The sequence below is a fragment of the Streptomyces sp. NPDC002853 genome (assembly GCF_053591915.1).
Genome location: NZ_JBSFUS010000009.1, coordinates 47,356 through 104,195 on the forward strand (window position 1 = coordinate 47,356; position 56,840 = coordinate 104,195).

The 56,840-nt window shown below is 70.5% G+C and carries 49 protein-coding genes, 1 tRNA gene and 1 pseudogene (1 of these 51 running past the window's edge); 23 read left to right on the plus strand and 28 right to left on the minus strand.

The window, feature by feature from the left end; translation table 11 throughout:
* Together ACWD02_RS24825 and ACWD02_RS24830 are read right to left on the minus strand one after the other, a co-directional pair.
* A pseudogene (locus ACWD02_RS24825) lies at positions 1–1,437 on the minus strand (SUKH-4 family immunity protein); the annotation flags it as partial.
* 7 nt (positions 1,438–1,444) lie between these two features.
* Positions 1,445–2,431 carry an SMI1/KNR4 family protein gene (locus tag ACWD02_RS24830; protein ID WP_451214626.1) on the minus strand — a complete coding sequence of 329 codons (987 nt, stop codon included), beginning with the start codon at positions 2,429–2,431 and terminating at the stop codon, positions 1,445–1,447.
* Positions 2,432–2,731: 300 nt separating this feature from the next.
* Between ACWD02_RS24830 and ACWD02_RS24835 the strand changes: the two genes are divergently transcribed.
* Positions 2,732–3,289 (plus strand): YwqJ-related putative deaminase, encoded by a 558-nt coding sequence (locus ACWD02_RS24835; protein ID WP_451214627.1) that lies wholly within the window; start codon positions 2,732–2,734, stop codon positions 3,287–3,289.
* Positions 3,290–3,341: 52 nt separating this feature from the next.
* A complete protein-coding gene (locus ACWD02_RS24840; RefSeq protein ID WP_451214628.1) occupies positions 3,342–3,869 on the plus strand; it encodes an SUKH-3 domain-containing protein in 528 nt (175 codons plus the stop codon).
* A 39-nt stretch (positions 3,870–3,908) separates the two neighbouring features.
* On the opposite strand, the gene ACWD02_RS24845 is transcribed toward ACWD02_RS24840, so the two are convergent.
* Positions 3,909–5,240, minus strand: coding sequence for a sensor histidine kinase (locus ACWD02_RS24845; protein WP_451214629.1), 1,332 nt, complete (start codon positions 5,238–5,240; stop codon positions 3,909–3,911).
* A gap of 168 nt (positions 5,241–5,408) precedes the next feature.
* On the opposite strand from ACWD02_RS24845, the gene ACWD02_RS24850 reads away from it, so the two are divergent.
* The 6 genes from ACWD02_RS24850 (at position 5,409) to ACWD02_RS24875 (ending at position 10,215) form a co-directional block, all read left to right on the plus strand.
* Positions 5,409–5,481: transfer RNA gene (locus ACWD02_RS24850), tRNA-Gln, on the plus strand.
* A 116-nt stretch (positions 5,482–5,597) separates the two neighbouring features.
* Entirely contained in the window at positions 5,598–7,055 is a 1,458-nt protein-coding gene (glmU, locus tag ACWD02_RS24855; RefSeq protein WP_451214630.1) for a bifunctional UDP-N-acetylglucosamine diphosphorylase/glucosamine-1-phosphate N-acetyltransferase GlmU, read from the plus strand.
* 136 nt (positions 7,056–7,191) lie between these two features.
* Complete coding sequence (locus ACWD02_RS24860) at positions 7,192–8,169, plus strand: ribose-phosphate diphosphokinase (RefSeq protein ID WP_451214631.1); 978 nt, start codon at positions 7,192–7,194, stop codon at positions 8,167–8,169.
* Between the two features lie 192 nt (positions 8,170–8,361).
* Complete coding sequence (locus ACWD02_RS24865; RefSeq protein ID WP_451214632.1) at positions 8,362–8,952, plus strand: 50S ribosomal protein L25/general stress protein Ctc; 591 nt, start codon at positions 8,362–8,364, stop codon at positions 8,950–8,952.
* Positions 8,953–9,048: 96 nt separating this feature from the next.
* Positions 9,049–9,651 carry an aminoacyl-tRNA hydrolase gene (gene pth / locus ACWD02_RS24870; RefSeq protein ID WP_451214633.1) on the plus strand — a complete coding sequence of 201 codons (603 nt, stop codon included), beginning with the start codon at positions 9,049–9,051 and terminating at the stop codon, positions 9,649–9,651.
* 102 nt (positions 9,652–9,753) lie between these two features.
* Positions 9,754–10,215 carry a hypothetical protein gene (locus ACWD02_RS24875; RefSeq protein ID WP_451214634.1) on the plus strand — a complete coding sequence of 154 codons (462 nt, stop codon included), beginning with the start codon at positions 9,754–9,756 and terminating at the stop codon, positions 10,213–10,215.
* Positions 10,216–10,260: 45 nt separating this feature from the next.
* Here ACWD02_RS24875 and ppc read toward each other — a convergent pair whose 3' ends face one another.
* Positions 10,261–12,993 carry a phosphoenolpyruvate carboxylase gene (gene ppc, locus ACWD02_RS24880; protein ID WP_451214635.1) on the minus strand — a complete coding sequence of 911 codons (2,733 nt, stop codon included), beginning with the start codon at positions 12,991–12,993 and terminating at the stop codon, positions 10,261–10,263.
* 288 nt (positions 12,994–13,281) lie between these two features.
* Here ppc and ACWD02_RS24885 point away from each other — a divergent pair, with 288 nt between their 5' ends.
* Positions 13,282–14,295, plus strand: a complete 1,014-nt coding sequence (locus ACWD02_RS24885; protein ID WP_451214636.1) for an acyl-CoA desaturase — start codon at positions 13,282–13,284, stop codon at positions 14,293–14,295.
* Positions 14,292–14,978, plus strand: coding sequence for a TetR family transcriptional regulator (locus ACWD02_RS24890; RefSeq protein WP_451214637.1), 687 nt, complete (start codon positions 14,292–14,294; stop codon positions 14,976–14,978). Before ACWD02_RS24885 ends, ACWD02_RS24890 begins: the two co-directional genes overlap by 4 nt.
* A 29-nt stretch (positions 14,979–15,007) precedes the next feature.
* Here the strand turns inward: ACWD02_RS24890 and ACWD02_RS24895 are convergent, their stop codons facing one another.
* Together ACWD02_RS24895 and ACWD02_RS24900 are read right to left on the minus strand one after the other, a co-directional pair.
* Positions 15,008–15,376, minus strand: coding sequence for a VOC family protein (locus ACWD02_RS24895; protein WP_451214638.1), 369 nt, complete (start codon positions 15,374–15,376; stop codon positions 15,008–15,010).
* A gap of 3 nt (positions 15,377–15,379) precedes the next feature.
* A complete protein-coding gene (locus ACWD02_RS24900; RefSeq protein WP_451214639.1) occupies positions 15,380–16,222 on the minus strand; it encodes a trans-aconitate 2-methyltransferase in 843 nt (280 codons plus the stop codon).
* Positions 16,223–16,367: 145 nt separating this feature from the next.
* On the opposite strand from ACWD02_RS24900, the gene ACWD02_RS24905 reads away from it, so the two are divergent.
* The gene (locus tag ACWD02_RS24905; protein ID WP_451214640.1) at positions 16,368–16,865 is read left to right on the plus strand and encodes a MarR family winged helix-turn-helix transcriptional regulator; all 498 of its coding nucleotides are present in this window, start codon (positions 16,368–16,370) and stop codon (positions 16,863–16,865) included.
* Here the strand turns inward: ACWD02_RS24905 and ACWD02_RS24910 are convergent.
* A complete protein-coding gene (locus tag ACWD02_RS24910; RefSeq protein WP_160505515.1) occupies positions 16,824–17,600 on the minus strand; it encodes a LuxR C-terminal-related transcriptional regulator in 777 nt (258 codons plus the stop codon). The genes ACWD02_RS24905 and ACWD02_RS24910 overlap by 42 nt on opposite strands.
* A gap of 284 nt (positions 17,601–17,884) precedes the next feature.
* On the opposite strand from ACWD02_RS24910, the gene ACWD02_RS24915 reads away from it, so the two are divergent.
* The gene (locus tag ACWD02_RS24915) at positions 17,885–18,328 is read left to right on the plus strand and encodes a GNAT family N-acetyltransferase (protein ID WP_451214641.1); all 444 of its coding nucleotides are present in this window, start codon (positions 17,885–17,887) and stop codon (positions 18,326–18,328) included.
* Between the two features lie 48 nt (positions 18,329–18,376).
* Positions 18,377–18,610, plus strand: a complete 234-nt coding sequence (locus ACWD02_RS24920; protein WP_451214642.1) for a hypothetical protein — start codon at positions 18,377–18,379, stop codon at positions 18,608–18,610.
* A 12-nt stretch (positions 18,611–18,622) separates the two neighbouring features.
* On the opposite strand, the gene galK is transcribed toward ACWD02_RS24920, so the two are convergent.
* From galK to galT, 3 genes are read right to left on the minus strand one after another with little or no spacing between them, the layout of a single operon-like run.
* Positions 18,623–19,777 carry a galactokinase gene (galK, locus tag ACWD02_RS24925; protein ID WP_451214643.1) on the minus strand — a complete coding sequence of 385 codons (1,155 nt, stop codon included), beginning with the start codon at positions 19,775–19,777 and terminating at the stop codon, positions 18,623–18,625.
* Positions 19,778–19,797: 20 nt separating this feature from the next.
* A complete protein-coding gene (gene galE, locus ACWD02_RS24930) occupies positions 19,798–20,751 on the minus strand; it encodes a UDP-glucose 4-epimerase GalE (RefSeq protein ID WP_451214644.1) in 954 nt (317 codons plus the stop codon).
* Positions 20,748–21,809, minus strand: a complete 1,062-nt coding sequence (gene galT / locus ACWD02_RS24935) for a galactose-1-phosphate uridylyltransferase (RefSeq protein WP_451214645.1) — start codon at positions 21,807–21,809, stop codon at positions 20,748–20,750. The genes galE and galT overlap by 4 nt, the downstream gene beginning before the upstream one ends.
* A gap of 203 nt (positions 21,810–22,012) precedes the next feature.
* Here galT and ACWD02_RS24940 point away from each other — a divergent pair, with 203 nt between their 5' ends.
* Together ACWD02_RS24940 and ACWD02_RS24945 are read left to right on the plus strand one after the other, a co-directional pair.
* Positions 22,013–23,695: a sodium:solute symporter family protein gene (locus ACWD02_RS24940; protein WP_451214646.1), complete on the plus strand. Its 1,683-nt coding sequence runs from the start codon at positions 22,013–22,015 to the stop codon at positions 23,693–23,695.
* A gap of 24 nt (positions 23,696–23,719) precedes the next feature.
* Positions 23,720–24,004 (plus strand): hypothetical protein, encoded by a 285-nt coding sequence (locus ACWD02_RS24945; protein WP_451214647.1) that lies wholly within the window; start codon positions 23,720–23,722, stop codon positions 24,002–24,004.
* Between the two features lie 22 nt (positions 24,005–24,026).
* Here ACWD02_RS24945 and ACWD02_RS24950 read toward each other — a convergent pair whose 3' ends face one another.
* From ACWD02_RS24950 to rsmI, 11 genes are all read right to left on the minus strand, one after another.
* Complete coding sequence (locus tag ACWD02_RS24950) at positions 24,027–24,752, minus strand: helix-turn-helix transcriptional regulator (protein WP_451214648.1); 726 nt, start codon at positions 24,750–24,752, stop codon at positions 24,027–24,029.
* A gap of 263 nt (positions 24,753–25,015) precedes the next feature.
* The gene (locus ACWD02_RS24955; protein ID WP_451214649.1) at positions 25,016–26,869 is read right to left on the minus strand and encodes an outer membrane protein assembly factor BamB family protein; all 1,854 of its coding nucleotides are present in this window, start codon (positions 26,867–26,869) and stop codon (positions 25,016–25,018) included.
* A 70-nt stretch (positions 26,870–26,939) separates the two neighbouring features.
* The gene (locus ACWD02_RS24960; protein WP_451214650.1) at positions 26,940–28,835 is read right to left on the minus strand and encodes an outer membrane protein assembly factor BamB family protein; all 1,896 of its coding nucleotides are present in this window, start codon (positions 28,833–28,835) and stop codon (positions 26,940–26,942) included.
* Positions 28,836–28,981: 146 nt separating this feature from the next.
* On the minus strand, positions 28,982–30,805 hold the full coding sequence (locus ACWD02_RS24965; protein ID WP_451214651.1) for an ABC-F family ATP-binding cassette domain-containing protein: 1,824 nt from the start codon (positions 30,803–30,805) through the stop codon (positions 28,982–28,984).
* Positions 30,806–30,890: 85 nt separating this feature from the next.
* Positions 30,891–32,252: an acyltransferase family protein gene (locus ACWD02_RS24970; RefSeq protein ID WP_451214652.1), complete on the minus strand. Its 1,362-nt coding sequence runs from the start codon at positions 32,250–32,252 to the stop codon at positions 30,891–30,893.
* 75 nt (positions 32,253–32,327) lie between these two features.
* Positions 32,328–33,215: a 4-(cytidine 5'-diphospho)-2-C-methyl-D-erythritol kinase gene (locus tag ACWD02_RS24975; protein WP_451214653.1), complete on the minus strand. Its 888-nt coding sequence runs from the start codon at positions 33,213–33,215 to the stop codon at positions 32,328–32,330.
* Entirely contained in the window at positions 33,212–34,081 is an 870-nt protein-coding gene (rsmA, locus tag ACWD02_RS24980; protein ID WP_451214654.1) for a 16S rRNA (adenine(1518)-N(6)/adenine(1519)-N(6))-dimethyltransferase RsmA, read from the minus strand. Before rsmA ends, ACWD02_RS24975 begins: the two co-directional genes overlap by 4 nt.
* A 62-nt stretch (positions 34,082–34,143) precedes the next feature.
* Positions 34,144–35,454, minus strand: coding sequence for a ubiquitin-like domain-containing protein (locus ACWD02_RS24985; protein ID WP_451214655.1), 1,311 nt, complete (start codon positions 35,452–35,454; stop codon positions 34,144–34,146).
* Positions 35,455–35,596: 142 nt separating this feature from the next.
* Complete coding sequence (locus tag ACWD02_RS24990; protein WP_451214656.1) at positions 35,597–36,496, minus strand: TatD family hydrolase; 900 nt, start codon at positions 36,494–36,496, stop codon at positions 35,597–35,599.
* A gap of 24 nt (positions 36,497–36,520) precedes the next feature.
* A complete protein-coding gene (locus tag ACWD02_RS24995; protein WP_451214657.1) occupies positions 36,521–36,973 on the minus strand; it encodes a hypothetical protein in 453 nt (150 codons plus the stop codon).
* 195 nt (positions 36,974–37,168) lie between these two features.
* The gene (rsmI, locus tag ACWD02_RS25000) at positions 37,169–38,095 is read right to left on the minus strand and encodes a 16S rRNA (cytidine(1402)-2'-O)-methyltransferase (protein ID WP_451214658.1); all 927 of its coding nucleotides are present in this window, start codon (positions 38,093–38,095) and stop codon (positions 37,169–37,171) included.
* Positions 38,096–38,168: 73 nt separating this feature from the next.
* On the opposite strand from rsmI, the gene ACWD02_RS25005 reads away from it, so the two are divergent.
* From ACWD02_RS25005 to ACWD02_RS25025, 5 genes are all read left to right on the plus strand, one after another.
* Positions 38,169–39,917: a dolichyl-phosphate-mannose--protein mannosyltransferase gene (locus ACWD02_RS25005; protein ID WP_451214659.1), complete on the plus strand. Its 1,749-nt coding sequence runs from the start codon at positions 38,169–38,171 to the stop codon at positions 39,915–39,917.
* Positions 39,918–40,052: 135 nt separating this feature from the next.
* Positions 40,053–41,684, plus strand: a complete 1,632-nt coding sequence (locus ACWD02_RS25010) for a penicillin-binding transpeptidase domain-containing protein (RefSeq protein WP_451214660.1) — start codon at positions 40,053–40,055, stop codon at positions 41,682–41,684.
* 94 nt (positions 41,685–41,778) lie between these two features.
* On the plus strand, positions 41,779–43,512 hold the full coding sequence (locus ACWD02_RS25015; protein WP_451214661.1) for a penicillin-binding transpeptidase domain-containing protein: 1,734 nt from the start codon (positions 41,779–41,781) through the stop codon (positions 43,510–43,512).
* Positions 43,513–43,595: 83 nt separating this feature from the next.
* Positions 43,596–44,093, plus strand: coding sequence for a YbaK/EbsC family protein (locus ACWD02_RS25020; RefSeq protein ID WP_451214662.1), 498 nt, complete (start codon positions 43,596–43,598; stop codon positions 44,091–44,093).
* On the plus strand, positions 44,090–44,941 hold the full coding sequence (locus ACWD02_RS25025; RefSeq protein WP_451214663.1) for an EamA family transporter: 852 nt from the start codon (positions 44,090–44,092) through the stop codon (positions 44,939–44,941). Before ACWD02_RS25020 ends, ACWD02_RS25025 begins: the two co-directional genes overlap by 4 nt.
* A gap of 34 nt (positions 44,942–44,975) precedes the next feature.
* Here ACWD02_RS25025 and ACWD02_RS25030 read toward each other — a convergent pair whose 3' ends face one another.
* Genes ACWD02_RS25030 through ACWD02_RS25045 form a run of 4 tightly spaced genes read right to left on the minus strand, consistent with a single transcriptional unit; the run spans position 44,976 to position 48,751 of the window.
* The gene (locus ACWD02_RS25030; protein WP_451214664.1) at positions 44,976–46,139 is read right to left on the minus strand and encodes a serine hydrolase domain-containing protein; all 1,164 of its coding nucleotides are present in this window, start codon (positions 46,137–46,139) and stop codon (positions 44,976–44,978) included.
* Between the two features lie 35 nt (positions 46,140–46,174).
* Positions 46,175–46,939: an energy-coupling factor ABC transporter ATP-binding protein gene (locus ACWD02_RS25035; RefSeq protein WP_451214665.1), complete on the minus strand. Its 765-nt coding sequence runs from the start codon at positions 46,937–46,939 to the stop codon at positions 46,175–46,177.
* A complete protein-coding gene (cbiQ, locus tag ACWD02_RS25040; RefSeq protein WP_451214666.1) occupies positions 46,927–47,688 on the minus strand; it encodes a cobalt ECF transporter T component CbiQ in 762 nt (253 codons plus the stop codon). The genes ACWD02_RS25035 and cbiQ overlap by 13 nt, the downstream gene beginning before the upstream one ends.
* Before the next feature lies 1 nt (position 47,689).
* Positions 47,690–48,751 (minus strand): energy-coupling factor ABC transporter permease, encoded by a 1,062-nt coding sequence (locus ACWD02_RS25045; RefSeq protein WP_451214667.1) that lies wholly within the window; start codon positions 48,749–48,751, stop codon positions 47,690–47,692.
* 204 nt (positions 48,752–48,955) lie between these two features.
* On the opposite strand from ACWD02_RS25045, the gene ACWD02_RS25050 reads away from it, so the two are divergent.
* Positions 48,956–49,309 carry an SsgA family sporulation/cell division regulator gene (locus tag ACWD02_RS25050; protein ID WP_451214668.1) on the plus strand — a complete coding sequence of 118 codons (354 nt, stop codon included), beginning with the start codon at positions 48,956–48,958 and terminating at the stop codon, positions 49,307–49,309.
* A gap of 4 nt (positions 49,310–49,313) precedes the next feature.
* Here ACWD02_RS25050 and ACWD02_RS25055 read toward each other — a convergent pair whose 3' ends face one another.
* Together ACWD02_RS25055 and ACWD02_RS25060 are read right to left on the minus strand one after the other, a co-directional pair.
* Entirely contained in the window at positions 49,314–51,551 is a 2,238-nt protein-coding gene (locus ACWD02_RS25055; RefSeq protein WP_451214669.1) for an MMPL family transporter, read from the minus strand.
* Between the two features lie 107 nt (positions 51,552–51,658).
* The gene (locus tag ACWD02_RS25060; protein ID WP_451214989.1) at positions 51,659–52,231 is read right to left on the minus strand and encodes a TetR/AcrR family transcriptional regulator; all 573 of its coding nucleotides are present in this window, start codon (positions 52,229–52,231) and stop codon (positions 51,659–51,661) included.
* Positions 52,232–52,413: 182 nt separating this feature from the next.
* On the opposite strand from ACWD02_RS25060, the gene ACWD02_RS25065 reads away from it, so the two are divergent.
* Together ACWD02_RS25065 and ACWD02_RS25070 are read left to right on the plus strand one after the other, a co-directional pair.
* Positions 52,414–55,692: a S41 family peptidase gene (locus ACWD02_RS25065; protein ID WP_451214670.1), complete on the plus strand. Its 3,279-nt coding sequence runs from the start codon at positions 52,414–52,416 to the stop codon at positions 55,690–55,692.
* A 116-nt stretch (positions 55,693–55,808) separates the two neighbouring features.
* Positions 55,809–56,015 (plus strand): hypothetical protein, encoded by a 207-nt coding sequence (locus ACWD02_RS25070; RefSeq protein ID WP_451214671.1) that lies wholly within the window; start codon positions 55,809–55,811, stop codon positions 56,013–56,015.
* 67 nt (positions 56,016–56,082) lie between these two features.
* Here the strand turns inward: ACWD02_RS25070 and ACWD02_RS25075 are convergent, their stop codons facing one another.
* A protein-coding gene (locus tag ACWD02_RS25075) for an SDR family oxidoreductase (protein WP_451214672.1) crosses the window boundary here: on the minus strand, positions 56,083–56,840 show its 3' portion. It continues 121 nt past the right edge of the window; 758 of the gene's 879 nt are visible here — the last part of the coding sequence; its start codon lies beyond the right edge, outside the window — the gene reads right to left on this strand; its stop codon occupies positions 56,083–56,085.

Here is a 56,840-nt window from a genome sequence, read left to right on the forward strand (position 1 = left end):
CGGCTTGATCCCGCCAGGCCCACCCAGACTCGGGTCCGCCAGCATCGTCGCCGCATGGTGCACCCCACCGGGAGGCGTACCCGGAGCGCCGGGCGGGCCGGGCGGCTGCGGGGCGCCGGGAGCACCCGGAGCACCCGGCGGCTTGATCCCGCCAGGCCCACCCAGACTCGGGTCCGCCAGCATCGTCGCCGCATGGTGCACCCCACCGGGAGGCGTACCCGGAGCGCCGGGCGGCTTCGGTGCGTCCGGAGCCGCGGGCGGCTGGGCTCCCTCGGGGCCGAGCGCCGACACGAACTGCGTCGGGACGTAACCGCCCGCAGGGGTGCCCGGAGCGCCGGGCCCGGACGGCGGCGGCGTACCGCCCGGCGGCATGCCGGGAGTCCCCGGGGCGCCGGGAGGCGGCGGCGTACTCGCGGCGCCGCTGCCCCGTGCGCCACGCGGCGGCGCCTGAGCCTTGCTGGTCGCCGCGTCGGCGATGTCCCCCGCACCGGGCGGCACGGCACCCTGCGGGTAGCCGTACGCGGACGGGTCCGGAGCGCTCACGCCCGGAGGCGGCGGCATGTTCACCGCGGCACCGGCGGGCGGCGGGGGCAGGTTCGGCCCCGGAGCGGCCGGAGGCTGCGTACCGGGAGCACCGGCGCCCGCGGGGGGCGGCAGGTTCGGGCCGTCAAGGGCGGGTGCCACCGTCGTCGACGGAAGGCCGCTGCCGCCGTGCATCAGCGCGGTCTTGGCCTCCGGCGCCACACCGGGCGGCGGAGTGTCGTCGTCGTCACCGCCGACCAGCGGCGGCGCGAACACCGTCGCGGGCGCGGGCACCGAACGGTCGTCGCCGGAGTCCGCGTTGGTGTCCGTACCGGCCCACGGGGTGGCCCCGGCGGGCGCACCGCTCGACCCACCGGCCGCGGGCCACGGCGTACCGCCACCGGGCGCTTCGGGAGAGGCGGACGCGGCGGGAGCCACGGGCGCCGCATCCGACGGACCCGCATCCGACGGACTCGCGTCCGAGGGACTCGCGTCCGAGAGACCCGCACCCGCGGACGACTCCCCCCTGCGATCCGGGATGCCCAGCTTGTCCGCCGCCTCCTGGAGCCACTCCGGGGGGCTCAACAGGAACGACGTCTGATTCAGGTCGACCCGCTCGGGCGGGGCCGGCGCCGCGTCCTGCGGCGCCGTCTCCGGAGCGCCGTACTCCTCCTCGTACCGGCGGATCACCTCACCGACCGGCAGACCCGGCCAGAGCGTGGCGTCGCCGCTGTCCCGCGCGATGACGAGCCGCTGACGGCCGCCGTCGGACACCGGACCGTTCTCACGGTCCTCCGCCCACACGACGAAACCCAGCTCGAACTCCCTTACCCGCACCTCACGGTGCTGGTAACCGGGCACATCGCCGTTGATCCATTCCTCGGCGCGCTCCTGCGCCTGCGCGAAGGTCACCATCGACAAGTCACTCCCCCACCGGGACGGCGCGCGCGAAGCCGCCGTCCACCATCAGGTTCGCCACGGTCTCCAACTCCGGCGGATTGCCCGCGAGCCGGGACAAGAACGCGTCGAAGTCGTCACCGCACGGCAGCAGCAGCCGCTGCACCCGCTCGGCCGGCTGCCAGCCCGCCGTCTCCGAGACGTCCCGTGCGTCGTCGTACGCGCAGAACCACACCGAGCCGATCCCGTCACCCTTGACCTTCACGGCCAGGATGCCGCCCTGCACGAAACCGACCCCCAAGTAGTCCTTGGTGAGATGGTCGCGCAGGCATTTGTTCACGTACACCAGGTCGTTGACCGCGGCCTCGTCCCGCACCGTGAAGAACGGCTGGTCGATCAGGAGGCCCAACTCGGCGTCGAGCGCCGTACCCACCGGCGCACAGCCGCCCGCCGCCTTCAGGAAGGAACGGTAGGCGCCGGGCAGCCGGTAACCCAGCTCCTCCTCCGCGCCGAGGACCTCCTGCTCGGTCACCGCGACCGCCGACTTCGGCAGCGCGAGATGCGCCGGGCGGGTCTCCTGGAGCGGGCGCGTGCCCCTCTTGTCCTGGTCCACCGGCGTCGTGGCGAGCCCTCCGTGGTGCCGCAGGAGTGCCTTCACCTCCACCGGGACCAGCTCGAGACGCCGACCGCCCGGCACGTGGTGCCAGGTCCAGCCGTGCGGGGTCGCCACCGGCGGAATCGTGTCCCACAGGTCGTGATCCGCCGCGGCCATCGCCGCGTTCGCGGAGACGTAGTCCGTCAGACGCAGCTCGTCGACGCCGAAGCCCTCCGGGGGCTCCGCGATCTCGGCGGCCGCACGCGCGTAGGCCGAGAAGTCCGGATGGCCGTGCTCGTCCACGCGCACACCTCTGGGATGGCGCGTGGCCCGGACCGGATCCGGGAAGTGCACGACCTGCCCGGCGTAGGCCGCGTTCGGCGGTGCGGCCTGCTGCCCCAGCCGACCTGTCGTCATGGCGGTTGCCCCCTGCGGCACTGTTAATGGTTTCGCGGATCGGTGTGCGTGGATTGTGCGACTTCGTCCTGCGTTCCGCGGTCTGCGGATGTCGACAGCCTATGCGCAAGGACGACACCGGTCACCGGGCCTCCGGTTCCATGACCAGCAGCCACCGGACCGTCACCGTGCGACGAAAGCCGGGCGTGTCGCGGTGCCCCAGCTTCCGCACCACCCGCCCCATTTGGCAGGCTGTCCCCGCAACGCGGGGGCGTGGCACACGCGGTCACAGCCGCGAGTTGCGGGGAGGGAAGCACCACCATGCACACGGCACAGACCGGTACGGCCCACAACACAGCGGCCACGGCGGCGCCCTCGGCGACCGCCGAGCACACCGCCGACGCGGGAGATCCACGCGTCGGCTGGAGCAGCGCGTCCGCACACGCACCCATGCTGCGCCAACGCCGCGACGGCATACTTCCCACCGTCGCCGCCGCGCTCTCCGTACGCGGCGCGACCCTCACCAGCACCGCGGGCCGCGGCGAGGAACCCCCCGCCCTGCACCCACTCGTACAGGACTTCCTCGACACCCTCACAAGCGGTCAACGCGAACGCTTCACCGGACGGTGCGCCGAAGCCATCCTCATCTCACGCCACCTCACGACGGCCGACGGAAGCCGCTCCAAACGCGCGGCACGAAAACCGATGACCAACGGCGAGGCCCGCAAAGCCCTCAAGCACGCCAAGCTCACCACCCGCCGCATCCGCGAGGACGGCGACCCGCTGCACGGCGGCTTCGCCCGCCCCTGCCGCTCCTGCACCGCCCTCACCGCGCACTTCGGCGTACGGATCGTGGAACCCGCGACACCCGAATCCTGATCCCCACCACCGAACCGCACACGCGCACCGCGAACCGCAACGAGGGCCGCCCATGCACACCGAACCGCACACCGAGAACCCCGCACACGCCACCCAGACCGCCGCATCCCCCCGCTTCCCCGTCCCCGTCGACGCCGCCCTGCGCGCCGCCGGCTGGACCCCCGGACGGTGGGACATAAAGCAGGCCGAGATCTGGGCCGACGTCCTGCGCCGCCACACCTCACCCGCGGGACACCAGCACGCCGTCTTCCCCGCCGCCGTCGAGGCCTGGGCCGAGTTCGGCGGACTGCACATCACCCCGCAGGGCCCCGGCCGCCACATAGCGCCCGCCGCCGTGCACCTGGACCCCCTCTACGGCCTCCACCTCGCCCGCACCCTCGGCGACCTGGGCCGCGCCCTCGACACCGAGGTGTGCCCCATAGGAGAGGAGACGGAGACCCAGGCGCTCCTGGCCATCGACGCGGAAGGCCGCGTCTACAGCCTCGACCACAGCGGCGACTGGTACCTGGGCGCCCACATCGACGAAGCCCTCGCCACCCTGGCCTCCGGCACCCAACCGGAACGCCTCAAGGCGGGCTGAGAAACGGTCGTCAGGCCGGGCAGGCCGCGAAACCACCCGCTACGCGACCTGGGCCGCCGCCGGCAGCACCGCCGACACCCGGAAGCCGCCCGCGTCCGTCGGGCCCGACACGAAGACGCCGCCCAGCGCGACGACCCGCTCCTTCATGCCCACCAGGCCATTGCCCCCACTCGGCAGCCGGGCGTCGCCCGGACCCACCTCCGGCGGCGGCTCGTTCTCCACCTGCATCGCGATCTCCGCACCGCGGTGCGCGAGACGTACGTACGTCTTGGCGCCCGCGGCATGCTTGTGCACGTTGGTCAACGCCTCCTGGACCACTCGGTACGCGGTCTGCTCGACGTCCGCCGCGTACGCACGGGACTCACCCTCCACGGAGAGATCCACCGCCATCCCCGCCGCGCGGGACTGCCCCACCAGCTCGTCCAGCTCCGCCAGAGACGGCCCGTCCTCGTCCACCGCACGCGAGGCGGCGGCAGCGGCGGCGAACCCGACAGCCGCCAACGGCATCACGTCCGACACCGACCCGTGACGGCCCCCCGCCGCGGGCGTGGGCTCCCCGGTCCGCAGCACACCCAGCATCTCGCGCAACTCCGTCAGCGCCTGCCGCCCCATGTCACCCACCAGAGCCGCGTTCTTGACGGCCTTCTCGGGGTCCTTCCGCGCGACGGCCTGCAAGGCGGCGGCATGCACGACCATCAGACTCACCCGGTGCGCGACGACGTCATGCATCTCCCGCGCGATCCGGGTCCGCTCCTCGTTGCGCGCCCACTCCGCCCGCTCCTCCGCCCGCTCGGCGAGCAGCTGCAGCTCACCCTTCAGACTGTCGGCACGCTCCCGCAGGCTCTCCATGAGCCGCCGCCGCGCCCCGATGTACAGCCCCAGCAGAATGGGCGGCGCGGTCAGACCGATGGACGTGGTGATCGCGATGAACGGTATGAACCCCTCCGCGAACCCCAGATCCCCGCTCTCCATGTCCTGCCGGGTCCGCACGAGCGTCACGATGAGCGTCCCGAGCAAGGACATCCCGGCAAGCGACCCGATGATCCGCCGGGGCAGTTCAGAGGCGGCCAGCGTGTAGAGCCCGACGACAGTCAGGAAGATCCCCATCTGAGCGGGCGTGATCGCAATCGAAATGAGCACCACGGCGATCGGCCACCGCCGCCGCAACACCAGCGAAGCCCCCGCCAACACCCCGAACGCGACCCCCACCCCCGTGGGAATCCCCGTGTCCCTCGCGAACGTGATCCCCTCGGCCCCGCACTCCGCCGCCGAGGCCAGCGCGAGCCCCACGTCCAGCACGGCACTGCGCCGCCGCTCCCACCACCACGGCCCGCTCAAGGCCGCACTGTGGCTCTCCCCCGTCGTGGTCATGCCTTCCAGCCTACGGGCGACAAGCCCTCCTTTTCCGGCGAGTTTCCGGCTCGGCGACCGCCGCACCAAGGTGCTCCAGTTCATCCGTCGCATGGAAGGCGCTTGGTACGGCATAGTGTTGGGAGCCAACCCGGCGGACTGACCGAATGTCCGTTTAGTCGGGTTTAGTCCCCCATGGTGTAATCAGGCAGCACTGCGGTTTTTGGTACCGTATGTTCAGGTTCGAATCCTGATGGGGGAGCCGCACAGTCCGGGTCCTGACCACAAGGTCAGGACCCGCCCTCATTTCCGCCCCACAACGCCCCGGTATCCTGCGGATGTCCACTCCCCGCACATCCGAAGCCGAAGGGCACCCCCGTGAGCGCCAACAGCCCGGCAGCCGTCGTCGTCCTTGCAGCGGGTGAGGGCACCCGTATGAAGTCGGCCACTCCCAAGGTCCTGCATGAGATCTGTGGGCGTTCCCTCATCGGGCATGTGCTCGAAGCCGCGTACGCGCTGAGCCCGGAGCGGCTCGTCACCGTCGTCGGGTTCGCCCGCGAGCAGGTCGTCGCGCATCTGGGGACGATCGCTCCGGACGTGCGCACGGCGTACCAGAGCGAGCAGAAGGGCACGGGCCACGCGGTCCGCATCGGTCTGGACGAGCTCGGCGGTGCCGTGGACGGGACCGTCATCGTCGTGTGTGGTGACACCCCGCTGCTGACCGGTGCGACGCTCCGGAAGCTGGCCGAGACGCACACGGGTGACGGCAACGCCGTCACCGTGCTGACCGCCGAGGTACCGGACGCGACCGGTTACGGGCGGATCGTGCGGGACGGCGAGAGCGGCGCGGTGACCGGGATCGTGGAGCACAAGGACGCCACCGAGAAGCAGCGTCTGATCCGTGAGATCAACTCCGGTGTGTTCGCGTTCGACGGGCAGCTGCTCGCGAAGGCGCTGGGCAAGGTGCGTACGGACAACAGTCAGGGCGAGGAGTACCTCACGGATGTCCTGGGGATCCTGCGTGAGGCGGGGCATCGGGTGGGCGCGGCCGTCACCGGTGATCACGAGGAGATCGCGGGGATCAACAACCGTGTGCAACTGGCCGAGGCCCGCCGCACTTTGAACGACCGGCTGCTCACGGAGGCGATGCTGGCCGGCGTGACGGTGGTGGACCCGGCGTCGACGTGGATCGACGCGACGGTGACGTACGAGCAGGACGCGCTGGTGCACCCCGGCACGCAGCTCCACGGCGCCACGCATCTCGGTGAGGGCGCCGAGGTCGGGCCCAACACCCGCCTGACGAACACCAAGGTCGGTGCGGGCGCCCGGGTGGACAACACGGTGGCGTACGACTCGGAGGTCGGGGAGCAGGCGAGCGTCGGTCCGTTCGCGTATCTGCGGCCGGGCACCCGGCTTGGTCTGAAGGCCAAGGCGGGTACGTATGTGGAGATGAAGAACGCGACGATCGGTGAGGGCACGAAGGTGCCGCACTTGTCGTATGTGGGTGACGCGACGATCGGTGACTTCACCAACATCGGTGCTGCCAGCGTCTTTGTGAACTACGACGGTGAGGCGAAGCACCACACGACGGTGGGGTCGCACTGCAAGACCGGTTCGGACAACATGTTTGTGGCTCCTGTCACTGTTGGGGACGGGGCTTACACGGCGGCGGGTTCGGTCATCACGAAGGATGTTCCGGCGGGTTCGCTGGCTGTGGCCCGTGGGCAGCAACGGAATATCGAGGGTTGGGTGGCGCGCAAGCGTCCGGGCAGCGCGGCCGCGAGGGCGGCGGAGGCGTCGTCCGGGGAGCCCGGGATTCCGGCAAGCGGAAGCTGACCGGAAACAGGTGCGTCGGACACGGCGTACCGTGATAGATGCACACCATTTCGGCCGACTCAGCGCATCGGGACTGTGAACTTCCGGGGCGTGCGAGGACGGCAGCGGGAAGAACTCGTCTGAGGAGACTAGTGCTGTGACCGGGATCAAGACGACCGGCGAGAAGAAGTTGATGCTCTTCTCCGGCCGCGCCCACCCCGAGTTGGCCGAGGAGGTCGCACACAAGCTGGGTGTCGGCATCGTGCCGACGAAGGCCTTCGATTTCGCCAACGGCGAGATCTATGTGCGGTATCAGGAGTCGGCTCGTGGCGCGGACTGCTTCTTGATCCAGAGCCACACGGCTCCGATCAACAAGTGGATCATGGAGCAGTTGATCATGATCGACGCGCTGAAGCGCGCGTCGGCCCGCTCCATCACCGTGATCGTGCCGTTCTACGGCTACGCGCGCCAGGACAAGAAGCACCGCGGTCGTGAGCCGATCTCGGCCCGCATGGTGGCGGACCTGATGAAGACGGCGGGCGCGGACCGCATCCTCACGGTGGACCTGCACACGGACCAGATCCAGGGCTTCTTCGACGGCCCGGTGGACCACCTGTTCGCGCTGCCGATCCTCGCGGACTACGTGGGCGCGAAGGTCGACCGTTCGAAGCTGACCGTGGTCTCCCCCGACGCCGGCCGCGTGCGCGTCGCCGACCGCTGGTGCGACCGTCTCGGTGCGCCGCTGGCGATCGTGCACAAGCGCCGCGACAAGGACGTCGCCAATCAGGTCACCGTCCACGAGGTCGTGGGTGAGGTGGAGGGCCGCGTCTGCGTCCTGGTCGACGACATGATCGACACGGGTGGCACGATCTGCGCCGCCGCCGACGCGCTGTTCGCGCACGGTGCGGAGGACGTCATCGTCACGGCGACGCACGGTGTGCTCTCCGGTCCGGCCGCGGACCGTCTGAAGAACTCGAAGGTGAGCGAGTTCGTGTTCACGGACACGCTGCCCGACCCGGGCGACCTTGAGCTCGACAAGATCACGGTGCTCTCGATCGCGCCGACCATCGCGAACGCGGTGCGTGAGGTCTTCGAGGACGGTTCGGTGACGAGCCTCTTCGACGAGCAGGCGTAGCTCTTCGGGGCTTGCCGAAGATCGATTTTTGGAGCGGCCTCCCCGCCGGGTAGACTCACGGAGTTGCTCGGCGAGGGAGGCCGTACTCATTGCAGTACGGCGGTCCGTTATCGACGCGCTCTTCGTAGCAGGCCAGTAAGTCGTGGCCGGGTGACCGACTCTGTTTCGTCACCATTTTTACGAGGAGTGCACATGTCCGAGGTAAAGATCGCCGCTGAGCTCCGCAGTGAGTTCGGCAAGGGCGCTGCCCGCCGCCTGCGTCGCGCCGACAAGCTTCCCGCCGTTGTCTACGGCCACGGCGGCGACCCGATCCACATCACGCTGCCGCACCACGGCACCCTGATGGCGCTGAAGACCCCGAACGTCCTGATCAACCTGGACATCGACGGCAAGAGCCACCTGGTCATCCCGAAGGCCGTCCAGCGTGACGCCGTGCGCATCGGCATCCTCGAGCACGTCGACCTGCTCCTCGTCCGCAAGGGCGAGAAGGTCAACGTCGACATCTACGTGCACACCGAGGGCGAGCTCGCCCCGGGCGGCAACCTGCTCGAGCACGTCCTGAACGCGCTGCCCGTCGAGGCCGAGGCCACGCACATCCCGGAGTCGGTCACCGTCTCCATCGCCGGTCTCGAGGCCGGTGCGACCGTCCTCGCCAAGGACATCCCGCTGCCCACCGGCACGGTCCTGGCCGTCGAGGAAGACACCGTCGTCCTCCAGGTTCTGGCCGCGCAGGCCGAGGAGGCCTCGGAGACCGAGGCCGAGGGCGACTCCGCCGAGGCCTGAGCCTCGACCTCGCTCGACTGAGCTCCTCAGGGCTCGACTCTGCCGACCGCCGCTCCGCGCTCCTGCGCGGGGCGGCGGTTGGGCTATGAAGGAGACATGCAGATGACGACGGACCCCAGTGCGCCGTGGCTGATCGTGGGGCTGGGCAATCCAGGCCCTGGGTACGCCATGAACCGGCACAACGTGGGCTTCATGGTGGCCGATCTCCTCGCGGAGCGGATCGGTGGTTCGTTCAAGCGGAGCGGGCGTGCGCAGGCGCAGGTGCTCGAGGGCCGGATCGGTCCGGTGGGCCCGGCGAACCGCCGGGTGGTCCTGGCGAAGCCGATGTCGTACATGAACGTGTCGGGTGGCCCGGTGACGGCGCTGCGTGATTTCTACAAGGTCCCGACGGCGAACATCGTCGCGGTCCACGACGAGCTTGACATCGACTACGGCACGTTGCGGCTGAAGCTGGGTGGTGGCGACAACGGCCACAACGGTCTGAAGTCGATGACGAAGGCGATGGGTCCGGACTACCACCGGGTGCGGTTCGGGATCGGGCGTCCGCCGGGGCGGATGCAGGTCGCGGACTTCGTGTTGAAGGACTTCTCGTCGGCGGAGCGCAAGGAGCTCGGCTACTTCGTGGACCGGGCCGCGGACGCGGCGGAGGCTCTGGTGATCGAGGGCCTGGAGCGGGCGCAGAGTTCGTACAACTCCTGAACCGTTTGCTGGGCGGTTTTTCCTGGGCTGTTCCTGGGCTGCTCCTGGGCGATGGCCCAGGACTGTTGACTGAGCGCATGCCCATGGCCAAGGATCGCCGCCATGAACGCGCTCCTACTCCTCCGCCGGGTGGCGATGGGCGCGCTCGCGGCGCTGTTGCTCGTCGCGGGTTTCTGGGCGTCCTGGGGCACGGCGCAGCACGTGATGCTCACCGATGACCGTGAGCGGGGCACGATGCGGGTGACGCGGTGTTCCTCGGACGACTGCTTCGGTTCCTACGTCTCCTCGACCGCCGGGTTCCCGTCCCGCGAGAAGGTCGTGATCGACCGCTCGATCGCGGAGGAGAAGGGGGAGCGGATTCCGGTGGCGGTGAAGCCCGGCACCGACGAGGTGGTCCGCACGGGTGGCCCCGGGTTCCTCCACGCGTGGCTGCCGCTGGGCGGGGCGCTGCTGCTTTCCTCGGTGGTGGTGGCGGGGGGCCTGCGCCTGCCCCGCACGGCATGGACCCTGGCCTTGACGGGCACCGGCCTTCTGACGGCCTCTTTCGTGACCCTCACCTTCTGACCCGCGGGTGGGCGCTCCGGGTCCCGGAGCGCCCACCCGGGAGGCTCAGCCGGTGTTGCGCAGGCCCGCGGCCACGCCGTTGACGGTCAGGAGGAGGGCTCGGCCCAGCAGGGGGTCCGGTTCCTCGCCCGCCGCTGCCGCGTCACGCTGCCGCTTGAGGAGCGCGACCTGGAGGTACGAGATCGGGTCCAGGTAGGCGTCACGGATGCCGAAGGTCTGCTGGAGCTCCGGGTGGGAGTCGAGCAGCTTCGTACCGCCGGTGATCCGCAGGACTTCCTGGACCGTCAGCGCGTGCTCGGCCTCGATGACGTCGAAGACGTGCTTCAGCTCGTCGGGGACGAGCGTGTCCACGTAGTGACGGGCGATCCGCAGGTCCGTCTTCGCGAGCGTCATCTCGACGTTCGAGAGGAAGTTCCGGAAGAAGTGCCAGTGCTCCTGCATCTCGCCGAGCACGGTGTCCAGACCGGCTTCCCGCAGTGCCTTGAGGCCGGAGCCGACGCCGAACCAGCCGGGCACGATCTGCCGCGACTGGGTCCAGCCGAAGACCCACGGGATGGCGCGCAGGCCGTCGAGCGAGACGCCCGAGCCGGGGCGGCGCGAGGGCCGCGAGCCCAGGTGCAGGTCGGCGAGCTGGTCGACCGGCGTCGAGGCGAGGAAGTACGTCGGCAGGTCCGGGTCCTCGACGAGCCGCCGGTATGCGGAGTGCGCGGCGTCCGAGACGACGTCCATCGCGGCGTCCCAGCGGGCCAGCGCCTCGTCGGACTGGCGGGGAGAGGTGTGCAGGGCGGATGCCTGCAGCGTCGCCGCCACGGTCAGTTCGAGGTTCTCCCTGGCCAGCGACGGCACGAGGTACTTGTCGGAGATGACCTCGCCCTGCTCGGTCACCTTGATCTCGCCCTCGAGCGTGCCCCACGGCTGCGCGAGGATCGCGTCGTGCGAGGGGCCGCCGCCACGCCCCACCGTTCCGCCGCGGCCGTGGAACAGCCTCAGCCGCACCCCGTACCGGTGCGCGACGTCACGCAGACGCCTCTGCGCGCGGTGGATCTCCCACTGCGAGGTGGTGATGCCGCCGAACTTGGAGGAGTCGGAGTAGCCGAGCATGACCTCCTGGACGTCGCCCCGAAGGGCGACGAGCCTGCGGTAGGAGGGGTCGGCGAGCATCTCGTCGAGGATGACGTCGGCGGCGCGCAGCTCGTCCGTCGTCTCCAGGAGCGGCACGATGCCGATCTTCGCCCAGCCGGCGTGCAGGTCGATCAGGCCCGCCTCGCGGGCGAGGACGGCGGCCGCGAACACGTCGTCGGCGCCCTGGCACATCGAGATGATGTACGACTCGATGACCTCGGGTCCGAAGACCTGCAGGGCCTTCTTGACGGTGAGGAAGACGCCGAGGGTCTTCTCGCCCGCGGCGTCCAGCGGGGCCGGCTGCGGTCCGAGCGGCCTGCGGGAGCGCAGCTCCTTGGCGAGCAGCTTCTGCCGGTACTCGCGCGGCATGTCCACGTAACGCCAGGACTCCTCGCCCAGGCGGTCGAAGAGCTGGCCGAGCGCGTGGTGGTGGGCGTCGGCGTGCTCGCGTACGTCCATGGTGGCGAGCTGCAGGCCGAACGCGGCGAGCGTACGGATCGTGCGGTTCATGCGGCCGTCGGCGAAGAGGGCGCCCTTGTGCTCGCGCAGCGACGTCTGGACCAGGGTGAGGTCGTGCAGGAGCTCGCCGGTGCCGAGGTAGTCGCGGCCGTCCTCGTGGGCGGTGCCGCGGGCCAGGCGCTCCTTGGTGTTCTCCAGCTTCTGCCGGATGCAGGTGGCCTTCAGGCGGTAGGGCTCCTCGGCGTTCAGCCGCTTGTAGCGGGGGCTGATCTCGGGGAGCCGCTCCAGGTCGAGCTGGAGGGAGGCCTTCAGTTCCTCGGTGGCTCCGGTGTAGCGGATGGAGTTGGAGAGGAAGCCGCGCAGCTCGTCGACGAGGGCGAGGGCGTCGTTGATGCCGTGCTCGTGCTGGAGGATCAGGACGTCCCAGGTGACGGCGGGCGTCACGTTCGGGTTGCCGTCGCGGTCGCCGCCGATCCAGGTGCCGAAGGTGAGCGGCCGGGTGCCCTCGGGGAGCTGGACGCCGACGCGCTCCAGCTCGGCGGTGAGGTCTTCCAGTACGTCGCCGACGGCGCCCGCGTGCAGTTCGTCCAGGTAGTAGATGGCGTTGCGGGCCTCGTCCGCGGGTTCCGGACGGACGACGCGCAGCTCGTCGGTCTGCCACACCAGGTCGATGCTCTCGGCCAGGCGGGTGTCGTGGCGGCGCCGGTCGGACTCGATGACCGGGGTCTCGAGGAGCTCGGCGATGCGGCGCAGCTTGTTGAGGACGGAGCGGCGGGCGGCCTCGGTGGGGTGCGCGGTGAAGACGGGGCGCACGTTCAGGTGCTCCACGGTCTGGCGCAGGTGCTCGGGGTCGGCGTCCTTGAGCCGGTCGGCGGTACGGGCGAGGAGCCCGCCCTCGGCGGCCCGGCGGGTGCGCAGCTCGCGTCCGCGGTGGACCTGCTCGGTCACGTTGGCCAGGTGGAAGTACGTGGAGAAGGCGCGGACCAGCTTGGCCGCGGTCTCCAGTTCGGTGCCACCGAGCAGGCGCGCGGCGGCCTCGCCGTCCTCACGGGTCAGGCGGCGGACCTTCTCGACCAGTTCGAGGAGCTCGGGACCCTCCTGACGTACGAGGGTCTCGCCCAGCAGGTCGCCGAGGCGGCGGATGTCGGCGCGCAGCTCGGTGCTGGCTGTGGTGGTCTGGTCGTCGGCACTGCTCACAGGTGCGGCTCCTTGCAGTGTTGAAGCACGTCAGGTCTGGGAGGGGTCCCCGGGAGATATGAATCCGGCTTCCGGGGGAATGAGAGAGAGCGGACCGCGCTGTCCGACCGATTCCAAGGATAGGTGTCACATCGCGGCACGTACTCGCGGCCTCGTGCCGCCGGGTTCCGCGCTGCCATAGTTACGATGCCGTAGGTTACGGGACCGTAGCCAACGCGGGACCCGTGATCGTGCGCCCGCCGCACCCGCGCCGTGACCCTCATCCTCGACCCCACAGGGGACGTGCCCATGACCACATCTTCCGATGCGTATTCCGACACCGATGTGATCGAAGACGCTTCGCGGCAGTCGACTGATGCCGCTTCGTCGCCTTCCGTCCCGTCCGCGACGCTGGGCGGTGAGCAGAAACGTTCGCTGGAGCAGCTGGCGCTGCTGCTCTTCATCACCGTCCCGTTCCTCGCCCTGATCGCGACGGTCCCGCTGGCCTGGGGCTGGGGGGTGAGCTGGCTGGACATCGGCCTGCTGGTGTTCATGTACTACCTGGGCTGCCACGGCATCACGATCGGTTTCCACCGCTACTTCACGCACGGTTCCTTCAAGGCGAAGCGTCCGCTGCGGATCGCGCTGGCCGTGGCGGGGTCGATGGCCGTCGAGGGCCCGCTGGTGCGCTGGGTGGCGGACCACCGCAAGCACCACAAGTTCTCCGACGCGGAGGGCGACCCGCACTCCCCGTGGCGCTTCGGCGAGACGGTCCCGGCCCTGATGAAGGGCCTGTGGTGGGCGCACATCGGGTGGATGTTCGACGAGGAGCAGACGTCGCAGGAGAAGTACGCGCCGGACCTGATCAAGGACCCGGCGCTGCGCGCGATCTCCCGCCAGTTCCTGCTCTGGACGATCGTGTCGCTGGCGATCCCGCCGCTGGTGGGCGGCCTGGTGACGATGTCGTGGTGGGGTGCCTTCACGGCGTTCTTCTGGGGCTCGCTGGTCCGGGTCGCGCTGCTGCACCACGTGACGTGGTCGATCAACTCGATCTGCCACGCGGTCGGCAAGCGCCCGTTCAAGTCGCGTGACCGCTCCGGCAACGTGTGGTGGCTCGCGGTCCTGTCCTGCGGCGAGTCGTGGCACAACCTGCACCACGCCGACCCGACGTCGGCGCGGCACGGTGTGCTGAAGGGCCAGGTCGACTCGTCGGCGCGGATCATCCGCTGGTGCGAGCAGTTGGGGTGGGCGACGGACGTGCGCTGGCCGTCCGAGTCCCGTATCGACTCCCGCCGGAAGCAGAAGACCGTCGGACCGGCATGATTGACGACGTGGCGACCGACTCCAGCAATTCCAGCCCTTCCAGCAAAGAGAAGCAGCCCCGGCGTACGCGCCGGACCCGGATGACGGGTGCCGAGCGCCGGGAGCAGTTGCTGGACATCGGCCGCACCCTCTTCGCGGCCAAGGGCTTCGAGGGCACGTCGGTGGAGGAGATCGCGGCGAAGGCCGGGGTCTCCAAGCCTGTCGTGTACGAGCACTTCGGCGGCAAGGAAGGTCTTTACGCGGTGGTGGTGGACCGCGAGATGCGGGCGCTGCTCGACGGTGTGGAGGGGGCGCTGACGGCGGGCCATCCTCGTGAGCTCCTGGAGCAGGCGGCGTTCGCCCTCCTGGACTACATCGAGACGTACACGGACGGTTTCCGCATCCTGGTCCGTGACTCGCCGGTGGCGCAGTCGACGGGCACCTTCGCCTCGCTCATCTCGGACATCGCGACGCAGGTCGAGGACATCCTGGGCCAGGAGTTCAAGACACGGGGCTTCGACCAGAAGCTGGCCCCGCTGTACGCCCAGGCGCTGGTCGGCATGGTCGCGCTGACGGGGCAGTGGTGGCTGGACGCCCGCAAGCCGAAGAAGGCGGAGGTGGCGGCGCATCTGGTGAACCTGGCGTGGCACGGTCTGGACGGCCTGGAGGCGAAGCCGCGCCTGATAGGTCACAGGAAGAGTTAGCCCCGGGAAGAGCCGGCCCCCGCCGGGGGCTATGGCTGTTCCGGTTCCAGGAACTCCAGGCGGTTGCCCACCGGGTCGTCCGCGTAGAAGCGCCGGTGGCCCGGCAGGGCGTGGTCCCAGGTCACGGGAACGCCCCGCGAGGAAAGGCGTTCCGCGTACGCGGTGATGTCCCGTACCCGCAGTCCTGGGTGCGCTTTGCGGGCGGGGCGGAAGTCCGCCTCGATGCCGAGGTGCAGCTGGACGGCCCCCGCCAGGAACCAGCAACCGCCCCGCGCGGCGAGCGCGGGCGGCTTGGGGATCTCCGCCATGCCCAGCACGCCGGCGTAGTAGGCCCGGAGCGCCGGCTCACTGCCGGGTGGCGCGGCGAGCTGCACATGGTCGATGCCGACGAGTGTCACGCCTCAGCCCTCCCGCCGGGCCACCGCGAAGACCCTGCGGAAGGGGAAGACGGTGCCGCCCTCCCGCGCCGGGTATGCCTTGCGCAGCAGCTCGCGGTACTCGGCGAGGAACGCGTCCCTTGCCTCCGCGTCCTCCTCCAGTGCCGTGAGGACCGGCCGCAGGCCCGTTCCCTTCACCCAGTCGAGGACCGGGTCCTCGCCCTCCAGGAGATGCAGGTAGGTCGTCTCCCAGACGTCCGCATCGCAGCCGAGCCCCACGAGCCGTTCCAGGTAGGCCGTCGGCGACAGCACCGCGTCCGCGTGCCGCAGCCGCCCGCCGAGCCGGTCCCGCCACCGCTCGGACTCGCTCAGCTCCCGCATCAGTACGTGGCTGGGAGCGTCGAAGTTGCCGGGGACCTGGAAGGCGAAGGTGCCGCCGGGGGTGAGCGCCGCGATCCAGTCGGGGAAGGAGTCGGGGTGGCCCGGGACCCACTGGAGGGTCGCGTTGGACAGGATCAGGTCGTACGTCCCCTCGGGCGGGGCCCAGTCACCCGCGTCGGCCGCGGCGAAGTCGAGCCGGCCGCCGCCCGAGGTGGGGCCTGCCAGGTGCTCGGCCCGCTCCAGCATCTGGGGGGAGTTGTCGAAGCCCGTGATGTGCGCCGTGGGCCAGCGGTCGGCGAGGAGCCGGGTGACGTTGCCGGGGCCGCAGCCCAGGTCCGCGACGCGCGGCGACCGGCCGCCGGTGGCGGGGAGTTCGGGGATGCGGGCCAGCAGGTCCGCGAAGGGGCGGGCGCGGTGGCCGGCGTGGCGCAGGTACTGACCCGGGTCCCAGGTGGGGGCGGGGCTGCTGCCGGGGGCGGCGGTCATGGATGGGGCCTCCTTCGCGCAGGCGTCGTACCGGCGTCACATCACCTTCGTACGGGCGCCATGCGCACGTCGTAACGCCATCCTCGACCCGAAGTATCTTGACGTCAAGAGACTTCATGTCGACAGACCCCCTACACTGATCGTCATGGAGGACGAGGTCGACCGTCTGGTCGCAGCATGGCGCCGGGAGCGCCCCGACCTCGACGTGGAACCACTCGAGGTGCTCAGTCGCGTCAGCAGGCTCGCGCGGCATCTCGACAGGGCCCGCAGGCTCGCGTTCTCCGAGCACGGTCTCGAGCCCTGGGAGTTCGACGTGCTGACGTCTCTGCGGCGCGCGGGCGCGCCCTACCAGCTCTCCCCCGGACAGCTCCTCACCCAGACCCTGGTCACGTCCGGCACGATGACCAACCGCATCGACCGGCTCGCGAAGAAGGGCCTCGTCGAGCGGCTTCCCGATCCGAGCGACCGGCGGGGCGTGCTCGTGCGGCTGACCGGGGAAGGGCAGGACCGCGCGGACCAGGCCCTCGCCGGACTCCTCAAGCAGGAGCGGGCGATCCTCGCCGAGCTCTCGCGCGGACAGCGCGGCGAACTCGCCGGACTGCTACGCCAGTTGACCGCCCCGTTCGACAACATCCCCGGCTAGGTCGACCGGACCCACCCCCGCCCTGCGCGCGAGCGCGACGGCCGCCAGCGTGGAGTGGACGCCCAGCTTCCCCAGCACGTTCTGCATGTGCGTACGCACCGTGTGCGGGGAGAGGAACAGCCGCTCGGCCACCGCTTTCCGGCCCAGACCCGCCACCATGCAGCGCAGCACCTCGCGCTCGCGCGGGGTCAGCGACTCCACCAGGCGCTCGGATTCCGTGCGGTGCTTGCGGGCGGCGGTCAGCTCGCGCAGGACGCCGGTGAGCAGCGCGGGCGGCAGATGCGTCTCCTCCCGCAGCACCCCTCGTATGACCGTCAGGAGCCGGGAGAGCGAGCAGTCCTTGGCGACCCAGCCCGAGGCGCCGGCCTGCAGCGCGAGGGCGGCCCTGCGCGGGTCGTCCTTCTCGGCGAGCACGACCGTGCGCACCATCGGCTGGCCCGAACGGACCCCGGCCACCAGGGAGATGCCGTCCACCAGGCCGTCCGCGTTGCCCTCCTGCACGGAAGGCGCGGGCCGCACGCCCTGCACGGCGCTCGCGGACGCGCCCAGATCGGCGTCGACGAGCAGCACGTCGTATCTGCGCCCCTCGGCTATCGCCCGCTCCAGGCAGCGCAGTGCGGCCGGGCCGCTGCCCGCCGCGGACACGTCGACGTCGGGCTCCGCCGCCAGTGCCGCCGCGAGCGACTCGGCGAAGATGCGATGGTCGTCGACGACCAGGACTCGGATACGAACCACTGAAACCCCCTCCCCCAAGCTCTCCTCGGAGAGCAGGGGATGTCCCCGTCGAAAAGACGTCGAGGACGTACGGTGCGGGCACGACACCCGGAACGGGGGTCGCCGCAGTCGCACGGCCGCCGCCGAGCTGTGACTGCCACCCCCACGCCGGGTGTCGTACCCGACTGTCTCGCCCCCTGATCAGTGCCGGCCCCCACCGGCACTGCCACTCAGAGTAGGGCCGCACGGCAGGAGCGGAAGGTAATTTACAGAACTGACTGGCCAGCGCGTTTAGGGTGAGCCGTATGTTTCGTATGGAGACAGGAGTCGACAAAGAGCGGTTCGCATCGCTCCTCGCCGGTCTTGAGGAAGCGAACTCCGCGGCCTCCCCCGTGATCCGTTCGCTGCGCGACACCCCGCAGGACCGTGAAATACCGCTGGCCGTCTGGCTCATGGAGGAGACGGAAGGCCTCGTCGGCGGCCTCGCCGGACACACCTGGGGGCGCTGGCTCCACGTGAACTACCTCTGGGTCAGCGAAAGACACCAGGGCGCCGGCTTCGGCGCGAGGCTCCTCGCCGAGGCGGAACGCATCGCACGCGAAGAACGCGAATGCCTCAACTCCCGCGTGGAGACCTGGGACTTCCAGGCTCCGGGCTTCTACCGCGGCCAGGGCTACGAGGTGGTCTCGGTGATCCCGGACTACCCGCAGGGCGCAAAGGAGTTCACCCTGACGAAGCGGCTCGGCTGATGCCGCTCCTCTCCTTGAACCGTCTCAACGGCATGCTGAGCGAGGTCGATGAAGCCCGCAGGGCCGCCCTGGCCCTGGACTTCGCTCGTCCAGGTCAGTTGGGACTTCGCTGAAAAGTCCCTCTCCACCAACATCGTGGACCTGGCCGTCAGGCTCGGTTGTCAGCGGATGATGGAGTCGGCCGGCGCGTGGCACAAGGCCGCCCGCTGGGAGGAGGCCCGGTGGCAGCTCCAGCACGTCGTCGCCACCGAGCCCAACCCGCATGTGGAGCAGGGAAGTTGAAGGCGTGACGCGTTACGCCTCCCGCCGCGCCCCCGCCGAAGGCACCGCCGGGAACACCCGTGGGGTCGTGTGGCCCGCCGCGGTGAACGCCTCCAGGATCGACTTCGTCACCGGCTCCGCGTCCACCTCCTCCACCAGGACGATCGCCGAGCCGCCGAAGCCGCCGCCCGTCATCCGGGAGCCCAGTGCGCCTGCCGCATTCGCGGAGGACACCACCAGGTCCAGCTCCTCGCAGGAGATGCGCAGGTCGTCCCGCAGGGAGAGGTGGCCCTCGGTCAGCACCGGGCCGATCGCCCGCACCTCCCCCGCGTCGAGCAGGCCGATGACCTGCTCCACCCGGTGGTCGTCCGAGACGATGTGGCGGACGTAGCGGCGGATCTTCTCGTCCGTCAGTTTGGCCAGGGCGGTGGGGAGTTCCGCGTACGGGACGTCCCGCAGGTGTGTGACGCCCAGGATGCGTGCGCCCTCCTCGCAGCCCGCCCGTCGTTCCGCGTACGCGCCGTCGCCCAGCTCGTGCTTGACCCTGGTGTCGACCACCAGGAGCTGCAGGCCGTGTGCCGCCAGGTCGAAGGGCACCTGGCGTATCGACAGGTCCCGGCAGTCCAGGTGCAGGGCGTGGCCCGCCTCGCAGCACGCGGACGCCATCTGGTCCATCACTCCGCAGGGGACGCCCACGAAGGCGTTCTCGGCGCGCTGGGCCAGGACCGCCAACTCGGGGCGGGTCAGCGAGAGTTCGTACAGGTCGTTCAGGGCGAGTGCCGTGACGACCTCCAGGGCGGCGGACGAGGACAGGCCGGCTCCGGTCGGCACGGTCGACGCGAGGTGGACGTCCGCGCCGCCGGACACGTCATGGCCCGCGTCCCGCAGCGCCCACGCCACGCCCGCCGGGTAGGCGGCCCAGCCGCCCTGCCCGTACTTCGACAAGGGGGTCAGCTCGTCGACGCGCAGTTCGACGACCGGGGCGTCGATGTCCGCCGAGTGCAGGCGCAGGACGCCGTCCGTGCGGCGCGCCACCGCCGCCACCGCCGTGTGCGGCAGCGCGAGCGGCATCACGAAGCCCTCGTTGAAGTCCGTGTACTCGCCGATGAGGTTGACCCGGCCGGGAGCCGACCAGACCCCGTCCGCCGCGTACCCGTACAGGTCGGCGAACTGCCCCGCTACGTCCATCAGTTACCCCTTGTCCCCAATTACCGCTGAGCGAACGCCCACGCGTCCGCGACGATGCCCGCGAGGTCCGCGCGGGACGGGTTCCAGCCGAGCTTCTCGCGCGCGGTGGCGGCGGAGGCCACGAGGATCGCCGGGTCGCCGCCGCGGCGCGGGGCCATGACCTCGGGGATCGGGTGGCCGGTGACCTCGCGGACGGTCTCGATGACCTCGCGCACGGAGAAGCCGTTGCCGTTGCCGAGGTTGCAGATCAGGTGCTCGCCGGAGGCGGCGGCCTCCACGGCGAGGAGGTGCGCCTGGGCGAGGTCCGCGACGTGGATGTAGTCGCGGACGCAGGTGCCGTCCGGGGTCGGGTAGTCCTCGCCGTAGACGGAGATCGCCTCGCGCTTGCCCTGGGCCACCTGGAGGACGAGGGGGATCAGGTGCGACTCCGGGTCGTGGCGCTCGCCGTACGCACCGTAGGCACCCGCCACGTTGAAGTAGCGCAGCGACACCGCGGCCAGGCCGTGGGCCGCCGCCTCGCCCGTGATCATGTGGTCGACGGCGAGCTTCGACGCGCCGTAGGGGGACGTGGGGGCGGTCGGGTCGGCCTCCGTGATGGGGGTGCTGACCGGCTCGCCGTACGTCGCCGCGGTGGAGGAGAAGACCAGCCTGCGCACGCCCGCGTCGCGCATCGCGGCGAGCAGCGCCATCGTGCCGCCGACGTTGTTGTCCCAGTACTTCTCGGGCTTCGCGACGGACTCGCCGACCTGGGAGAAGGCGGCGAAGTGCAACACGGCGTCGAAGGAGGAGTCCAGCCACTTGGCGGCATCGCGGATGTCGCCCTCGATGAATGTCGCGTCGGCGGGGACGCCTTCACGGAAGCCGGTCGAGAGGTTGTCCAGGACGGTCACCTCGTGCCCGGCCTCGATCAGATGCTGGGCCACCACGCTTCCCACATAGCCCGCCCCGCCGGTGACCAGGTACTTACCGCTCATGAACTCGCTACCTCTCGCAGTCGCTGGGCCGCGGCTTCCGGCGGCACGTCGTTGATGAACACACTCATGCCGGATTCGGAACCCGCGAGGAACTTCAGCTTGCCCGAAGTGCGGCGAATGGTGAAAAGCTCGAGGTGGAGTGCGAAGTCGTCCCGGTTGACCCCGTCCTGTCCGTCCGGCGCGCCGAAGGGCGCCTGGTGCCAGGCGGCGATGTACGGCGTGAGCCGGCCCTCTTCACCGAAGATCCGGTCGAAGCGCCTCAACAGTTCCAGATAGACCTGGGGAAACTCTGTGCGCGCGGCTTCGTCGAGACCGAGCAGGTCCGGCACCCGGCGCTTGGGGTAGAGGTGCACCTCGTAGGGCCAGTGCGCGGAGTAGGGGACGAACGCCACCCAGTGCTCGGTGTCCAGGACCACCCGCTCCCCCGCCGACTCTTCGGCCACGACGTCGTCGAAGAGGTTGCGGCCGCCCGTCGCCTCCTTGTGCGCGGCGAGGGACCTCAGCATCAGGGACGTGCGCGGGGTGACGAAGGGATACGCGTAGATCTGCCCGTGCGGGTGGCCCAGGGTCACGCCGATCTCGGCGCCGCGGTTCTCGAAGCAGAACACCTGCTCGACGGAAGGGAGGTGCGAGAGCTCGGCGGTCCTGTCCGTCCAGGCGTCCAGGACGAGGCGGGCCTGAGCCTCGGTGAGGTCGGCGAAGGACGAGTCGTGGTCGGAGGTGAAGCAAACGACCTCGCAGCGTCCCGCGTCCCCGGCGAGCGAGGGGAAGCGGTTCTCGAAGACCACCACGTCGTACGCGGAGTCGGGGACCTCGCTCAGCCGCTCTCCCTCGGAGGGGCAGAGCGGGCACTCGTCGGCCGGCGGGTGGTAGGTGCGGCCCTGGCGGTGCGAGGCGATGGCCACCGCGTCGCCCAGAAGGGGGTCCCGGCGGATCTCCGACGTGGTGGAGATGGGGTCCAGGGGCCTCCGGTCGATGGCGTCGCGCACCGCGTCGTCGCGCGAGTCGTAGTAGATGAGCTCACGACCGTCGGCGAGACGGGTCGAGGTCTTCTTCACGTCCGGGGCTCCTCACCAACACCCACCCAACATAACCGAACACAACAAACCACAAGGCAACAGCAGCGTCAAGGTCGCGGAGCTGGGCGCCAGCTATGCGTCCGATCACAATCCAACAAAGAACACCAACAGAAGTCTTCAGTTCTTGAAGCGGCAGGCGTAGGTTCCGGTCTGATCAGTTCGCGCAACGAAGCGAGTTCCCCATGCAGTCCCCCACACAGACCCTGGCCGAGGGGCTTCGGCTGCCCACCAACGGCCTCGACTACGCGATCCTCGCGATCTACTTCGCCGTGGTCCTCGGCATCGGCTTCGCCGCCCGCCGCTCCGTCAGGACCAGCCTCGACTTCTTCCTCTCCGGGCGCTCCCTGCCCGCCTGGGTCACCGGCCTCGCGTTCGTCGCCGCGAACCTCGGTGCCACCGAGATCCTGGGCATGGCGGCGACCGGCGCCCAGTACGGCGTCGCCGTCGTCCACTGGTACTGGATCGGCGCCATCCCCGCGATGGTCTTCCTCGGCCTCGTGATGATGCCGTTCTACTACCGCAGCAAGGTCCGCTCGGTCCCCGAGTACCTGCTCCAGCGCTTCGACAAGTCGGCGCACCTGCTCAGCTCGGTGCTCTTCGCGTTCGCCGCGATCCTCATCGCGGGCGTGAACCTCTACGCCCTGTCGATCGTCGTCGAGGCGCTCCTCGGCTGGCCACAGTGGGTGGCCATCGTGGTCGCCGGGTTCTTCGTCCTGGCGTACATCACGATCGGCGGGCTCTCCTCGGCGATCTACAACGAGGTCCTGCAGTTCTTCGTGATCCTGGCCGCGCTCATCCCGATCTGCGTCATCGGCCTGAAGAAGGTCGGCGGCTGGGACGGTCTGTCCGGGTCGATCGAGAAGTCGCACGGCGCCGACTTCATGAGTGCGTGGGGCGGCACCGGCATCGGTGACGCCAACCCGCTGGGCGCGAACTGGCTGACGATCATCCTCGGCCTCGGCTTCGTGCTCTCCTTCGGCTACTGGACGACCAACTTCGCCGAGGTGCAGCGCGCCCTGTCCGCGAAGAACCTCTCCGCCGCCCAGCGCACCCCGCTGATCGCCGCCTTCCCGAAGATCTTCATCGTCTTCCTGGTGATGATCCCGGGCCTGGTCGCGGCCGTCCTCGTCCCGAAGATCGGCACGGCGGGCTCGGATCTGACGTACAACGACGCGATCCCCTACCTGATGCAGGAGTTGCTGCCCAACGGCGTGCTCGGCATCGCGGTGACCGGTCTGCTCGCGGCGTTCATGGCGGGCATGGCGGCGAACGTGTCGTCCTTCAACACCGTCTTCACGTACGACATCTGGGCGAAGTACGTGGTCAAGGACCGCGAGGACGGCTACTACCTGAGGTTCGGCCGTCTGATCACCGCGATCGGCGTCCTCGCCTCCATCGGCACGGCCTTCATCGCCTCGTCGTTCTCGAACATCATGGGGTACCTCCAGACGCTGTTCTCCTTCTTCAACGTCCCGATGTTCGTGGTCTTCATCATCGGCATGTTCTGGAAGCGCGCCTCCATGAAGTCCGGCGTGTGGGGCCTGCTCGCGGGCACGACCGCCGCGATGGTCAACTACTTCTGGATCTACAAGCAGGGCGTCATCGACATCCCGACCGACCAGGGCGCCAACTTCGTCTCGGCGATCGTCGGCTTCGTCGCGGGCGCCGTGGTGATGGTCGTGGTCACACTGTTCACCGCCCCCAAGCCGGAGGCCGAACTGGCCGGTCTGGTCTACGGGACGACCGCGCCGGACCTCGACGAGCCACCGGCCGAGGGCGACGATGCCTGGTACCGCAAGCCCGCGCTGCTCGGCTGGGGAGCGATCGTGCTCGCCGCGCTCTGCTACCTGCCCTACTCGCTCTAATCCCGATCGGAGGTCTGGAAGAACATGTCCGAACTGCGAAACGAAGTCTCCGCACTGGAGCGCAAGTCCGCCACGGCGGCCCGTCTCTTCGACATCCGGCGGATCATCGGCGGTCTGTTCGTCGTCTACGGAATCATCGTGACGATCGCCGGAATCTCCCCGTCCGACGCCGACATGAAGAAGGCGGAGGACATCAACATCAACCTCTGGACGGGCCTGGCCATGCTGGCGCTCGGGCTCTTCTTCCTCGGCTGGCTCTGGCTGCGGCCCACGCCGCCGCCCACCGAGGCGCCGGAGGAGGACAAGTAACACCTCTGGACGGGGCCCGAGTTCACTGTGCCGGTGGCTCGGGCCCCGTCGGCGTCTCCGTGTCCTGCGGGTAGGCAGCGGCGGGGCGCTCCGCACGGTCGAGCAGCCCCGTCCGGGCGGCGAGCGCCGCCGCCTCCAGGCGGGAGCCGACGCCCAGTTTCATCAGGACGCGCTGCACGTGCGTACGCGCCGTGCTGGGCGCGATCCCCATTCCGGCGGCGATGAGGCGGGTGTCCTCGCCGTCGGCGACCCGCACCAGGACCTCGACCTCGCGCGGCGTGAGCATCTGGAGCAGCCGCTGCCCCTCGTCGTCGGGCTGCGCGGCCGGATTGAGCAGCTCGCTGAACGCGCCCTGGAGCAGCTGCGGCGCGACGGCCGCCTCGCCGGCTCTCGCCTTCATGATGGCGCGCTCGACACCCTCGATGCGCTCGTCATGGCGTACGTACCCGGAAGCTCCCGCGGCGAAGGCCGCGGCGATGCCGCGCGGGCTCGGCACCGGGCCGAGCACCACCACGGCCACCTGCGGCCGCTCCCGCTTGATCTTCACGACCGGGTCGAACATGCCGGTCTCCGCGGGTGTCGCCGTACCGAGCAGGCAGACCTCGGGTGCCCGGCTGATGACCAGCTCCGCCGCCCCGGCCGCGGGCGCGGCCGCGGCGAGCACCCGGTGCCCGCGCAGCTTCAAGGCCGAGGCGAGTGCCTCGGCGAGCAGTCGGTGGTCGTCGACCACCATGAGTCGCACACCCATCGAGCAGCCCCCCACTTTCCCCCACGGAACCCCCACGGATCGAGGGCCCCCCGGCCCCACGCCCACTCATCCCCCGGAAGCTACACGCTTGTTCGACGCTGCGCGCCCCCTCCCGGCGATAAGCGGCCCGGAATGCCGAAATCCCGGCCATATTCGGGTGAGGGGGAGTACGTGCGTACGGAATGGCGCACGCGCGGACGCAAAACGGCCCCGCTCCTCTTCAGGAACGGGGCCGTCCGGCGCGTACGCGGAGGTCAGAGGGCTTACTGGGCGACGAAGCCCAGAGCCGTGTACTCCTTCTCGTCCTTCGAGTACGGCTTGCTGATCAGTTCCTTGCCGAGGTACAGCCTGCCGTCGGCGTAAAGGAGTTCGTTCGATTTCGGGACCATGCCGCTGATGGCGCTGCCGACGGATTCGGCCGCGGGAGTCTCCAGGAGCTTGGTCTCCTTCATCGTCTTGCCGTTGAGGGAGACGACCTGGGCGCCCTTGTCGTAACCGGCGTCCTTGTAGGCCAGGATGTTGCCGCCGTCCATGCGGATCGGGAACATCTCGCCGTTCTCGCCCGCGTCGGCACGGTCACCCGTGGTCTTTCCGGTGGCCAGCGAGAACGAGATGATCTCGTTCGTCTGGCTGTAGCTGTCGCCGCCGCCGTCGTGCTGGCGGGTCGGGACGTAGAGCTTGTCGTTGCCGACGGCCAGCGAGGTGCAGGCGTAGACGACGTTGACCTCGCAGTCATGGTCGTACTTGCCGTCGGGCAGCGAGATCTTGGCGCGGAGGTTGCCCTTGTCGTCGAGCGAGAAGGCGTCCGTGACGCCGCTCGAGGTGATCTCCTGGGTGTCCTGGCCGAAGACGACGGGGCGCGTGGAGATGACCTTGGCGTTGTCGACGCCCGGGGTCACCGGGTACGTCCACTTGACCTTGCCGTTCTTGGGGTTGAGGAGCTGGACCTTCAGCTTCTCGTCGCCGTAGTCGCCGCACTTCTGGACGGCGACGAGCTGCTCGCCGCCCGCGTAGCCCTCGTCCTGGCACTTGTCACCCGGGTTGGGCTCCCACAGGTGGTCGCCCGAGGTGAGGTCGAAGGCCGCGCCACCGGCGCTGGAACCGGCCGCGACGGTGCTGCCGCTGATGGTGACCTCCTGGACGCGGGCGGCGGCGCTGCCCTCGTCGATGGTCTCCGTCCAGAGCTTCTTGCCGTCCTTCAGGTCGACCGCGGAGATCTGCGAGCAGGTCTCGTGGTCGCCCTTCTTGTTCCGCTTGCCCTCTTCGTAGGCGACCGCGACGATGCCGTCCTTGGTGACCTCACGCGATCCCGCGCACGTCTGGCCCGCGAGGGGCAGCGTCCACAGTTCCTTGCCGTCGGCCGGGTTGTACCCGACGATCTCGTTGACGCCCGCCTTGGCGTAGACGTCCTCGGTGAGCCAGGAGCCCTTGATGCTCCAGACGTCGTCCTTGGGGACCTCGGGCTGCGGGAGCTGCATGGAGACGGTGGCGCTGGTGTTGGCCGGGACCTTCTCCGTGCCGGGACCGCTCGGGCCCTGCTCGCCGCCGCCGCCCTTCTTGTCCTCGCCGCCCTTGCCGCCGGTCGAGCCCCCGGAGCTCGCCTCGGTGTCCTTCTTCTGCGTCGAGGCGTAGTAGACACCGCCGCCGACGATCAGGGCGATCGCGACGACCGCACCGATGATGATCTTCATCTGGCCGCTGAGCTTCGACCCGCCGGAGCCGCCGGGCACGCCCGCCTGCGGAGCCATCGGCATCGTGCCGGGCTGCTGGTAGGCCCCGTACGGAGCCTGCTGGCCGTACGGCTGTGTCGGCTGGTTGTACGGCTGCGTCGGCTGGCCCGGGTAGCCGTAGCCCTGGGGCTGGCCGGGGGGCGGGGTGCCGGGGGCCTGCGGGTAGCCGTAGTTGGGCTGGCCCGGCGGCGGCGGGGGCGGTGTCGGCGGCTGGGCCGGCGGCGGGGTCTGGGGGTAGCCGTAGGACGGGTTGCCCGGCTCGGGGGCCTTGCCGAAGCCGGCCGGCGGGGGGTCCTGGGGGGCGCCGAACCCGCCCGGCGGGGGGTCCTGCGGTGCGCCGAACCCGCCCTGCGGGGGCTCGTTGGGCGGTTGGGGCGGCTGGGTCATGACGTCGATTCCTTGGGGACGAGAGGTGAACTAGGCGACGAGGGGGGGGCGAGATGCCCGGCGGAGAAGGTCACTTGCCGTAGGCCAGCATCAGCTTCTCCTGGCCCTTTGCGCTGCCCGAGAGCCGCGTGGTGGAGATGTAGAAGCGACCGTCCACGAAGTCGACGTCCTTCGAGAAGAAGCCGCTCTCGATCTCAGAGGTCCCCTCGGGGTTCTTCAGGAGCGTCTTCGGCTTGTGCGAGCCCGACAGCGGGATCGAGACGACCTGACCGCCGGAGTCGTACGCGGGGTTGACGTAGGCGATGAGCGCCCCGTCCTCGACCTTCATCGGCAGCATCGATTCCTCCAGCGGCGACTTCACGCGCCAGGCCTCCTTGCCGTTGGCCAGGCTGATCGCCACGACCTCGTTGGCCCCGGAGGTCGCCTCGGTCGGCAGGTAGAGGTTCGTGTCGTCGGTCGTCGCGCCGAGGCAGCCCTGCAGGCTGCCGCCGAGGAACGTCGAACCGCCGCACTCCGGCGCGAACTTCTCGTCCACGCTGACCTCAGAGCGTGTGGCGCTGCTGTTGGGCTTCAGCGTGGTGATGTTCCACTGCTTCTTGTCCTCATTGGTGAGGTAGACGATCGTCGGGCTCTCGGAGTAGATCCGGCCGATCTGCCAGCCCTTGGGGAACTTCTTCGTCCACACGGCCTTGCCGGTCTTCGGGTCGATCTGCTGGAGCTCGTCGTGCTCGGTGGGCGAACTCGCGCCGCACGAGAGGGCGCGGAGCATCTTCTTGCCGCCGGTGAAGCCGCTGGGGAAACAGGTGCCCTCGTCCTTCTTCCCGGACACGAAGAGCTCCTTGCCGTCGCTCATCCGCAGCGCCGTGCCGGACTGGGAGCGGCCGACCATCAGCGTGTCACCGGTGATGGAGAGGTCGGCGTCGCTGGAGAAGTCGAAGAGCCCCTCCTCCTTGACCGGCTTGGTCCAGCCCTTGCTGCCGTCACTCAGGTCGACGATCTGGACCTGGCTGCACTTGGAGTCGTCCTTCTGGCCGTCCTTGTAGGCGACGACGATCTTGTTGTCCTTCGTCACCTGCGGGGTCGTGCCGCAGATCTTCTGCGGGAACTTGACCGTCGGCCAGGCCTGGTCGCCCGTCTTGACGTTGTAGGCGGAGATCTCCTTGTACGCCGCCTTGATGGCGACGTCACCCTGGATCCACATGCCCTTGGCGTCGGCGCCGGAGCCGGGCACCTTGGGCGCTTCCTTGTACCAGAGCACCTTCGCCTCACCGGGCTGGCGGCCCGCGTTGAGGTCTTCCTGCGGCCCGCCGTCACCGTCGCCGTCGCCCGGGTTGACCGGCGCCGATCCGCTGGCCTTGGGGTCGTCGCTCTTGCCCGCGACCGGCTTCTTCTTCTTGCCGCCGTCGTCGGAGCCGACGACCGCCCAGGCGACGCCGCCGATGACGAGCGCCGCTGCGGCCACGGCCGCCACGATCAGGCCGGGCTTGCCCTTGAAGGGGTTCTTGCCGCCGCCACCGCCGACGCCGGGCGGATGGGTGCCGGGCACACCGGGGGGCGGGAACTGCTGCTGCGGGTACCCGTACTGGGGCTGCTGCGCGTAGGGGCCCGGCTGACCGGGCTGCGTGGGCTGACCGTAGGGGCCCGGCTGACCCGGCTGCGTGGGCTGACCGTAGGGACCCGCCTGACCCGGCTGCGTGGGCTGACCGTAGGGTCCGGGCTGGTTGTACGGTCCGGGCTGCTGCGGGTAGCCGTACCCCGGCTGGGGTGCGGGCGGCGTCTGCGGGTAGCCGTAGCCGGGCTGGGGCGCGGACGCGGGCGGCGGAGTCTGCGGGGCTCCCGACGGCGGGGCCGGCGGCTGACCGGGCATCTGCGGTGGCCGGCCCGGTGGCTGCGGCGCGGCTCCCTGTTCGGGATCCTGCGGAGCTCCGAAACCGCCGGACGGCGGCTGGTTGGGCGGCTGAGTCATCAGCGCTTCCCCCTTCACTGATTTTTCGGCACGCCAAGTGGTGCTCAGGCCGACCTTTCTATCACCCTGCGGCACTAGCACAACTGACCGGTCCGTCCCCTGTTCCCAAGGGAGGACCGGCCCGTGATGCGTCTGTTACTAGACCTCTACGCGCTCTCCGCGAGCTCCAGCCAGCGCATCTCCAACTCGTCGCGCTCGCGCACGAGTTCACGCAGCTCGGCGTCCAGTTTGGCCACCTTTTCGAAGTCGGTGGCGTTATCGGCGATTTGGGCGTGCAGCCACGTCTCCTTCGTCGACATCTTGTCCAGCTGCCGCTCGATCTTCTGCAGTTCCTTCTTCGCGGCGCGTGCGTCGGCGGAGGAGACCGCCGCCTTCTGCGGGGCCGCGGACGGCGTCGCGGACGCGGCGACGGGCGCCGACGGGACGCCCGCTTCCGCCATCCGCTTGCGCCGCTCCAGATACTCGTCGATGCCGCGCGGCAGCATCCGCATCGTGGCGTCGCCGAGCAGCGCGAAGACCTTGTCGGTGGTGCGCTCCAGGAAGAACCGGTCGTGGGAGATCACGACCATGGACCCCGGCCAGCTGTCGAGGACGTCTTCGAGCTGCGTCAGGGTCTCGATGTCGAGGTCGTTCGTCGGCTCGTCGAGGAAGAGGACGTTCGGCTCGTCCATCAGGAGGCGAAGGAGCTGGAGCCGGCGCCGCTCACCACCGGAGAGATCACCGACGGGCGTCCACTGCTTCTCCTTGTTGAACCCGAACGTCTCGCAGAGCTGCCCGGCGGTCATCTCCCGGCCCTTGCCGAGGTCGACCCGCTCACGGACCTGCTGCACGGCCTGCAACACCCGCAGCGTCGGGGAGAGTTCGGCGACCTCCTGCGACAGGTAGGCCAGCTTCACGGTCTTGCCGACGACCACCCGCCCCGCCTCGGGCTGTACGTCGCCGTCGGAGCGCTGCGCCTCGGCCATCGCCCGCAGCAGCGAGGTCTTGCCCGCGCCGTTGACGCCGACCAGGCCGATGCGGTCGCCGGGGCCGAGCTGCCAGGTCAGGTGCTTGAGGAGCACCTTGGGGCCGGCCTGGACGGTCACGTCCTCAAGATCGAAGACGGTCTTGCCGAGCCGGGTCGTGGCGAACTTCATCAGCTCGCTCGTGTCACGCGGCGGCGGCACGTCGGCGATGAGTTCGTTGGCGGCCTCGATGCGGTACCGCGGCTTGCTGGTGCGCGCGGGGGCGCCGCGCCGCAGCCAGGCCAGCTCCTTGCGCATCAGGTTCTTGCGCTTGGTCTCCTCGGTGGCCGCGATGCGCTCACGCTCGGCACGCGCGAAGACATAGTCGGAGTACCCGCCCTCGTACTCGAAGACGGATCCGCTCTGTACGTCCCACATGCGCGTGCACACCTGGTCGAGGAACCAGCGGTCGTGCGTGACGCAGACGAGCGCCGAGCGCCGCGTGCGCAGGTGCCCGGCGAGCCAGGCGATGCCCTCGACGTCCAGGTGGTTGGTCGGCTCGTCGAGCACGATCAGGTCGGGCTCGCCGATGAGCAGCTTCGCCAGCGCGATTCGGCGCCGCTCGCCACCGGAGAGCGGCCCGATGACGGTGTCGAGCCCCTGCGGGAAGCCCGGCATGTCCAGGCCGCCGAACAGACCGGTCAGCACGTCACGGATCTTGGCGTTGCCCGCCCACTCGTGATCGGCGAGGTCACCGATGACCTCGTGCCGCACGGTGGCCTCGGGGTCCAGCGAGTCGTGCTGGGTCAGCACCCCGAGCTGCAGGCCGCCGTTGTGCGTGACCCGCCCGGTGTCGGCCTCCTCCAGCTTGGCGAGCATCCGGATGAGGGTCGTCTTGCCGTCGCCGTTGCGCCCCACGACGCCGATCCGGTCCCCCTCGGACACGCCGAGGGAGACACCGTCGAGCAGGGCACGGGTGCCGTACACCTTGCTGACTGCCTCGACATTGACCAGGTTGACGGCCATTAACGCTCCAGGGAAGGGGATCGATCGACCTCCAGCGTAGTCGGAGACGCAGGCCCCCGGCCCGGGGGCCGGTCGGGACCGCGGATCAGCCGGCCCGCACCCCCGGGGCCCCGCCCCGCACCCCCCGGCCCGCCCGCTCGACCAGCAGCCACCCGGCCAGCGCCATGCCCACCGCCACCGGCGCCGTCACCCGTACCGCGATCAGCATCGCCGTACGCCCTTCGAGCAGTCCCCCGAAGCCGACCATGGAGAGTCCGAGCACCCCGAAGAGGCAGAGCGTGACGCCCACGGCGGCTGCCGGGCCCGCGCCCGGCCCGCCCGTCGACTCCCGTGCCACGACCGGCTTCTCGAAGCGGCGGAAGGCGGCGACCAGCAGAGCGGTGAGCACCACCGCGGCCGCCATCCGCAGCGGCACCTGCGTCCACCACTGCGCGGTGGCAGGCTCCGGCAGCGGCACGTCCGCGGCGATCAGCACCCCGTACACCCCGAGCATCGCCGTCAGGTGCCACAGGAACGCCGTCATCGAGACGCCGTTCGCCGCCACCACGCCCCGCCACACCCGCGGCCGCGCCAGCCACCGGGTCGCGGGCCCCCGCAGCAGCTCCACCGCGCCCACCAGCCACACACCGTGACAGAGCAGGGCGAAGGTCGGCGGAGCCATGTTCGAGACGCGCTCGCCGGGCATGCCCACCATGGACAGGGGATACGGGCCGAAGGCCACCAGGGCCGCGGCTCCGGCGAGACCCGCCCCGGCCATGGCCGCCGGTATCCGCATCCGCAGCCTGCCGTCCGCCCGCAGGAAGCCGAGCTGATGCACGGCGAGCCACACGAAGGCGAAGTTCAGGAACTCCACGTACGGGACGCCGAACGCGAAGCGCGCCACGTCCACCGCCCCGGCGGCGGCCACCAGACCCCCGAACGCGCCCCAGCCGTACCGCTCGTGCAGCCTGAGCAGCGGCGGCGTGAACGCCACCATCGCCAGGTAGATGCCGATGAACCACAGCGGCTGGGCGACAAGGCGCAGCGTCACGTCCAGCAACGCGCTGCCCTCGCCCAGGAGTTGGAGCAGCAGGGCGGCGATGCCCCACACCCCGATGAACACCATCGTCGGCCGCAGCAGCCGCTGGAGGCGGGCCCGCAGGAACGCCGAGTAAACGGATTGGCCGGTCGCCTGGCGGCTCAGGGAGCGGTACGACAGCGCGTGCGAGAAGCCGCCGACGAAGAAGAACACCGGCATGATCTGCAGCGCCCAGGTGAGCAGCTGCAGGTCGGGCACGACGGCGAGGAGGTTGCCGACCTCGGTGCGCCCGTCGTCGCCGACCGTCACCGCCGCCATCAGCCAGTGGCCGACGACGACCGTGCCGAGCGAGGCGACCCGCAGCAGGTCGATGTACCGGTCGCGCCCGGTGGGCGTCTGCTCGGCCAGTTCACGAACGCTTGATCCCATGTACGTACGGTCGCGCGCATCGCGCGCCCCGCATCAGCGCGCACGTACTCAGATCGGCGCCTGAGTACGTGCCCTCTAGAGGATCGTGGCACCCGGCGCCGGGGAGCCGGCCACCCGGGCGGTACGGCAGGTGCCGGACGCCGAGAGCGCTTCGGCGACCCGTCGCGCGGACCGAGCGTCCGCGGCCAGGAACGCCGTCGTGGGCCCGGAGCCGGAGACGAGCGAGGCCAGCGCGCCCGCCTCGGTGCCGACGGCGAGGGTGTCGGCGAGCGAGGGGAACAGGGAGAGAGCCGCGGGCTGCAGGTCATTGGTGACGGCGGCGGCGAGCGCCTCCGCGTCCCCGTCGCGCAGGGCGGCGAGCAGCGCGGGGGACGCCTCCGGAGCGGGAGCATCCGGGGTCAGCCGGTCGAACTCGCGGTAGACCGCGGGCGTGGAGAGCCCTCCGTCGGCCACCGCGAACACCCAGTGGAAGTTCCCGCCGACCTCCAGGGGCTCCAGCTTCTCCCCTCGCCCGGTGCCGAGCGCCGCCCCGCCCACCAGGCTGAACGGCACGTCGCTTCCCAACTCGGCGCAGATGTCGAGCAGTTCGTCCCGCGAGGCCTCGGTCCCCCACAGCGCGTCGCACGCCACGAGCGCGCCCGCGCCGTCCGCGCTGCCGCCGGCCATGCCGCCGGCGACGGGGATGTCCTTGGCGATGTGGATGTGCACGTCGGCGGTACGCCCGTGCCGCGCGGCGAGCAGTTCCGCGGCCCTGGCCGCCAAGTTCGTGCGGTCGAGGGGCACTTGATCGGACCCGGGCCCCGAGCAGGTGATCCGCAGCTCCTGCGCGGGCGTCACGGTGACTTCGTCGTACAGCCCGACGGCGAGGAAGACATTGGCGAGGTCGTGGAACCCGTCCGGCCGCGCGGCACCCACCGCGAGCTGGACGTTGACCTTCGCGGGAACGCGGACCGTCACGCTCACGAAGCGGCCCCCTTGTGCTCGGCGATCCGCGCGAACTCCTCCACCGTCAGCGCCTCGCCGCGCGCCTGCGGCGAGACCCCGGCGGCGACGAGCGCGGCCTCGGCGGCCGCGGCGGAGCCCGCCCACCCGGCGAGGGCGGCCCGCAGGGTCTTGCGGCGCTGGGCGAAGGCCGCGTCGACGACGGCGAAGACCTCCTTCTTCGAAGCGGTGGTCTTCACCGGCTCGGCGCGCCGCACGAGCGAGACGAGGCCCGAGTCGACGTTCGGCGCGGGCCAGAAGACGTTGCGCCCGATGGAACCGGCGCGCTTCACGTCGGCGTACCAGTTCGCCTTCACGGAGGGCACGCCGTACACCTTGGAGCCCGGAGCCGCGGCGAGGCGGTCGGCGACCTCGGCCTGCACCATCACGAGCGTGCGCTCGATGCTGGGGAAGGTGTCGAGCATGTGCAGCAGCACGGGGACGGCCACGTTGTACGGGAGGTTGGCGACCAGCGCGGTCGGGGCGGGGCCCGGAAGCTCGCGCACGAGCATGGCGTCGCTGTGCACCAGCGCGAAGGAGTCCGCCTTCGCGGGGAGGCGGGCCTCGATGGTCGCCGGGAGCGCTGCCGCGAGCGTGTCGTCGATCTCGACGGCGGTCACGTGGTCCGCGGTGTCAAGGAGGGCGAGGGTCAGCGAACCGAGCCCGGGCCCGACCTCGACGACCACGTCCTGCGGGCCGACGTCCGCGGTGCGGACGATGCGGCGGACGGTGTTGGCGTCGATGACGAAGTTCTGGCCGCGCTGCTTGGTCGGGCGTACGCCCAGGGCAGCGGCCAGCTCGCGGATGTCGGCGGCGCCGAGAAGGCTGCCGGGCTCAGTGTTGCTCACCGCACCAGATTACGGGGCCCGGCCCCTGGGCCAGGACCAGCCGCCGGTGCGGACAAGCCCCGCTACAACCGCCCCCCGCAATGCGGCCAGGGACTCGCGCCCCGTTGCACGTACAGCTTCTTCGCGCGGAACGTCTGTTCCTCCGATGACGCGTCCTGGGGGCGGCCCGAGCCGCCCAGGCCCTGCCAGGTCCGGGTGTCGAACTGGTACAGGCCGCCGTAGGTCCCCGACGCGTCCACCGCGTTCGGGCGGCCGCCCGACTCGCAGTGGGCCAGCGAGCCCCAGTTCAGGCCCTCCGCCCCCGCCACCGAGCTCGGACGCGGCTTCGTGCCCACCTTCACGATCTGTGTCTGCGGCTGCCGCACGATCTCCGACCGCATCCGCCGCGGCTTCTGCTTGACGCCGTTGACCGTCCGCAGCGCGTATGTCACCCGCCGGGCCCCCTGGTGCCCCTGCCGCTCCACGACCTCCGTACCGACGAACAGGGACGAGTCGTCGGTCCGCCGCACGTCGAACGGGATGGGCTCCTCCCGCACCTCCTTGCGCCCGGAGATCCGCATGACGGTGACCGTCTGCCCGTCGCGCGGGAAGCTGTCGGGCTCGACGGAGGTCGTGTCCTGGCCGTTCAGGCTGATCCCGGACTCCTCGACCGCCTCCCGCACCGTCGCCGCGTTCGTACGGATGGTCCGCTCGCGCCCGTCCGCCATGATCGTCACCGTGCGCTCGGTCCGTACGTCGAGATCCAGTCCGCCCCGGTCGATCCGCTTGCTCCGCGAGGCCGACAGATAGGCGCCCTCGGCCCGCACCCCGAGCTGCCGCAGCGCCCCGTCCACCGTGCGCGCCGTCGTCCACACCTCGCGGCGCTGTCCGTCCAGGGTGAGCTTGACCGGCCGGCCGTAACGCACGGCGATCTCGTCGCCGCTGGCCAGTGCCGTGTTCGCGGTCGGCGCCACGATGTCGTGGGCGCCGAAGTCCACGCCCTCGTCCTCGAGCAGCTCACCGACATCGTCCGCGAAGGTGTGCAGGGTGCGTGACTCGCCGTCGACACTCAGCTCGACGGCCTTGTCCTCGGCGACGAAGGCCGAGGTGCCGCCCGCGAGGAACGCGACGACCAGCGCCTGCGGCAACAGCCGCCGCAGCGTCTCGGTCCGCTCCGACGAAGCCGGGGCCGGGGCCGGGGTCCTCGACCTGGACCGCGACTTGGACTTCGGCTTCTTCCGCCGGGCCGCCCGCCGCGCCTCGGCCCGCCCCCCGTCGGGGATGACCACGGTGGCCTGCAGGGGAAAGAACTCCGGCTCCGGCTCCGCCCCCGGATCCGGCTCATAGGTCGTACCGCCCCCATAAGACGTCTCGTACTGCGGCGCATGACTCACGACGACGCTCCAGCGTTCTCGTTCCGGTCCGGATCGGGCGAGGCGGACCAGAACCTAGCGGAGCAACCGTCACTCTCCAAAGCAGCACGACTACGCAGTGTCGTCACGCTGCCCTGAACCGCGGGGGTATGGGCGTTATCGGTCAGTAATCAAAGGCGCGTGCCGTGTTGGCCGAGATCGCCTCGGCCATGGCGTCCTCGCCGATCGCCCGCACCTCGGCCATGGCCCGCAATGTGACCGGAATGAGATACGGCGCGTTAGGCCGTCCGCGGTAGGGAGCGGGCGTGAGGAAGGGTGCGTCGGTCTCCACGAGCACGAGTTCGAGGGGGGCCACGGCCAGCGCGTCCCGCAGACCCTGCGCGTTCTTGAAGGTCATGTTGCCGGCGAAGGACATGAAGTAGCCGTTCTCCGCGCACACTTGCGCCATCGCCGCGTCTCCCGAGTAGCAGTGGAAGACGGTGCGCTCCGGGGCGCCCTCCTCCTTCAGGACCCGCAGCACATCGTCGTGCGCCTCGCGATCGTGGATGACCAGGGCCTTGCCGTGCCGCTTGGCGATCTCGATGTGGGCGCGGAAGGACCGCTCCTGGGCGGCCTTGCCCTCGGGCCCGGTGCGGAAGTAGTCGAGGCCGGTCTCGCCCACGCCCTTGACATGCGTCAGCGCGGCCAGCCGGTCGATCTCGGCGAGCGCGGCGTCCAGTGCCCCGTCGCCGCCCGCCTCGCGCGCGCCCTGCCGGGACCAGCCGTCGGGGTCACCGTGCACGATGCGCGGCGCCTCGTTGGGGTGCAGGGCGACGGTGGCGTGCACGCTCTCGTACGCGGCGGCCGTGTCGGCGGCCCAGCGGGAACCCGCCACGTCACAGCCCACCTGCACGACCGTCGTCACCCCGACCGCCGCGGCCTTGGCAAGCGCCTCGTCCACCGTGCCCGACTGCATGTCGAGGTGGGTGTGCGAGTCGGCGACCGCCACCCGAAGGGGCTCGGGCAGCGGCGGCGCGGCGTTCTTGGCGTCGGTGTTCTTGGGGCCGGCGTTGTTGGAAGGCATGCCCCCGATCCTACGAAGGGGACGTCATCCCGCCTTGCGGTGGTGGAAGGGATGCAGCAGCGCCGACAGATGCCAGTGGTGATGCCTGGGCTCGCGGGGCTCGGCCGCCCCGGAGCCGGACTCGTCCCCCGTCGCCTTGCCCGCCCCGGCCGCTGCCCGCGGCGCGTGGTGCCGCTGCATCAGGTCGAGGACCGACGACACCTGCCCGGCCCGCATGATCCGCACGACATGTCCGCCGCAGTTCAGACACGTCGGCCGGCTCAGGGGCGACGGCACATGGAGTCCGTCCGCCACGTACACCACGAATTCCTTGCCCTTGCCGTCCACGTGATGCTCGATCTCGTAGGACTGTTCCCAGCCGTGCCCGCACCGCATACAGGCGAATGCATAAGACTCATGAACGGTATTGGTCGCTTGTGTCACACGCATCGCATCGGACGCCGTGGTGGGGTGACCGGTGTCGGCGATCTCACTCATGCCAGCTCCTCTTGTCCGCTGGACAAGCGCTGCCGGACCGGGGATTTCCTCCCGGCCGGAAGCGTGGGGACGGGTGCGTCCCCTTTGAACAGTGGACGCCTTTCCCGAGGCGAAAGCATCAGACCTGTCGACAGTTGAAGGCGATTTGGCCTTTCCTTAGCCTTCAGGCCCGGTGCGCGGCCCGCACTTTGCTTTTCACGATAGTCCTTTGCCTTCCGATGGGGCGCTCCGAGCCGCATTCTTTGCCGCCACGACCGCATCGAACACGTCACGCTTGGGCAGCCCCGCCTCGGCCGCGACGGCGGCGATCGCCTCCTTGCGTCGCTCGCCCGCCTCCTCGCGCACCCGCACCCTGCGCACCAGCTCGTCCGGGCCCAGGTCACCGGGGCTCTTCTCCGGTGCTCCCTCGACGACGACGGTGATCTCACCGCGTACGCCGTCGGCCGCCCATTCCGCCAGTTCCCGCAGCGACCCGCGCTTGACCTCTTCGTAGGTCTTGGTCAGCTCACGGCAGACCGCGGCCCTGCGATCGTCGCCGAACGCCTCGGCCATCGCGACGAGGGTGTCGTCGATCCGGTGCGGTGCCTCGAAGTAGACGAGGGTGCGACGGTCGTCGGCCACCTCGCGCAGCCGCGAGAGCCGCTCGCCCGCCTTGCGCGGCAGGAACCCCTCGAAGCAGAAGCGGTCCACCGGCAGCCCCGAGAGCGCGAGCGCGGTGAGCACCGCGGACGGTCCCGGCACGGCGGTGACCCGGATGTCCTTCTCCACGGCGGCGGCGACAAGGCGGTATCCGGGGTCGGACACCGAGGGCATCCCGGCATCGGTCACGAGCAGCACCCGCGCACCGCCCGCCAGGGCCTCGACCAGCTCGGGCGTCCGCGCGGTCTCGTTGCCCTCGAAGTACGAGACGACCCGGCCGCGCACCTGCACGCCGAGCGCCTGGGTGAGCCTGCGGAGCCGGCGGGTGTCCTCGGCGGCCACCACATCGGCCGACTCCAGCTCGGTGGCGAGCCGCGGCGGAGCGTCCGCGACGTCGCCGATGGGCGTGCCCGCGAGCACGAGGGTTCCGGTGGACGGGTTTCCGGGGGGCGGGCCGTCGGGAGAATCTGCGCTTCCTGTCACTGTTCCATCCTCGCAGGGGCCGAGCAGGGCCCAGGAGCGGGACTCACACAGTCGGGTTCCCTACGATGGCGCGGTGACCAGTACCGCGTCTTCCCCGGACACCCGCCAGGGCCAGGCAGCCGAGGAGCAGCAGCCGTCGTGGCAGCACAGGCTGCGCCGCTTCGGCTATGTGGCGCGGCCCGGCGAGCCCACGGCCGATGTCCGGGCCCGGCTCGTGCCCTCGTACACCGAACCGAGCCCGCGGCTGTGGGCGTCGGTCGGCATGCCGAAGAGCTGGGCCGATCTGCTGGTCCGGTGGTCGGGCTGGATCGGCCCGCTGCTGATCACGCTGGTCGCGGGGCTCACCCGGTTCTGGAATCTCGGCAGCCCGAAGGCCGTGATATTCGACGAGACGTATTACGCCAAGGACGCCTGGGCGCTGATCCACCGGGGCTTCGAGGTCAACTGGCCCGAGAAGGTCAATCCCGATGTCCTGAAGCAGGGATCGGACATCGCGATCCCCACGGACGCCGCGTACGTGGTGCATCCGCCGGTCGGCAAGTACGTCATCGGCATCGGCGAGTGGATCTTCGGCTTCGATCCCTTCGGCTGGCGCTTCATGACGGCGGTGCTCGGCACCCTGTCGGTCCTGATGCTGTGCCGGATCGGGCGGCGGCTCTTCCGCTCGGCGTTCCTGGGCTGTCTGGCGGGCGGGCTGCTCGCGGTGGACGGGCTGCACTTCGTGATGAGCCGCACCGCGCTGCTCGACCAGGTCCTGATGTTCTTCGTCCTCGCCGCGTTCGGCTGTTTCCTGATCGACCGGGACAAGGCGCGCGCGAAACTCGCGGCCGGTCTTCCGGCCGACGAGGACGGGCGGGTCCGCCCGGACGCGTACGTCGCCGAGACGCTGCGCCTGGGGTGGCGTCCGTGGCGCTGGGCGGCCGGTCTCTGTCTGGGGCTCGCCTTCGGCACCAAGTGGAACGGCCTGTACATCATGGTCTTCTTCTGCTTGATGACCGTCCTGTGGGACGTGGGCGCCCGCCGCGTCGCGGGAGCCGAGCGTCCCTACCGCGCCGTCCTGAGGCGGGACGTGTTCCCGGCGTTCGTCTCGACGGTGCCGGTCGCGATCGGCGTGTACGTCCTGTCCTGGCTCGGCTGGATCCTCTCCCCGACCGACGGCACGGGCGGCTACTACCGCAACTGGGCGGCGACGGACGGCAAGGGCGGCTCCTGGACGTTCCTGCCTGACTGGCTGCGCAGCCTGTGGCACTACGAACACGCGGTCTACGACTTCCACGTGGGGCTCTCCTCGCCGCACACCTACCAGTCGAACCCGTGGAGCTGGATCGTCGACGGCCGCCCCGTCTCGTACTTCTACGAGTCGCCGCTGCCCGGCAAGGACGGCTGCCCCTCCGGCACCGCGGAGAAGTGTGCCCGCGAGGTGCTCGCGCTCGGCACGCCGATGCTGTGGTGGGCGGGGGCGTTCGCGCTGCTCTACGTGCTGTGGCGGTGGGTGTTCCGCAGGGACTGGCGGGCGGGCGCGATCATGTGCGGGATCGCGGCGGGGTATCTGCCGTGGTTCATGTACCAGGAGCGGACGATCTTCTTCTTCTACGCCGTCGTCTTCGTGCCGTTCCTGTGCCTGGCCGTGGCGATGATGATCGGCGCGATCCTCGGCCCGCCCGGGTCGAGCGAGCGGCGGCGGGTCGTGGGCGCCGCGGCGTCGGGCGTCCTGGTGCTGCTCATCCTGTGGAACTTCATCTGGTTCTGGCCCATTTACACCGGCCAGGCCATTCCGATCGATTCCTGGCGGGCCCGGATGCTCCTGGACACGTGGGTCTAGACATCTGACTGTAGTGGGCACCTAGGACACCTTCGGATAACAGCTCCCTCGTTCTTCACCTCCTCCGCCTAAGGTTCGGTTCGCACCACCCTTCCGGACAAACATTCGGGAGGGCTCCTGGGGAGGGGGCGCGGAATGCGCAAAGGGGTAAAGGTCACTTTGGTGGGTGGCGTGTTCGCCGTCATGGTCGGGGGCGCGGGGTACGGCGCGTACAACTTGGTGAACGGCGTGACCGGGGGCGGCGGTTCATCGGCGTCGGGACCCGAGACCGTGAAGACGGGGCCGCCGACGAGCGGCGAGGTCGGCGAGACGACGCAGAAGTTCTTCGCCGCGTGGGCCAAGGGCGACGCCAGGCAGGCCTCGTCGTACACGAACAACGCGGAAGCGGCCTCGACGCTGTTGACCGGCTACCGCGACGACGCCCACCTGACGAAGGTGCGGCTCACGCCGGGCAAGGCCACCGGCGCGACCGTGCCGTTCTCGGTCGAGGCCACGGTGTCGTACAAGGGGAAGACCAAGCCCCTCGCGTACGACTCCGAACTGACCGTCGTCCGGGGCGAGACCACGGGGCGCGCGCTCGTCGACTGGGACCCCGCGGTCGTCCACCCGGACCTGAAGAGGGACGACACCCTGGAGACCGGTGAGGCCGCCGCGCCGCCCATCCAGGCCGTCGACCGGCACGGCACGGTCCTGGACAAGAAGGACTACCCCTCGCTCGGCCCGGTCCTCGACCAGTTGCGCGCGAAGTACGGCGACAAGGCGGGCGGGACGCCGGGCGTCGAGCTCTACGTCCGGCACGCGGACGAGAACGCGGGCACCGAGACGCTGCTCACGCTCGCCAAGGGCAAGCCGGGGCACCTGAAGACGACGCTGAGCGCGCCCGCGCAGCGCGCCGCCGAGAAGGCGGTGACCCGGCACGCGGACTCCTCCGTGGTCGCCGTGCAGCCGAGCTCCGGCGAGGTCCTTGCGGTGGCCAACAACCGGAAGGACGAGTTCAACGCGGCCTTCGAGGGCAAGATGGCCCCCGGCTCGACGATGAAGATCGTCTCAGCGGCGATGCTCATCGACAAGGGCGTGACGAAGGCGAGCGGCCCCGCGCCCTGCCCGGACACCGCGACCTGGCAGAGCAACACCATCCACAACCTTCCCGGTCTCGCCCCGAACGAGAACGCGACCCTGGCGGACAGCTTCGCGCGCTCGTGCAACACCGCGTTCGTGAAGCTGGTCGACGAGGACGGCGTCACGGACGCCTCCCTCACCGAGGAGGCGCGGAACGGCTTCGGCCTCGGCCTCGACTGGCAGGTGGGCGTCCGGACGGTGGACGGCTCGGTCCCGGCGTCCCCCGGCCCCGATCGCGCGCAGAACATGATCGGCCAGGGCCAGGTGCAGCTGAACCCGCTCAACATGGCCTCGGTCACGGCGACCGCGATGACGGGGGCCTTCCGGCAGCCGGTGATCGTGGACCCGTCGCTGGACGGCCGGGAGCTGGCCACGGCACGCGGCCTGCCCGCCTCCACCGTCCAGCAGCTGCGCCAGATGATGAACGCCACGGCGGTCAGCGGCACCGGCGCCCGCGCCATGTCCGGGCTGGGCGGCGGCATCGGCGCGAAGACGGGATCGGCGGAGGTTGCGGGCCAGGAGAAGCCCAACAGCTGGTTCGCCGGTTACCGCGGTGACGCGGCGGCCGCGGCCGTGGTGGAGCGGGGCGGGCACGGCGGCGACGCGGCCGGCCCTATCGTGGCGGCGGTGCTTGCCGCAGGCAGTTGAGGTGATTGGTAGGGGGCTTCATGAAAGCCCCCTAGTGTGGGGCCTTCCGGTGCAGAGCCTGGGGGTTCTGTGATCTGGGATCTGCGGAGGGTCAGTGGGTAAGCGAGGGCGCGCCAGCGAGCGCAAGGGCATCAGGAACATCACGGGCACATCGGGCGCCAGGAGCGCCAAGGTGCACCCTGGTGTGCTCGGCGGTGCCGCCGCCGTGGTCGTGTGCGGCGTGGGCATCGCCGCGTACAGCCTGATCGGCGGCTCGTCCGGCGACGGACCGACGGTCGACGAGAAGCCGGTGGCCGCGGGCCCGCCGACGGCCGACGAGGTGCGGGCCACCACGCGGGACTTCCTCGCCGCGTGGGAGAAGGGCGACGTCACGGGGGCCGCGGCGCTCACGGACGACCGGGCGACGGCGAAGACCGCCCTCACCGCGTACGCCAAGGACTCCCACCTCACGAAGGTGAAGCTGACGCCGGGCAAGCGCGCGGGCGCGAAGGTGCCGTTCTCGGTCACCTCCACGGTCTCGTACGAGGGACAGAGCAAGCCCTTCGCGTACGAGTCCGAGCTGACCGTCGTACGAAGAAAGCACGACGGCAGGACGCTGGTCGGCTGGCAGCCCTCCGTCGTGCACCCGGACCTGAAGGACGGCGACCGCCTGGTCACCGGTGAGGCCGGGGACCCGCCGATCAAGGCCGTGGACCGGGACGGCGGCGAGCTGACCAAGGCGAAGTACCCCTCCCTCGGCACGGTGCTGGACAGCCTGCGCGAGAAGTTCGGCGACAAGGCCGGCGGCAAGGCGGGCGTGGAGCTGCGGGTCGTGCGCAAGGACAGCGCGAAGGCCGCCGAGAAGTCGGCGACGACGAAGGACGACGCGAAAGCGACGCCCGACAAGACGCTCCTGACACTCTCCCCCGGCACCCCCGGCACCCTGAAGACGACCTTCGACGCCAAGCTGCAGGCGGCGGCGGAGAAGGAGACGGGCAAGCGCAAGCAGGCCTCGGTGGTCCTGGTGAAGCCGAGCACGGGCGAGATCCTCGCGGCGGCCAACTCGAACCCGACCGGCTTCAACATCGCCTTCCAGGGCTCGCTGGCCCCCGGCTCGACGATGAAGGTCGTCACGTCGTCCCTGCTCCTGGAGAAGAAGCTCGCGGGCGTCGACAAGAAGCACCCGTGCCCGAAGTACGTGACGTACGGCGGCTGGAAGTTCCAGAACGACGACAAGTTCCAGATCAAGGACGGCACGTTCCGCGCGAGCTTCGCCCGGTCCTGCAACACGGCCTTCATCAGCCAGGCCAAGAAGCTGCAGAACGACTCCCTGACCAAGCAGGCGCAGGAGGTCTTCGGCCTCGGCCGCGACAACTGGTCGATCGGCGCCCCCTCCTTCGACGGGGCGATCCCGGTGCAGAGCGACGCGCAGATGGGCGCCTCGCTGATCGGCCAGGGCGGAGTGCGCATGAGCCCGCTGAACATGGCGTCGGTGGCGGCCACGGTGAAGTCCGGCACGTTCAAGCAGCCGTATCTGGTCTCCCCGGACGTCGACAAGCGGACGCTGGCGACGGCGCCCCGCACGATGTCGGGCGCGACCGCTTCGGCGCTGCGGGACCTGATGCACTACACGGCGGTGGCGGGTACGGCGGTCAAGCCGATGTCGGGCCTCGGCTCCGACATGGGCGCGAAGACCGGCTCCGCGGAGGTCGACGGCCAGAAAAAGCCCAACGGCTGGTTCACGGCGTACCGAGGTGACCTGGCCGCGGGAGCGGTGGTGCAGGAGGGTGGCCACGGCGGCGACTCGGCGGGTCCGCTGGTGCGGGCGATGTTCCTGGCGGCGAAGTAGTCGGTCGCGCTCGGCGGGACCGGTTGTCCGTCATCCGGATACCTGGTCGCGTGCCCGGTACACGGACCGCTAGCGTGCCGGGCATGAGCGCTACAGATTCCCCGGCCCACCCCCGTTTCGCCGCGGCCCTCGTCGAGCTCGGCCTCGCCGGTCTTGTCGGCGAGGTCCGCCGCTTCCCGGAGGCGACGCGCACCGCCCAGGAGGCCGCGGCGGCCATCGGCTGCGAGCTGAGCCAGATCTGCAAGTCCCTGATCTTCGCGGCGGACGGCGTCCCGGTCCTGGTCCTGATGGACGGTGCCTCGCGGGTGGACCTGGAGCTCGTGCGGTGGGAGCTGTGCGCGGCGAAGGTGACGCGCGCGAAGGCGGACGTCGTCCGGGAGACCACGGGGTACGCGATCGGCGGCGTACCGCCCTTCGGCCACGCGACGAAGACGCGGGTCCTCGCGGACCGCTCGCTGCTCGACCACGACGTGGTGTGGGCGGCGGCGGGCACTCCGTACGCGGTCTTCCCGATGGCGCCCAAGGACCTGATCCGGCACGCGAACGGCACCCTGGTGGACGTGCGCGAGTCCACCAAGTGACGCCGCTGGTCGCGTCGGCGGTCCTCCTTGCCGCCGTGACGCACGCGAGCTGGAACGCGATCGCGCACCACATCACCGACAAGCTGGTCGGCTTCACCCTGATCTCCGGCGGCGGGCTGCTGATCGGCCTGCTCATAGCCCCGTTCGCGGCGATACCGGCGGCGGGTGCCTGGCCGTACCTGGTGCTTTCCGCGGTGATCCACATCGGCTACTACGCCCTGCTGATGAAGTCGTTCAAGCTCGGCGACTTCGGCCAGGCGTACCCGATCGCCCGGGGCACGGCTCCCCTGGTGGTCACCGTCCTGGCCGCGGTCTTCGCGGGCGAGATCCCCGACGGCTGGCAGGCGGCGGGCGTCGCGGTCTCCTGCGCGGGTCTGACGGGCCTCGCCCTGTGGGGCATCCGCGGTTCGGGCCGGCGCCCCGACTGGGCGGCGATCGGCGCGGCGCTCGCCACGGGCGTCTCGATCGCGGCGTACACGGTGGTGGACGGCCTCGGCGTCCGCGCCTCCGGCTCCTCCATGGGCTACATCGCGTGGCTGATGATCCTGGAGGGATGCGCCATTCCCCTGTACGCGGCGTACCGCTGGCGCGGGGCTTTCGTGGCCCGGCTGCGGCCGTTCGCGGCGGTGGGCCTGCTGGGCGCGGCCCTCTCCGTGGCCGCGTACGGCCTGGTCCTGTGGGCCCAGACGAAGGCGGAACTTGCCCCCATCTCGGCACTCCGGGAGTCCTCGATCATCGTGGGCGCGGCGATAGGCGCGGTCTTCTTCAAGGAGAAGTTCGGGGCGCCGAGGCTGGTGGCGGCGGGGTTGATGGTGGCGGGGATCGGGTTGATGCTGCACGCGGGGTGACTGGTGGTTCCGGCCGGCCCCGCAGGGACCGCCCTTACAACAGCCCCCGCAGGGCCCGCACAAGCCCCTGAGCCCGCGGGTCCGCCGTGACCCCCTTGTTCATCCCATTGGTCACGTATCCGAAGGCCACCCCCGACTCCGGATCGGCGAAGCCCAGCGCGCCGCCGCGGCCGGGGTGGCCGAACGAGCCGGGGCCGAGCAGCGGTGACGCGCCGCCGTGCAGCATGTAGCCGAGGCCGAAGCGGGTTTTGACGATCAGGACGCGGTCAGGGCCCGAGGATGCCTCGGCGCGGGCCAGTTCGACCGTGGACGGCGTGAACAGGCGCGGGGCGCCGTCCACTTCGCCGATGAGCGAGGCGTAGAAGCGGGCCAACCCACCCGCTGTGGCGACCCCGTTGGACGCGGGAAGAGAAGCCGCCCGGTAAGCGGGATCGTTCTCGTCCGGCTCCGGAGTGATCGTGGCGAACGCTCGCCGGGTCAGCGAGGCGGCGTCCGCGTAAGCCTCCGCCACGTCCCGCTTGGGCCGCACCTTGAGACCGCCCGGAGCCGAGGCCGCCTCGATCCGCCCCAGCCGCCCGACTCGGCCCGCCTCCGCCGACGGAAGCCCTACCCACAGCTCAAGGCCCAGCGGCCCGGCCATCTCCGCGGACACGAACTCCCCGAGGGACCGCCCCGTCACCCGCCGCACCAGCTCACCGGTGAGCCAGCCGTAGGTGTGCGCGTGATAGCCGTGGTCCTCGCCCGGCTCCCAGAACGGGGCCTGCGCCGCGACCGCCTCAGCGGCGAGATCGGGATCGAACGCCTCCGCGGGCGTCAACGGCCGGTCGAGCGCGGGGACGCCCGCCCGGTGCGCGAGGACGTGCCGGACCAGGACCCGCTCCTTGCCGTGTGCCTTGAACTCCGGCCAGTACGAGCTGACGGGCGCGTCCAGGTCCAGCTCACCGCGCTGGTGGAGGAGGAGCACGACGGCGGCGGCCACGCCCTTGGTCGCCGAGCGGACGATCTGCGCGGTGCCGGGCTCCCAGGGCTCGGTCCCGTCGACATCCTTCGTGCCGCCCCACAGGTCCACGACCTTGCGCCCGTCGCGGTACACGGCGACGGCGGCTCCCCGCTCGCCGAGGGCGGTGAAGTTGCGGGCGAAAGCTTCCCGGACCGGTCCGTATCCCTCGGCCACGGTCCCGTGCACATCAACGTCCATGACAGACCCAACAGCCCCCCGCCGCCATGGATTCCCTACCCGTCCACCTTCACCGTCTTCGGATCGAAGCCGAACGGCAGCTCAAGGCGGTGCGCGCCCATCAGGTCCTCGTCGGCGAGCAGCTCGCCCGTCGGGCCGTCGGCGGCGATCACGCCTTCGCTCAGGATCAGGGCCCGGGGGCACAGTTCGAGGGCGTACGGCAGGTCGTGCGTGACCATCAGGACCGTGACGTCCAACGAGCGGAGGATGTCGGCCAGTTCGCGGCGCGACGCGGGGTCCAGGTTCGAGGACGGTTCGTCGAGGACCAGGATCTCCGGTTCCATCGCGAGGACCGTGGCCACCGCGACGCGCCTGCGCTGCCCGAAGGAGAGGTGGTGCGGCGGGCGGTCCGCGAACTCCGCCATTCCCACCTGGGAGAGGGCCTTGTGGACCCTGGCCTCCAGCTCCGGGCCGCGCATCCCTGCCGCCGCCGGGCCGAACGCCACGTCCTCGCGCACCGTCGGCATGAAGAGCTGGTCGTCGGGGTCCTGGAAGACGATGCCGACCCGGCGCCTGATCTCCGCCATGTGCTTCCTGCCGACGGGGAGGCCCGCGACGGTGACCGTGCCGGCGCCGCCCGTCAGGATGCCGTTCAGGTGCAGGACGAGCGTCGTCTTGCCCGCGCCGTTCGGGCCGAGCAGCGCGACCCGCTCGCCCCGGCCGATGCTCATGTCGACGCCGAAGAGCGCCTGGTGCCCGTCGGGGTAGGCGAAGGCCAGTCCGGCCACTTCGAGCGAGGGTGCGGCAGTCACAGGGTCCATCCCAGCAGGCAGACGACAAGAGCGGCGCCCGGCAGGGCGAAGGCGTAGGTCCACTGTGCACGCGAGGCGGTGGCCTCGTCGATCACCGGCATCGAACCCGCGTACCCCCGGCTGACCATGGCCAGATGCACCCGCTCACCCCTCTCGTACGAGCGGATGAAGAGCGCCCCGGCGGACTTCGCGAGGACGCCCCACTGCTTCACGCCCCGCGCCTCGAAGCCGCGCGACTCGCGCGCGATCTTCATGCGGCGCATCTCGTCCGTGATCACGTCGCCGTACCGGATCATGAACGAGGCGATCTGGACGAGCAGTGGCGGCAGTTTCAGGCGCTGGAGGCCGAGGAGCAGCGAGCGCAGTTCGGTGGTGGAGGCGAGCAGCACGGATGCCGCGACGCCGAGCGTGCCCTTGGCCAGGACGTTCCAGGCGCCCCAGAGGCCGTTCACGCTCAGGGACATGCCGAGTACGTCGACCCGTTCGCCCTCCGCCACGAACGGCATGAGCACCGCGAACGCCACGAACGGGACCTCGATGAGCAGCCGCTTCAGGAGGAAGGGGAGCGGGACGCGGGAGGCGTACGCCACCACGCCGATGAGCAGGGCGTACAGGCCGAACGCCCACATCGCCTCGCGCGGCGTGGAGACCACGACGAGCACGAAGCAGAAGACCGCCGCCAGTTTGGTGTGCGGGGGCAGGGTGTGGACGGGTGAGTGGCCGTGCCGGTAGAGCCGGTGGGCGTGGCCCGCGCCCATGTCAGGCGTTCTCGGAGAGGGAGGCCGTGGACGCCGGGTCCGTGTCCGTCGTACGACGGCGGCGCAGCGCCCAGAAGACCGCCGAGCCCGCGACGACGGTGACGCCGACGCCGATCACGCCCGCGAGGCCGCCGGAGAGGCGGGAGTCGGTGATGTCCTTGACGCCGTAGTCGGCGAGGGGGGAGTCCGAGGTGGCGTGCTCCTCGGCCTTCTTGTCGATGCCCTTGTCGGCGGCGACCTTCTCCAGGCCGTCGGGGTTCGCGGAGGCGTAGAAGCTGACGAAGCCCGCGAGCACGAGGGAGGTGACCAGGCCGGCGATCCATACCTTGCGGTGGGACCGGGCGGCGGCGACCGGCACGGGCTCCTCCGCGGGGGCGTCGACCAGTTCGCCGCCGACGCGCAGCTTGAGCTTCTGGGTCAGGCCGCGGGCGCCGTACACGAGGTCGGGGCGTACGGCGATGACGGCTCCGACGGTGAGCGCGGTGATGGCCGCCTCGCCGATGCCGATCAGGACGTGCACGCCGACCATGGCCGTGGCGACCTTGCCGATGGAGACGTCGGTGGTGCCGCCGAGCGCGTAGAGGAAGGTGAAGGCGACCGCGGCGGCGGGCACCGAGAGCAGCGCGGCGACGAAGGAGGACACGGTGATGGAGCGGCGGCTGCGCGGGAGCACCTTCACCAGGCCGCGGAAGGTGAGATAGGCCACGACGGTCGTGACGACGGCCATGTCCGTGATGTTCACGCCGAGCGCGGTCAGGCCGCCGTCGGCGAAGAGGACGCCCTGCATGAGGAGGACGACGGACACGCACAGGACCCCCGTGTAGGGGCCGACGAGTATCGCGGCGAGCGCCCCGCCGAGCAGATGTCCGCTGGTCCCGGCGGCGACGGGGAAGTTCAGCATCTGCACCGCGAAGATGAACGCGGCCACGAGCCCGGCGAGCGGCGCCGTCCGTTCGTCCAGCTCTCTCCGTGCGCCGCGGAGGCTGACGGCGATCGCTCCGGCGGCGATGACCCCGGTGGCGGCGGAGACGGGTGCGTTGATGAAACCGTCGGGGACATGCATGCGCGCGCTCCTGGGCAGGACAGGAAGAGGAAGGCAGAGCGGATCGCTCGTGAACCGTTCAATGATAGTGCTCTGTTGCGAACGGTTTGCAAGAGCGGTGACTACCCAGTTATCCCGGTCACACCTGGAGCAGGAATCGGAATATATGGGACATTAGAGGGCAGAAAGCGCGTGATGGTGAGCGTGATGGTGAGGAGTTCGGCGATGTCCGCAGTAGAGCAGTTCGCACGTGCCCACGTCGTCACGGACTCCCCTGACGACCAGCTCGCCGTCCCCGCCGTCCTGCGGTACGACCCGGAGGCCGACCCGCTCTCGGTGCGGATCGGCCTCCCTGGTTCACCCGAGGGTTCCCACGAGTGGACCTTCGCCAGGCAGCTGCTCGAACAGGGCCTGCGGGCCCCGGCCACCAGCGGCGACGTACACATCTGGCCCTGTGGACGGGTCCAGACGGTGATGGAGTTCCACTCGGCGCACGGGGTGGCGGTCGTGCAGTTCGACGCATCGGCGCTGATCCGCTTCCTGCGCCGCACCTACGCGACCGCCCCCGTGCCTCACTGACGCATCAGACGCGTTCCAGCTCCCGGCCTTCGTCGCTCCGGCCGACGCCCGCCTCGTCGGCGGCCCGCAGCGCCTCGCCCTCGACATCCACGTTCGGCAGCGCGCGGTCCAGCCACCTCGGCAGCCACCACGCCTTCTTGCCGAGCAGCGCGAGGACCGCGGGGACCAGTGCCATGCGCACGATGAACGCGTCGAAGAAGACGGCGATCGCGAGGCCGAAGCCGATCATCTTGACCATCTGCTCGGACGAACCGATGAAGCCCGCGAAGACCGCGATCATGATGACCGCCGCTGCCGAGACCACCCGCGCCCCGTGTCGGAAGCCGGTCACGATCGCCTGGCCGGGCCGCTCCCCGTGGACGTACGCCTCTCGCATGCGCGTCACGAGGAACACCTCGTAGTCCATCGCGAGGCCGAAGACGACGCCCACCATGAAGATCGGCATCATGCTCATGATCGGGCCGGTCTGCTCGACGCCGAAGAGCGAGCCGAGCCACCCCCACTGGAAGACCGCGACGACCGCGCCCAGGGCCGCGAGGACCGAGAGCAGGAAGCCGAGGGCCGCCTTGAGCGGGACCAGGATGGAGCGGAAGACGACGATCAGGAGGAGGAAGGCGAGGCCGACGACGAGCGCCAGGTAGGGCAGCAGGGCGTCGTTCAGCTTCTCGGAGACGTCGATGTTCATGGCCGTCGAGCCGGTGACCATGACGCTCGCGCCGGTGTCGGACTTGATGTCGGCGCCCGCGTCACGGATGGCGTGCACGAGGTTCTCGGTCTCGATGCCGCTCGGCTTGGACGCCGGGACGACGCTGATGATCGCCGTGTCGCCCGCCTTGTTGATCATCGGCGGGGCGACCGAGAGGACGTCGTCCAGTTTCGAGATCGTCTTGGTGATCTCACCTGCGGCGGCCTTCGGGTCGTCGGAACCCTTGAGGTCGGCGACCGTCATCAGCGGGCCGTTGAAACCGGGCCCGAATCCGTCGGAGACCAGGTCGTACGCCTTGCGCTGGGTCGTGGACGTCGGCTGCGAACCGTCGTCCGGGAGGCCCAGTTCGAGCGAGGACACGGGCAGCGCGGCGGCGCCGAGACCGATGACGCCGATCAGCAGGACGGTGAGCGGACGGCGGACGACGAAGCGCGCCCAGCGCGTGCCGAGGTTGTCCTTCGGCTTGGCGTCCGCGGCGGATTCGGCCTTCTTCCTGCCACCGCCGAGCACCTTGCTCTTCTCGCCCGTGGGCTTGACCTTCTTGCCCGCGTAACCGAGCAGCGCCGGGATCAGGGTGAGCGCGATGAGCACGGCGATGACCACCGTGCCGGCCGCCGCGAAGCCCATCTTGGTGAGCATCGGGATGTTCACCACGGCGAGGCCGACCAGGGCGATGACCACCGTGAGCCCGGCGAAGACCACGGCCGAACCGGCCGTCCCCACGGCGCGGCCCGCCGCCTCCTCGCGGTCCCGCCCGTCGGCGAGTTCACCGCGGTAGCGGGAGACGATGAAGAGCGCGTAGTCGATGCCGACCGCGAGGCCGATCATCATGGCGAGCGTGGAGGTCGTCGTCCCCAGGTCGAGCGCGCTGGCGAGCGCGGTGATCGAGGAGACACCGATGCCGACGCCGATCAGCGCGGTGAGCAGCGGAAGACCCGCCGCGATCAGCGAGCCGAAGGTGATGACGAGGACGACGGCCGCGACCGCGATGCCGATGATCTCGGTGGCCCCGGTCTCGGGCATCGCCTGCAGCGCGTCACCGCCGACCTCGACCGTGAGCCCGGACTCCCGCGCCTGGTCGGTCGTCTTCTCCAGCGCGTCACGGCTGTCTTCGGTCAGCTCCATCGAGGTGACCTTGTACGAGACCGACGCGTACGCCGTGGAGCCGTCCTTGCTGACCGTCTTGGTCCGGAAGGGGCTGTCCGCCCGCGCGACCTCGTCCGAACCGGACTTGAGGGCGGCGACGGTCTTCTCGATCTCGGCCTTGTTGCCCGCGTCGGTGACCTTCTCGCCGTCGGGCGCCTTGAAGACGACCCGGGCGCTCGCACCGTCGGCACTGGCTTCGGGCACACGCTCTTCGAGCAGGTCGAAGGCCTTCTGGGCCTCCGTACCGGGAATGGAGAAGGAGCTGGAGGCGGCGGTGGGCGCGGACGCGGCGCCGACTCCGGCGAGCGTCAGGAGCGCCACCCATATCAGGGCGACGAAGTGCCGTCGCCTGAAGGCGAGTCGGCCCAGTTTGTAGAGGAAAGTGGCCACGGGGGCGTACTCCCGGTCAGGTCGTGGTGTCTACAGGGCAGGGGGGATCAGCCCGACGACGTGAGCGGTCGCGTCAGGTGGAGGAGAGGGTCCGGTGCGGGTCTTGGTCAGACGCCGAGAGCGGGGAGGATCACGGCGTCGATGTAGGAACGGAGGAACTCACGGTCGACCGTGCGGTCCTCGATCAGGTCACGGGCGACGAAGCCGCCGACCATCATGTGGACGACGTAACCCAACGCGGGGTTGTCCGGGGACACTTCGCCGCGGTCCACGGCCCTGCGCAGCAGTGCGTTCAGGCCGGTGATCTCCGGCTCGATGAGCAACTGCCGCAGTGCGTTGTGGAGTTCGGGATTGCCGTGGATGACGTGGAACAGGCTCCGCATCAGCGCGGCGTCCCGCTCCATCTGACAGTCGTCCGAACGGTTCGCCGTCTCCAGCAGGTCGCCGCGGAGCGACCCGGTGTCGATGTCCTCGATGGACACCGGCTTGTTGTGCCGCAGCGCCTTGGCGATCAGCTCGGGCTTGCTCCCCCACTGGCGGTAGAGGGTGGCCTTGCTGGATTTCGTGCGGGCCGCGATGGCGTCCATGGTGAGCGCCTCGTACCCGACTTCGCGGAGCAGGTCGAGCGTGGCCGCGTAGAGCTCGGCCTCGCGCTCGGGTGTGATCCGGCTGCGCCGCACCGTTGCCGCCTCAGCCATGACCCCTCCGCTCCTGATCGAAACCGTTCCGTACGTCATGACTGTACCCGCGGCCTTAACGAAACGAAACAGTTTCGTACGTGTGCTGCATCACGCGGCGCCCCGCGCCTGTTTGATCCCATGTACGAGTTGCCGGGCCCTGCGCCCCGGAAAAGCATGGTGAAGTGACCGACGCGCGCGATGAAGCCCATGCTGACCACGCCTACCTGCGATTTCCGCACCTCAGCGGCGACCGTCTCTGTTTCGCGGCCGAGGACGATCTCTGGGTGGCGCCGCTGAGCCCGGACGGCGCACCCGCGGGCCGGGCCTGGCGGGTGACCGTCGACCGCACCAAGGTGAGCCATCCGCGCTTCTCGCCGGACGGCCGCCACATCGCGTTCACGACATGGCGCAGTCTCGACCCGGAGATCCATCTGGCCCCCGTCGACGGCGGCCCGGCCCGGCGGCTCACCTACTGGGGGAGCACGGACACCCGGGTCTGCGGCTGGTCCCCCGACGGCGACATCCTCGCCGTCTCCTCGCACAATCAGCCCTTCTCGTACTTCTGCTGGGCCTACAGCGTGCCGACCGACGGATCGCCCGGCGGCAAGCTGCCCTGGGGCCCGGTGTACGACATCGCGGTCAACGACATCGAGGGCGAGCGCAAGACGCTCCTCCTGACCGGGAAGCCGCCGCACGAGCCCGCCGCCTGGAAGCGCTACCGGGGCGGGGCGACGGGCCGCCTGTGGCTGCACGGCGACCAGCTCCTGCCCGACCTCGACGGGCACCTGGACTCCCCGATGTTCGTGGACGGCAGGATCGCCTTCCTCTCCGACCACGAGGGCGTCGGCAACCTCTACTCCTGCCTGCCGGACGGCTCCGACCTGCGACGGCACACCGATCACGACGCGTTCTACGCCCGGCACGCGTCCAGCGACGGCGCCCGCGTCGTCTATCAGTGCGCGGGCGACGTCTGGCTGGTGGACGACCTGTCCCCCGGCACCGCGCCGCGCCGCCTCGACGTACGCCTGGGCGGGCCGCGTGCCGGACGGCGGATCTATCAGGTGCCGGCCGCGCAGCACGTCGACTCGCTCTCCGTGGACACGACGGGCCGGGCCAGCGCCGTCGTCGTACGCGGCAGCCTGTACTGGCTCACGCACCGGGACGGGCCCGCCCGCACCATCACGGACACCCCGGGCGTGCGCGTCCGGCTCCCGGAGATGCTCGGCAAGGGCGGGCAGGTCGCCTACGTCACCGACGCGGAGGGGGAGGACGCCGTCGAGATCGCCTATCTGCCGCGCGCCAGCGGCGACCGCGCGCCGCGCAGGCTCGCGCAAGGGCAGCTCGGCCGGGTCCTCGAACTGCTCTCCGACCCCGAGGGCGAACGCCTCGCCATCGCGTCGAACGACGGGCGGCTCCTCCTGATCGACGCGTCCGAGGAGTCCGAGGGCGAGGTGACGGAGCTGATCCGCTCCGACAACGGCCCGGTGCGGGACCTGGCCTTCTCCCCGGACGGGGCATGGCTGACCTGGTCACATCCGGGCGTCGGCCGCTCCCTGCGGCAGATCAAGATGGCCCGCATCGAGGGTCCCGGCTGCCGCATCATCGTCGACGTCACCAACGGCCGCTTCGAGGACGAGAACCCGGTCTTCACCAGCGACGGCCGCTATCTCGCCTTCCTGTCCTGGCGCGGCTTCGACCCGGTCTACGACGTGCACACCGGTGACCTGTCCTTCCCCCTCGGCTGCCGCCCCTACCTGGTCCCCCTGTCGTCGGCGACCCCCTCGCCCTTCGCCCTCTCCCCCGACGGCCGCCCGGCGGCGGGCGGGCTCGACCCGGCCGACGGCCTCTCACCGGCCGGCTCCGCCATCGTGGAGGTGGAGGGCCTGGAGAGCAGGGTGACGCCGTTCCCCGTATCGGCGTCGAAGTACTCGGCCCTCTCCCCCGTCAGCGGCGGCGGCCTCGTGTGGATGCGCTGGCCGATCTCGGGCGCCCTCGGCGAGACCTTCGCCAACCCGTCGGACACCTCCGGGCGCCCCACCCTGGAGTACTTCAACATCACCAAGGGCAAGAAGTCCGAACTGGTCGACCACCTCGACTGGTTCGCGCTCAGCGGTGACGGTTCGCGGCTCGTGGTGGTCGACGAGGGTGACCTGCGCGCCGTGCCCTCCACGGAGACCGGCGACAGCGACACGACCGTCTGGATCGACCTGCGCCGCATCCTGCACGAGGTCGACCCGGCGGCCGAGTGGCGCCAGTCCTACGACGAGGCGGGCCGTCTGATCCGGGCCTACTTCTGGGAACCCCACATGTGCGGCATCGACTGGCCCGCGATCCTGGACCAGTACCGGCCGCTGGTGGAACGGGTCGCGTCCCCCGACGAGTTCGCGGACCTGCTCCGCGAGGTCCTCGGCGAGCTGGGCACCTCGCACGCGTACGTCTCCGCGGCCCGCCGCAACGAAGGCCCGCCGCACTACCAGCGGGCGATGGGCCTGCTCGGCGCCAACCTGGTCTGCCGGGACGGCAGTTGGATGATCAAGCGCATCCTGCCCGGCGACTCGTCCGACTCCAAGGCGCGCTCGCCGCTCGCGGGCGCCGGCATCCGCGAGGGCGCGATCCTCACGCACATCGACGGCCGCCCGGTGGACCCGGTGACGGGCCCCTTCCCGCTGCTCGCGGCCGCGGGCGGCACGACGGTGGAGCTGACGTTCCGGCCTGCGGAGGGAGAGGGCAGGTCGAGGAGGGTGGCGATCGTCCCCCTCATCAACGAACGCCCCCTGCGCTACCAGGACTGGGTGGCCAAACGCCGTGACGTCGTAAGGGAGTTGAGCGGGGGCAAGTGCGGCTATCTGCACATCCCCGACATGGGCGGCTCCGGATGGGCGCAGTTCAACCGCGACCTGCGCCTGGAGGTCTCCCGCCCGGCCCTGATCGTGGACGTGCGCGGCAACGCGGGCGGGCACATCAGCGAGCTGGTGGTGGAGAAGCTGACGCGCAAGATCCTGGGCTGGGACCTGACACGGAACGCCCAGCCGGTGTCGTACGCGTCGAACGCGCCCCGGGGCCCCGTGGTGGCCCTGGCCGACGAGGCGACGTCGTCCGACGGCGACATGATCACGTCGGCCTTCAAGCTGCTCGGCCTCGGGCCGGTGGTGGGCCAGCGCACGTGGGGCGGTGTGGTGGGCATGACCGGGCGGCACGTGCTCGGTGACGGGACGGTCATCACGGTGCCGATGAACGCGGGGTGGTTCGACGAGTACGGCTGGTCCGTGGAGAACCATGGCGTGGCCCCCGACCTGGAGGTCCTGCGCACGCCCCTGGACTGGGCGGAGGGGCGGCACGCGCAGCTGGACGACGCCGTGGGGGTGGCGCTCGACCTCCTGGAACGGCAGCCCGCGGTGACGCCGCCCGACCTCGACGACGTGCCGGACCGGCGGCGTCCGGAGCTGCCGCCGCGGAGCTAGCGGCGCCCCCTGCGGGACGGCGACTACGGCCCGTCATTGATCGAAATGCGAGGTATGTCACCTCATGTAAGTCTGGTCGAGGCCCCTCCAACCTCACCCTCTAGGAGTGAACAAGCATGGGCATCAAGGACCAGTTCCAGGACAAGGCCAACGACCTCGCCGGCAAGGCGAAGGGCGCGATGGGCGACAAGAAGGACGAGGCGAGCGAGCGCGCCTCGCAGGGCCGGGACGAGGCGAGCGAGCGCAGCTCGCAGCGCCAGGACGATGCCCAGGAGGCCGCGCAGGAGCAGCGCGACAAGTTCAACCGGGACTACGACGCCTGACGCCGCGCCGAGTTTGACCAGATGAGGCCCCCCGGGACGCCGGGGGGCCTCATCGTCGCGGCATCAACTACCGCCCGGTACGCGCCTGTTCGTCGGCGGAGCCCCCCGCGCCCACCAGCCCCGTGGAGACCGAGCTCAGCCGGGGTTCGAACCGCCGCATCTCGCGCTGGCCGACCGTGCCGATGAGCGCCGGCAGGTAACCCCGGATGCCCTGCATCCCCCGCAGCCACCACTGCGCGTACACATGGCTCGACCGCCGCTCGATGCCGGCGACGATCCGGTCGACGGCCGGACCAAGGGGATACGTCTTGTTGGACGGCCACGGCAGGCGCTGCCGCAGCTCCCGCATGACGTCGTTCTCGTCCGCGCCCCGCACCATGTCCGTGTCCGTCCAGGACAGGTAACCGACGCCCACCTTCACGCCCTTGTAGCCGACCTCGGCCCGCAGACAGTGCGCGTACGCCTCGACGCCCGACTTCGACGCGCAGTACGCCGTCATCATCGGCGCCGGAGTGATCGCCGCAAGCGAGGCGATCTGCAGGAGATAGCCCCGGCTCTCCATCAGGACCGGCAGGAACGCCCGCCCCGTCACCGCGCTGCCGATGAGGTTGACCTCGATCACCCGCCGCCACGCCTCGGGGTCCGACTCGACGAAGGGCCCGCCGTTGGCGACGCCCGCGTTGGCGACGACGATGTCGACCTTCCCGAACCGCTCCTTGACCTCCTGGGCGACCCGGGCCATCGCGGCATGGTCCGTGACGTCCGCGTGCCAGGCCTCGGCCTCGGTGTGCAGCCGCCCGGCCACCTGCTTCAACTCGTCCGGCT

Bases quoted from the DNA above. Each gene is read 5' to 3' on its own strand.
- ACWD02_RS24950 (WP_451214648.1), bottom strand. From the start codon at position 24,752: ATGGGTGTGCGACTCATGGTGGTCGACGACCACCGACTGCTCGCCGAG.
- ACWD02_RS24995 (WP_451214657.1), bottom strand. From the start codon at position 36,973: ATGAGTGAGATCGCCGACACCGGTCACCCCACCACGGCGTCCGATGCG.
- ACWD02_RS24920 (WP_451214642.1), top strand. From the start codon at position 18,377: ATGAAGCCCGCAGGGCCGCCCTGGCCCTGGACTTCGCTCGTCCAGGTC.
- ACWD02_RS24960 (WP_451214650.1), bottom strand. From the start codon at position 28,835: ATGACTCAGCCGCCCAACCAGCCGCCGTCCGGCGGTTTCGGAGCTCCG.
- ACWD02_RS25010 (WP_451214660.1), top strand. From the start codon at position 40,053: ATGCGCAAAGGGGTAAAGGTCACTTTGGTGGGTGGCGTGTTCGCCGTC.
- ACWD02_RS25045 (WP_451214667.1), bottom strand. From the start codon at position 48,751: ATGCATGTCCCCGACGGTTTCATCAACGCACCCGTCTCCGCCGCCACC.
- ACWD02_RS25070 (WP_451214671.1), top strand. From the start codon at position 55,809: ATGGGCATCAAGGACCAGTTCCAGGACAAGGCCAACGACCTCGCCGGC.
- ACWD02_RS24835 (WP_451214627.1), top strand. From the start codon at position 2,732: ATGCACACGGCACAGACCGGTACGGCCCACAACACAGCGGCCACGGCG.
- ACWD02_RS24970 (WP_451214652.1), bottom strand. From the start codon at position 32,252: ATGGGATCAAGCGTTCGTGAACTGGCCGAGCAGACGCCCACCGGGCGC.
- ACWD02_RS24875 (WP_451214634.1), top strand. From the start codon at position 9,754: ATGAACGCGCTCCTACTCCTCCGCCGGGTGGCGATGGGCGCGCTCGCG.
- ACWD02_RS24840 (WP_451214628.1), top strand. From the start codon at position 3,342: ATGCACACCGAACCGCACACCGAGAACCCCGCACACGCCACCCAGACC.
- ACWD02_RS25035 (WP_451214665.1), bottom strand. From the start codon at position 46,939: ATGGACCCTGTGACTGCCGCACCCTCGCTCGAAGTGGCCGGACTGGCC.
- galE (WP_451214644.1), bottom strand. From the start codon at position 20,751: ATGAGCGGTAAGTACCTGGTCACCGGCGGGGCGGGCTATGTGGGAAGC.
- ACWD02_RS24905 (WP_451214640.1), top strand. From the start codon at position 16,368: ATGGAGGACGAGGTCGACCGTCTGGTCGCAGCATGGCGCCGGGAGCGC.
- cbiQ (WP_451214666.1), bottom strand. From the start codon at position 47,688: ATGGGCGCGGGCCACGCCCACCGGCTCTACCGGCACGGCCACTCACCC.
- ACWD02_RS24830 (WP_451214626.1), bottom strand. From the start codon at position 2,431: ATGACGACAGGTCGGCTGGGGCAGCAGGCCGCACCGCCGAACGCGGCC.
- ACWD02_RS24885 (WP_451214636.1), top strand. From the start codon at position 13,282: ATGACCACATCTTCCGATGCGTATTCCGACACCGATGTGATCGAAGAC.
- ACWD02_RS24915 (WP_451214641.1), top strand. From the start codon at position 17,885: ATGTTTCGTATGGAGACAGGAGTCGACAAAGAGCGGTTCGCATCGCTC.
- pth (WP_451214633.1), top strand. From the start codon at position 9,049: ATGCAGATGACGACGGACCCCAGTGCGCCGTGGCTGATCGTGGGGCTG.
- ACWD02_RS25020 (WP_451214662.1), top strand. From the start codon at position 43,596: ATGAGCGCTACAGATTCCCCGGCCCACCCCCGTTTCGCCGCGGCCCTC.
- ACWD02_RS24940 (WP_451214646.1), top strand. From the start codon at position 22,013: ATGCAGTCCCCCACACAGACCCTGGCCGAGGGGCTTCGGCTGCCCACC.
- ACWD02_RS24990 (WP_451214656.1), bottom strand. From the start codon at position 36,496: ATGCCTTCCAACAACGCCGGCCCCAAGAACACCGACGCCAAGAACGCC.
- ACWD02_RS24965 (WP_451214651.1), bottom strand. From the start codon at position 30,805: ATGGCCGTCAACCTGGTCAATGTCGAGGCAGTCAGCAAGGTGTACGGC.
- ACWD02_RS24955 (WP_451214649.1), bottom strand. From the start codon at position 26,869: ATGACCCAGCCGCCCCAACCGCCCAACGAGCCCCCGCAGGGCGGGTTC.
- ACWD02_RS25050 (WP_451214668.1), top strand. From the start codon at position 48,956: ATGTCCGCAGTAGAGCAGTTCGCACGTGCCCACGTCGTCACGGACTCC.
- ACWD02_RS24945 (WP_451214647.1), top strand. From the start codon at position 23,720: ATGTCCGAACTGCGAAACGAAGTCTCCGCACTGGAGCGCAAGTCCGCC.
- ACWD02_RS24900 (WP_451214639.1), bottom strand. From the start codon at position 16,222: ATGACCGCCGCCCCCGGCAGCAGCCCCGCCCCCACCTGGGACCCGGGT.
- galK (WP_451214643.1), bottom strand. From the start codon at position 19,777: ATGGACGTAGCGGGGCAGTTCGCCGACCTGTACGGGTACGCGGCGGAC.
- ACWD02_RS24865 (WP_451214632.1), top strand. From the start codon at position 8,362: ATGTCCGAGGTAAAGATCGCCGCTGAGCTCCGCAGTGAGTTCGGCAAG.
- ACWD02_RS24845 (WP_451214629.1), bottom strand. From the start codon at position 5,240: ATGACCACGACGGGGGAGAGCCACAGTGCGGCCTTGAGCGGGCCGTGG.
- ACWD02_RS24890 (WP_451214637.1), top strand. From the start codon at position 14,292: ATGATTGACGACGTGGCGACCGACTCCAGCAATTCCAGCCCTTCCAGC.
- ACWD02_RS25030 (WP_451214664.1), bottom strand. From the start codon at position 46,139: ATGGACGTTGATGTGCACGGGACCGTGGCCGAGGGATACGGACCGGTC.